At 68.5% G+C, this 56,052-nt stretch carries 51 protein-coding genes, 11 tRNA genes and 1 pseudogene (1 of these 63 only partly in view); 16 read left to right on the top strand and 47 right to left on the bottom strand.

Annotation, left to right across the window (positions count from 1 at the left end):
- Positions 1-210 precede the first annotated feature (210 nt).
- Both ACYVAK_RS00830 and ACYVAK_RS00835 read right to left on the bottom strand, forming a co-directional pair.
- On the bottom strand, positions 211-540 hold the full coding sequence (locus ACYVAK_RS00830; RefSeq protein WP_461057053.1) for a hypothetical protein: 330 nt from the start codon (positions 538-540) through the stop codon (positions 211-213).
- A 376-nt stretch (positions 541-916) separates the two neighbouring features.
- Positions 917-1,007, bottom strand: a tRNA-Ser gene (locus tag ACYVAK_RS00835).
- 197 nt (positions 1,008-1,204) lie between these two features.
- Between ACYVAK_RS00835 and ACYVAK_RS00840 the strand changes: the two genes are divergently transcribed.
- The gene (locus ACYVAK_RS00840) at positions 1,205-1,909 is read left to right on the top strand and encodes a PP2C family protein-serine/threonine phosphatase (RefSeq protein WP_461057055.1); all 705 of its coding nucleotides are present in this window, start codon (positions 1,205-1,207) and stop codon (positions 1,907-1,909) included.
- A gap of 78 nt (positions 1,910-1,987) precedes the next feature.
- Here ACYVAK_RS00840 and dnaQ read toward each other — a convergent pair whose 3' ends face one another.
- Genes dnaQ through ACYVAK_RS00855 form a run of 3 tightly spaced genes read right to left on the bottom strand, consistent with a single transcriptional unit; the run spans position 1,988 to position 3,847 of the window.
- Entirely contained in the window at positions 1,988-2,698 is a 711-nt protein-coding gene (dnaQ, locus tag ACYVAK_RS00845) for a DNA polymerase III subunit epsilon (protein WP_461057057.1), read from the bottom strand.
- Positions 2,695-3,144, bottom strand: a complete 450-nt coding sequence (rnhA, locus tag ACYVAK_RS00850) for a ribonuclease HI (protein ID WP_461057059.1) — start codon at positions 3,142-3,144, stop codon at positions 2,695-2,697. The genes dnaQ and rnhA overlap by 4 nt, the downstream gene beginning before the upstream one ends.
- 22 nt (positions 3,145-3,166) lie before the next feature.
- Positions 3,167-3,847: a methyltransferase domain-containing protein gene (locus ACYVAK_RS00855; protein ID WP_461057061.1), complete on the bottom strand. Its 681-nt coding sequence runs from the start codon at positions 3,845-3,847 to the stop codon at positions 3,167-3,169.
- A 45-nt stretch (positions 3,848-3,892) separates the two neighbouring features.
- On the opposite strand from ACYVAK_RS00855, the gene ACYVAK_RS00860 reads away from it, so the two are divergent.
- Complete coding sequence (locus ACYVAK_RS00860; protein WP_461057063.1) at positions 3,893-5,116, top strand: lytic transglycosylase domain-containing protein; 1,224 nt, start codon at positions 3,893-3,895, stop codon at positions 5,114-5,116.
- 81 nt (positions 5,117-5,197) lie between these two features.
- The gene (locus ACYVAK_RS00865; RefSeq protein ID WP_461057064.1) at positions 5,198-5,995 is read left to right on the top strand and encodes an enoyl-ACP reductase FabI; all 798 of its coding nucleotides are present in this window, start codon (positions 5,198-5,200) and stop codon (positions 5,993-5,995) included.
- Positions 5,996-6,121: 126 nt separating this feature from the next.
- Here the strand turns inward: ACYVAK_RS00865 and ACYVAK_RS00870 are convergent, their stop codons facing one another.
- From ACYVAK_RS00870 to ACYVAK_RS00970, 21 genes are all read right to left on the bottom strand, one after another.
- The gene (locus tag ACYVAK_RS00870; protein ID WP_461057065.1) at positions 6,122-8,113 is read right to left on the bottom strand and encodes a peptidylprolyl isomerase; all 1,992 of its coding nucleotides are present in this window, start codon (positions 8,111-8,113) and stop codon (positions 6,122-6,124) included.
- Between the two features lie 69 nt (positions 8,114-8,182).
- Positions 8,183-8,259: transfer RNA gene (locus tag ACYVAK_RS00875), tRNA-Asp, on the bottom strand.
- A gap of 10 nt (positions 8,260-8,269) precedes the next feature.
- A tRNA-Val gene (locus ACYVAK_RS00880) sits at positions 8,270-8,344 on the bottom strand.
- A 16-nt stretch (positions 8,345-8,360) separates the two neighbouring features.
- A complete protein-coding gene (locus ACYVAK_RS00885) occupies positions 8,361-8,633 on the bottom strand; it encodes an HU family DNA-binding protein (RefSeq protein ID WP_297864878.1) in 273 nt (90 codons plus the stop codon).
- A 194-nt stretch (positions 8,634-8,827) separates the two neighbouring features.
- Complete coding sequence (gene lon, locus ACYVAK_RS00890) at positions 8,828-11,293, bottom strand: endopeptidase La (protein ID WP_461057067.1); 2,466 nt, start codon at positions 11,291-11,293, stop codon at positions 8,828-8,830.
- Between the two features lie 123 nt (positions 11,294-11,416).
- Complete coding sequence (gene clpX / locus ACYVAK_RS00895) at positions 11,417-12,706, bottom strand: ATP-dependent Clp protease ATP-binding subunit ClpX (protein ID WP_297875791.1); 1,290 nt, start codon at positions 12,704-12,706, stop codon at positions 11,417-11,419.
- Positions 12,707-12,812: 106 nt separating this feature from the next.
- Entirely contained in the window at positions 12,813-13,436 is a 624-nt protein-coding gene (gene clpP / locus ACYVAK_RS00900; protein ID WP_461057069.1) for an ATP-dependent Clp endopeptidase proteolytic subunit ClpP, read from the bottom strand.
- A gap of 18 nt (positions 13,437-13,454) precedes the next feature.
- A complete protein-coding gene (gene tig / locus ACYVAK_RS00905) occupies positions 13,455-14,753 on the bottom strand; it encodes a trigger factor (protein ID WP_461057070.1) in 1,299 nt (432 codons plus the stop codon).
- 103 nt (positions 14,754-14,856) lie between these two features.
- A tRNA-Leu gene (locus tag ACYVAK_RS00910) sits at positions 14,857-14,941 on the bottom strand.
- Between the two features lie 34 nt (positions 14,942-14,975).
- Positions 14,976-15,051, bottom strand: a tRNA-Lys gene (locus ACYVAK_RS00915).
- A 54-nt stretch (positions 15,052-15,105) separates the two neighbouring features.
- A tRNA-His gene (locus ACYVAK_RS00920) sits at positions 15,106-15,182 on the bottom strand.
- A gap of 11 nt (positions 15,183-15,193) precedes the next feature.
- Positions 15,194-15,270: transfer RNA gene (locus tag ACYVAK_RS00925), tRNA-Arg, on the bottom strand.
- 70 nt (positions 15,271-15,340) lie between these two features.
- A tRNA-Pro gene (locus ACYVAK_RS00930) sits at positions 15,341-15,417 on the bottom strand.
- 119 nt (positions 15,418-15,536) lie between these two features.
- A tRNA-Arg gene (locus ACYVAK_RS00935) sits at positions 15,537-15,613 on the bottom strand.
- Between the two features lie 148 nt (positions 15,614-15,761).
- Positions 15,762-15,854 (bottom strand) — tRNA-Ser (locus ACYVAK_RS00940).
- A gap of 42 nt (positions 15,855-15,896) precedes the next feature.
- Positions 15,897-16,112, bottom strand: a complete 216-nt coding sequence (gene csrA, locus ACYVAK_RS00945) for a carbon storage regulator CsrA (RefSeq protein ID WP_461057072.1) — start codon at positions 16,110-16,112, stop codon at positions 15,897-15,899.
- A gap of 175 nt (positions 16,113-16,287) precedes the next feature.
- Positions 16,288-18,942, bottom strand: a complete 2,655-nt coding sequence (gene alaS, locus ACYVAK_RS00950; protein ID WP_461057074.1) for an alanine--tRNA ligase — start codon at positions 18,940-18,942, stop codon at positions 16,288-16,290.
- 95 nt (positions 18,943-19,037) lie between these two features.
- Positions 19,038-19,601 (bottom strand): regulatory protein RecX, encoded by a 564-nt coding sequence (locus ACYVAK_RS00955; RefSeq protein ID WP_461057076.1) that lies wholly within the window; start codon positions 19,599-19,601, stop codon positions 19,038-19,040.
- Positions 19,598-20,632, bottom strand: a complete 1,035-nt coding sequence (recA, locus tag ACYVAK_RS00960) for a recombinase RecA (RefSeq protein ID WP_461058594.1) — start codon at positions 20,630-20,632, stop codon at positions 19,598-19,600. Before recA ends, ACYVAK_RS00955 begins: the two co-directional genes overlap by 4 nt.
- A 179-nt stretch (positions 20,633-20,811) precedes the next feature.
- On the bottom strand, positions 20,812-21,456 hold the full coding sequence (gene lexA, locus ACYVAK_RS00965) for a transcriptional repressor LexA (RefSeq protein WP_461057078.1): 645 nt from the start codon (positions 21,454-21,456) through the stop codon (positions 20,812-20,814).
- Positions 21,457-21,523: 67 nt separating this feature from the next.
- The gene (locus ACYVAK_RS00970; RefSeq protein WP_461057080.1) at positions 21,524-22,033 is read right to left on the bottom strand and encodes a CinA family protein; all 510 of its coding nucleotides are present in this window, start codon (positions 22,031-22,033) and stop codon (positions 21,524-21,526) included.
- Positions 22,034-22,084: 51 nt separating this feature from the next.
- Here ACYVAK_RS00970 and mutS point away from each other — a divergent pair, with 51 nt between their 5' ends.
- The gene (mutS, locus tag ACYVAK_RS00975; RefSeq protein ID WP_461057082.1) at positions 22,085-24,658 is read left to right on the top strand and encodes a DNA mismatch repair protein MutS; all 2,574 of its coding nucleotides are present in this window, start codon (positions 22,085-22,087) and stop codon (positions 24,656-24,658) included.
- 2 nt (positions 24,659-24,660) lie between these two features.
- On the opposite strand, the gene ACYVAK_RS00980 is transcribed toward mutS, so the two are convergent.
- The 6 genes from ACYVAK_RS00980 to ffh form a co-directional block, all read right to left on the bottom strand.
- Complete coding sequence (locus tag ACYVAK_RS00980) at positions 24,661-25,089, bottom strand: RNA-binding S4 domain-containing protein (protein ID WP_461057084.1); 429 nt, start codon at positions 25,087-25,089, stop codon at positions 24,661-24,663.
- Between the two features lie 87 nt (positions 25,090-25,176).
- On the bottom strand, positions 25,177-25,554 hold the full coding sequence (rplS, locus tag ACYVAK_RS00985) for a 50S ribosomal protein L19 (protein ID WP_461057086.1): 378 nt from the start codon (positions 25,552-25,554) through the stop codon (positions 25,177-25,179).
- A 94-nt stretch (positions 25,555-25,648) separates the two neighbouring features.
- Positions 25,649-26,401 carry a tRNA (guanosine(37)-N1)-methyltransferase TrmD gene (gene trmD, locus ACYVAK_RS00990; RefSeq protein ID WP_461057088.1) on the bottom strand — a complete coding sequence of 251 codons (753 nt, stop codon included), beginning with the start codon at positions 26,399-26,401 and terminating at the stop codon, positions 25,649-25,651.
- Positions 26,402-26,412: 11 nt separating this feature from the next.
- Entirely contained in the window at positions 26,413-26,919 is a 507-nt protein-coding gene (gene rimM / locus ACYVAK_RS00995) for a ribosome maturation factor RimM (protein WP_461057090.1), read from the bottom strand.
- Between the two features lie 43 nt (positions 26,920-26,962).
- Positions 26,963-27,211, bottom strand: coding sequence for a 30S ribosomal protein S16 (rpsP, locus tag ACYVAK_RS01000; protein WP_297864893.1), 249 nt, complete (start codon positions 27,209-27,211; stop codon positions 26,963-26,965).
- A 149-nt stretch (positions 27,212-27,360) separates the two neighbouring features.
- Positions 27,361-28,737 (bottom strand): signal recognition particle protein, encoded by a 1,377-nt coding sequence (ffh, locus tag ACYVAK_RS01005; RefSeq protein WP_461057092.1) that lies wholly within the window; start codon positions 28,735-28,737, stop codon positions 27,361-27,363.
- A gap of 104 nt (positions 28,738-28,841) precedes the next feature.
- On the opposite strand from ffh, the gene ACYVAK_RS01010 reads away from it, so the two are divergent.
- Complete coding sequence (locus ACYVAK_RS01010; protein ID WP_461057094.1) at positions 28,842-29,648, top strand: cytochrome C assembly family protein; 807 nt, start codon at positions 28,842-28,844, stop codon at positions 29,646-29,648.
- 15 nt (positions 29,649-29,663) lie between these two features.
- On the opposite strand, the gene ACYVAK_RS01015 is transcribed toward ACYVAK_RS01010, so the two are convergent.
- The 8 genes from ACYVAK_RS01015 to murJ form a co-directional block, all read right to left on the bottom strand.
- Positions 29,664-30,176: a GNAT family N-acetyltransferase gene (locus ACYVAK_RS01015; RefSeq protein WP_461057096.1), complete on the bottom strand. Its 513-nt coding sequence runs from the start codon at positions 30,174-30,176 to the stop codon at positions 29,664-29,666.
- 54 nt (positions 30,177-30,230) lie between these two features.
- Entirely contained in the window at positions 30,231-31,625 is a 1,395-nt protein-coding gene (radA, locus tag ACYVAK_RS01020; RefSeq protein WP_461057098.1) for a DNA repair protein RadA, read from the bottom strand.
- A gap of 213 nt (positions 31,626-31,838) precedes the next feature.
- Positions 31,839-31,914, bottom strand: a tRNA-Thr gene (locus ACYVAK_RS01025).
- A gap of 37 nt (positions 31,915-31,951) precedes the next feature.
- Positions 31,952-32,908 carry a 4-hydroxy-3-methylbut-2-enyl diphosphate reductase gene (gene ispH, locus ACYVAK_RS01030; protein WP_461057100.1) on the bottom strand — a complete coding sequence of 319 codons (957 nt, stop codon included), beginning with the start codon at positions 32,906-32,908 and terminating at the stop codon, positions 31,952-31,954.
- The gene (gene lspA, locus ACYVAK_RS01035) at positions 32,905-33,426 is read right to left on the bottom strand and encodes a signal peptidase II (RefSeq protein ID WP_461057102.1); all 522 of its coding nucleotides are present in this window, start codon (positions 33,424-33,426) and stop codon (positions 32,905-32,907) included. Before lspA ends, ispH begins: the two co-directional genes overlap by 4 nt.
- A gap of 10 nt (positions 33,427-33,436) precedes the next feature.
- Positions 33,437-36,316: an isoleucine--tRNA ligase gene (gene ileS, locus ACYVAK_RS01040; RefSeq protein ID WP_461057104.1), complete on the bottom strand. Its 2,880-nt coding sequence runs from the start codon at positions 36,314-36,316 to the stop codon at positions 33,437-33,439.
- Positions 36,313-37,287 (bottom strand): bifunctional riboflavin kinase/FAD synthetase, encoded by a 975-nt coding sequence (locus tag ACYVAK_RS01045; RefSeq protein ID WP_461057106.1) that lies wholly within the window; start codon positions 37,285-37,287, stop codon positions 36,313-36,315. Before ACYVAK_RS01045 ends, ileS begins: the two co-directional genes overlap by 4 nt.
- A 49-nt stretch (positions 37,288-37,336) precedes the next feature.
- On the bottom strand, positions 37,337-38,896 hold the full coding sequence (gene murJ / locus ACYVAK_RS01050; RefSeq protein WP_461057108.1) for a murein biosynthesis integral membrane protein MurJ: 1,560 nt from the start codon (positions 38,894-38,896) through the stop codon (positions 37,337-37,339).
- 119 nt (positions 38,897-39,015) lie between these two features.
- Between murJ and rpsT the strand changes: the two genes are divergently transcribed.
- Positions 39,016-39,285 carry a 30S ribosomal protein S20 gene (gene rpsT, locus ACYVAK_RS01055; RefSeq protein ID WP_297864904.1) on the top strand — a complete coding sequence of 90 codons (270 nt, stop codon included), beginning with the start codon at positions 39,016-39,018 and terminating at the stop codon, positions 39,283-39,285.
- A gap of 103 nt (positions 39,286-39,388) precedes the next feature.
- On the opposite strand, the gene cgtA is transcribed toward rpsT, so the two are convergent.
- From cgtA to rplU, 3 genes are all read right to left on the bottom strand, one after another.
- Positions 39,389-40,480, bottom strand: coding sequence for an Obg family GTPase CgtA (cgtA, locus tag ACYVAK_RS01060; RefSeq protein ID WP_461057110.1), 1,092 nt, complete (start codon positions 40,478-40,480; stop codon positions 39,389-39,391).
- 140 nt (positions 40,481-40,620) lie between these two features.
- Positions 40,621-40,881, bottom strand: coding sequence for a 50S ribosomal protein L27 (gene rpmA / locus ACYVAK_RS01065; RefSeq protein WP_297864906.1), 261 nt, complete (start codon positions 40,879-40,881; stop codon positions 40,621-40,623).
- A 26-nt stretch (positions 40,882-40,907) separates the two neighbouring features.
- Positions 40,908-41,219, bottom strand: a complete 312-nt coding sequence (gene rplU, locus ACYVAK_RS01070; RefSeq protein ID WP_461057112.1) for a 50S ribosomal protein L21 — start codon at positions 41,217-41,219, stop codon at positions 40,908-40,910.
- Positions 41,220-41,506: 287 nt separating this feature from the next.
- On the opposite strand from rplU, the gene uvrA reads away from it, so the two are divergent.
- From uvrA to ACYVAK_RS01090, 4 genes are all read left to right on the top strand, one after another.
- Positions 41,507-44,482, top strand: a complete 2,976-nt coding sequence (gene uvrA / locus ACYVAK_RS01075) for an excinuclease ABC subunit UvrA (protein ID WP_461057114.1) — start codon at positions 41,507-41,509, stop codon at positions 44,480-44,482.
- Entirely contained in the window at positions 44,479-44,871 is a 393-nt protein-coding gene (locus ACYVAK_RS01080; protein WP_461057116.1) for an acyl-CoA thioesterase, read from the top strand. Before uvrA ends, ACYVAK_RS01080 begins: the two co-directional genes overlap by 4 nt.
- A 114-nt stretch (positions 44,872-44,985) precedes the next feature.
- Complete coding sequence (locus ACYVAK_RS01085; RefSeq protein ID WP_461057118.1) at positions 44,986-46,464, top strand: DUF4139 domain-containing protein; 1,479 nt, start codon at positions 44,986-44,988, stop codon at positions 46,462-46,464.
- A gap of 10 nt (positions 46,465-46,474) precedes the next feature.
- The gene (locus ACYVAK_RS01090; RefSeq protein ID WP_461057120.1) at positions 46,475-47,224 is read left to right on the top strand and encodes an enoyl-CoA hydratase/isomerase family protein; all 750 of its coding nucleotides are present in this window, start codon (positions 46,475-46,477) and stop codon (positions 47,222-47,224) included.
- Between the two features lie 11 nt (positions 47,225-47,235).
- On the opposite strand, the gene ACYVAK_RS01095 is transcribed toward ACYVAK_RS01090, so the two are convergent.
- The 4 genes and pseudogenes from ACYVAK_RS01095 to ACYVAK_RS01110 all read right to left on the bottom strand — a co-directional run bounded on the left by ACYVAK_RS01095 (position 47,236) and on the right by ACYVAK_RS01110 (position 51,167).
- Positions 47,236-48,594, bottom strand: a complete 1,359-nt coding sequence (locus ACYVAK_RS01095) for a substrate-binding domain-containing protein (RefSeq protein WP_461057122.1) — start codon at positions 48,592-48,594, stop codon at positions 47,236-47,238.
- 75 nt (positions 48,595-48,669) lie between these two features.
- On the bottom strand, positions 48,670-49,536 hold the full coding sequence (locus ACYVAK_RS01100) for a sulfurtransferase (RefSeq protein WP_461058596.1): 867 nt from the start codon (positions 49,534-49,536) through the stop codon (positions 48,670-48,672).
- A gap of 40 nt (positions 49,537-49,576) precedes the next feature.
- Positions 49,577-50,375: pseudogene (locus ACYVAK_RS01105) on the bottom strand (NUDIX hydrolase).
- A gap of 66 nt (positions 50,376-50,441) precedes the next feature.
- Complete coding sequence (locus tag ACYVAK_RS01110; RefSeq protein WP_461057124.1) at positions 50,442-51,167, bottom strand: FKBP-type peptidyl-prolyl cis-trans isomerase N-terminal domain-containing protein; 726 nt, start codon at positions 51,165-51,167, stop codon at positions 50,442-50,444.
- A gap of 137 nt (positions 51,168-51,304) precedes the next feature.
- On the opposite strand from ACYVAK_RS01110, the gene ACYVAK_RS01115 reads away from it, so the two are divergent.
- The 6 genes in view from ACYVAK_RS01115 to nth are tightly spaced (at most 34 nt apart) and all read left to right on the top strand, a layout consistent with a single transcriptional unit that may run on beyond the window.
- Positions 51,305-52,087 (top strand): enoyl-CoA hydratase/isomerase family protein, encoded by a 783-nt coding sequence (locus tag ACYVAK_RS01115; protein ID WP_461057126.1) that lies wholly within the window; start codon positions 51,305-51,307, stop codon positions 52,085-52,087.
- A gap of 34 nt (positions 52,088-52,121) precedes the next feature.
- Positions 52,122-53,657 (top strand): electron transport complex subunit RsxC, encoded by a 1,536-nt coding sequence (gene rsxC, locus ACYVAK_RS01120; protein WP_461057128.1) that lies wholly within the window; start codon positions 52,122-52,124, stop codon positions 53,655-53,657.
- The gene (locus ACYVAK_RS01125; RefSeq protein ID WP_461057130.1) at positions 53,654-54,631 is read left to right on the top strand and encodes an RnfABCDGE type electron transport complex subunit D; all 978 of its coding nucleotides are present in this window, start codon (positions 53,654-53,656) and stop codon (positions 54,629-54,631) included. Before rsxC ends, ACYVAK_RS01125 begins: the two co-directional genes overlap by 4 nt.
- Positions 54,628-55,302, top strand: a complete 675-nt coding sequence (gene rsxG / locus ACYVAK_RS01130; protein ID WP_461057132.1) for an electron transport complex subunit RsxG — start codon at positions 54,628-54,630, stop codon at positions 55,300-55,302. The genes ACYVAK_RS01125 and rsxG overlap by 4 nt, the downstream gene beginning before the upstream one ends.
- Complete coding sequence (rsxE, locus tag ACYVAK_RS01135) at positions 55,299-55,964, top strand: electron transport complex subunit RsxE (RefSeq protein ID WP_461057134.1); 666 nt, start codon at positions 55,299-55,301, stop codon at positions 55,962-55,964. Before rsxG ends, rsxE begins: the two co-directional genes overlap by 4 nt.
- A 9-nt stretch (positions 55,965-55,973) precedes the next feature.
- On the top strand, positions 55,974-56,052 hold the 5' end (the start) of the coding sequence (nth, locus tag ACYVAK_RS01140; RefSeq protein ID WP_461058598.1) for an endonuclease III. It continues 563 nt past the right edge of the window; 79 of the gene's 642 nt are visible here — the first part of the coding sequence; it begins with the start codon at positions 55,974-55,976; the stop codon falls past the right edge of the window.

A 56,052-nucleotide genomic window follows, 5' to 3' on the forward strand; every position in this document is an offset into this window, starting at 1 on the left:
GTACGCCTGATTTCGAGTCGCCCGCAATCGGGTTAACTTGTTTATAATCAGTGACTTACCGCACCGCATCATGTGACTTATCCACAGAAATCAGGGGCAATTGGCACACAGACTGGCACAGTCGCCACGGAAAGAATCACTCCACGATGATGCTTTGCCGCAGCCCGATTCAACCCGAATTTCCAAGTAACAAGAGTGCGCCTAAATCGATCAAAGCGCCTCAAGCATGAGCTTGAAGATCCGCTCGCCTTTCTCTGTCAAGAACGACATGCGCCGGGTCATGTCCATCGGATCGATCTCCAACCGAACTACCCCCGGCCCCGCCTTCTTGCGGGACGTCAGGTCAGTTAGATCGTGAACCAACTTGCTCGCGTTTGAGCGAGAAAGATCGAGCCGATGAATAAGCGTGCCGTTGTCGATACCTGGGGATGTCGCGATCTCAAGAAAGACTGACAGCTTCTGAATCGACGCTTCCTTGTCGACATGATCTCGAAAGATTCGAACGACACGTGCTACGCCAAATGCCCTTGAATGCCCCATTCACAGACTCCTGAATCAACAACCAAGTTCCAAACAACGACCGCATCGGCCACAAAAAGATTACGCCCACTTGGCCCAAGAAGAACCCATCTGGACTCAATACATGATGATGGACTGAACGAATGTCAGATTAGGAGCATCGCCCTGACCAGCAATCAAAGATCGCAAGGGTGGAAGCCTACTCACTCTAAAATAATTCCCCCAAAGGAAACGAAGGCGATATGAATTCAAACGCCAATGATGGACGAATACGCCGAAAAATGTGCCAATTAGACTTGGCCAATTGGCACACTTGGTGACACGTCAAGCTGTGGATAAGCTGTTTGTAAGCTCCCCACCTCGGCCCCGAGAAATAAGACTAAGTGCCTGACTTGATTGGCGGAGAGGGAGGGATTCGAACCCTCGGTACGCTATAAACGTACGCCTGATTTCGAGTCAGGTACAATCGACCACTCTGCCACCTCTCCGGTGGTCTCTCGGCCGCCAAACAACGGCCGATCGAGCCGCGAATCATACATTCTCCCTTTGCACCGCGCCAGCCCCGGATGGGGCAAGCGCTGCCGCCGCCCCCGCCCTGCCAGCGGGCGATGCGACGAGGAGGTGCCCGCCCCCTCCCCGGCGGCCGCGCTGGGCATCCTCGAGGAGTTCTGAGTAGGATTCCGGGATGATCGAATTCGGCCACCTCAGCCACGTCGGACTCCGGCGCGAGCTCAACGAGGACACCTACTACGGGGATGCCGAGCTCGGCTTATGGCTGGTGGCGGACGGCATGGGCGGGCATGACTCCGGCGAGGTGGCCAGCGCCCTGGCACGTGACGCCATCGTTCGGGAGGTCCGCGCGGGCAAACCACTGGCCGACGCCATCGTCCGCGCCAACGAAGAGATCATCCGACAGTCCAAGCGCCGCAACGAAAGCATGCCCATGGGAACGACGGTCGTCGCCGTGCGGGTGGCGCCAAGCCACCGTTTCGAGCTCGCCTGGGTGGGCGATTCACGCGCTTACTTGTGGAACGGGAAGCTCCAACAGGTCTCGTCGGACCACAGCTACGTGCAGGAACTGATCGACCAGGGCCAACTCACCCCCGAGCAGGCGCGCAGCCATCCGTACCGGAATGTCGTCACCAAGGCACTTGGCGTCACCGAGCCGGACAAGCTCAACATCGAAACCGTGGCCGGGGAACTCCGCCCGGGGATGGCCATCCTGCTCTGCAGCGACGGCCTGACCGAGGAGGTCGACGATGCGCTCATCGCACGCGCGGTGTCACAGAAGGACATCAGCGTGCAGGAATGTGTCGACCACCTTATCGCCGCAGCCCTTGACGGTGGCGGCAGCGACAACGTCACCGCCGTGTTGCTGCGGCGCAGCTGAACCCTCGGGCGACGCCAAATCGCGTCGCTCTGACGGCGTCAACGCCCCGACCTCCAGAGGGCGGCACGCGGGTTGATGTCAGACCGCCCCCTCCCAGAGCACCGTTCCGCCGGCCTTCTTCGCGATCGCCGCCATCCGTGCGGAATGAGCATCGAGCTCCTCCGGACGAAGGCCCCGGCGCACCACGGCGGCCAGGGGGCGCAAGGTGGCTTCCACCGAGTGCGCCGCGCCGGCCTCTGCGGCGTCGGCACCGAGCGAGAACTCGCCTTGACCCGAGGTCATCGTCAGGTAGACGTCGGCGAGTAGCTCGGCGTCCAGCAGCGCGCCGTGCACGGTTCGATGCCCGTTGTCGACGCCGAGGCGCTTGCACAGCGCGTCGAGCGAGTGACGCTGGCCAGGGAAACGCTGTTTCGACAGCAACAGCGTGTCCAACACACCGCTCACGTGGTCGTCGATGCATCCGTACTGCGGGCCGAGGCGTGCCAACTCTGCGTTGAGGAAACCGACGTCGAAGGCGGCGTTGTGGATCACCAGCTCCGACCCACGGATGAATTCCAGGAACTCCTGCGCCACTTCCTGGAACAGCGGCTTGTCGCGCAGGAAATCCCACGTGAGGCCGGTGACCTCGGCGGCGCCCGGCTCCATCTCGCGCTCGGGGTTCAGATAGCGCTGGAAATGCCGCCGGGTCGGGCGGCGCTCGACGAGTTCGACACATCCGATCTCGACGATGCGATTGCCCTTCTCCCAGGAAAGCCCGGTCGTCTCGGTATCGAGGATCACTTGCCTCATGCCGCAGCCCCCCCACGGAAACGCTCCGCCTGGGCGCGTGCGAGCGCATCGACGCGCTCGTTCTCGACATGGCCGGCATGGCCCTTCACCCACTGCCACGTCATTCGATGCTTCGCCGCCGCCGCGTCGAGGCGCTGCCAGAGATCCTGGTTCTTCACCGCGCCGCCACCGGCGGTCTTCCAACCCTTGCGCTTCCAGCCCGGCATCCATTCGCTGATGCCCTGGAGCACGTACTTGGAGTCGCTGTGCAGCACGACCGCGCAGGGCTCCTTCAGCGCTTCGAGTGCGGCGATCGCGCCCATCAATTCCATACGGTTGTTGGTCGTCTGCGCCTCGCCACCGGCGAGCTCGCGCTCGGTGCCATTGAAGCGCAGGAGCGCCGCCCAGCCACCCGGACCGGGGTTGCCGAGGCAGGCACCATCGGTATGGATCTCGATCGATTTCATGGCCCGATGATACGTGGCGGGCTCAGGCGGCAGGTACCCCGGGGCCCGCACGCCACGGAAGGGCTGCACGGCGCAAGGGGGGCAGGCCCGCCTCCCGGCGCGTGGCGAGGACGGCCCAAGCGACACGCCCCCACGAGGACAGACCGCTCGCCGCGACGACGTCGAGGCCCGCAGGCCGCCAACGGGGGCCAAGGGTGCGGCGCTCCAAAACCTCGAGGCCCTCGGCGCGCAGGCCGTCGACGACGCGCGAGCATCGCAATGCCGGCACCCCGTGCCTCGCCCAGCGCAGGCGCGCGAGCCCCCACGGGTTCAGGCCGAACACCAGCAAACGCCCCTCCGGACGCAAGACACGCGCGCATTCCGCGAGCAGGCGCTCCGGCGAAGGCATCGATTCGAGGACGAAGCGCAGGTCGATCCGGCTCACCGAGGCGCTGGCGAGGGGAAGCTCGTGGAGGTCCGAGCACCAAGCACCTCGCCAACGCCCGCCCTCCGGCGCCAACGTCCAACGCTCGGCGAAGCAAGCCGTTGGCTGCGGCACCGGCCAAGCCTGCTCGGGAAGCAGGCGCAACCAGACCTGGCCGCCGCCATCGGCGCCGCGCTCGATCCAGGCCGACTGCGCGCCCATCAGGAGCGCACGGGATCGCGGATCGGCCAAGCAACGCTTCAGGGCTTCGGCTTGACGGGGGAGCTGGAGGGCCGGCATGGTCTGGATTGTGCGGCAAAGGGCCGCGTGCCCGATGTTGAGCCCGTGTCCCTGCCCCTTTGTCTCGACCGCCTGTTCCGTTGCGCCCTGGTCGCTCTGGGGTCGGCCGCGATTGCCGTGGGCTGCGCCACGACGCCTCCGCCGGAAAGCGGACCCATCGCCGAAGAGCCGACCGAGCCGCTGCAACTGGCGTTGCCATCCCCCATCGTGGCCACGCCCAGAGGGCGTGAGGGCACGACAGAAGCCGCGCCTGCCCCTCCACCGCGCATCAGCGACGGCAAGGTGCTCTTCGAGCGCTTGGCGGCCTCTTTCACCCCTCCCGTCTGCGTCCGCGGCGAACACAACCGCCAATGGCGTCGCCGATATGCGGGAAACCCCGCGGGCTTCGAGCGCCAGCTGCGCGACGCCCTCCCCCTGCTGGCCTATGTGGTGGAAGCGGTCGAGGCCCGGGACTTGCCCGGGGAGTTCGCGCTGGTTCCGATCGTCGAAAGCGGCTACCGCCCTGAGGCGAGGGGCCCGGGGGGACCCGCGGGGCTATGGCAGATGATCGGCAGCACGGCGCGCAACCACGGCGTGCAGGTGGGACGAGCCTACGACGGCCGGCTTTCGCCGGCCGACGCCACCGATGCGGCACTGGATTACCTCGCTGTGCTCCACGCCGAGTTCGACGACTGGCGCGCGACCGCCATGGCCTACAACGCCGGGGAAGGCCGCTTGCGCCGCGCCATCGCCCGTCAAGGCGACGCCCGAGTGTCGGGGGAGCGTCGCCTTCCCGCGGGGCTGTCCAGCGTCACGTACGCCTACGTTGCGAAGCTCCATGCGCTCGCCTGCTTGATCGCCGAGCCCGCGCGTCACGGCATCACCCTGCCCACCGACCCGTTCATCCCGCTGGAGGTCCGTCGCGCGCCGGACGGAACGGTGGGGCTGGACGCCTTGGCACGTGCTTGGGGCACCACGCCCGGCACGCTGGCCCGATGGAACCCCGCCTACCGCTCCGGCATTCCGCCGTCGGGTACGCCGCGCCGCCTGCTTGCCCCGGTCGTCAGCCCAGTCGACAGCGACGTCCCCGGCGAGGCGCGGTCCGCGACGACCGACGCCGGGGTGGCCCGCGGCGGATCGCCTCCGCGCGAGCACATCGTCCGCTCCGGCGACACGCTCTGGCGCATCGCCCGACGCTATGGGACGACGGTCCGTGCCCTCGCGGACCACAACGACCTCGATGCGTCACGGCCGCTGCGAATCGGTCGCATCCTGCGCGTTCCAGACTGAGGCGTACAGTTGGCGCAGCGCGCGCGCCTCGTCACACTGTCAGGCCGCGGCGTCATCAACGCCTGACCATCCGGAGGTTCCATGGGTTTCCTTGCGGGCAAGCGCGCCCTCATCACCGGCATCGCCAGCCAGCGCTCGATCGCCAACGGCATCGCCGAAGCCATGCGCCGCGAAGGCGCCGAGCTCGCCTTCACGTACCAGAACGAGAAACTGAAATCGCGCGTCGAAGAAGCGGCCGCCGAATACGGTTCGAACATCGTCATTCCGCTCGACGTCGCCGACGACGCGCAGATCGCCGCCTGCATGGCCGAGCTCGGCAAACACTGGGACGGCTTCGACATCCTCGTGCACTCGATTGGCTTCGCCCCGCGCGAGGCCCTTGACGGCGGCTATCTCGACCATCTGACGCGCGAGAACTTCCGGATCGCGCACGACATTTCGGCCTACTCGCTCTCCGCTCTCGCTCAGGCCGCGCGTCCGATGATGCAGGGTCGACAGTCCGCGATCCTCACGCTGAGCTACCTCGGCGCCGAGCGCGCGCTCGCGAGCTACAACGTCATGGGCGTCGCCAAGGCGGCCCTCGAGGCCAGCGTGCGCTACTTGGCGCTCAACCTTGGTCCGGAAGGCATCCGCGTGAACTGCATCTCGGCGGGTCCGATCAAGACGCTGGCCGCATCGGGTGTGGGCAACCTGCGCAAGATGTTGAAGCACGTCGAAGAGGTCGCCCCGATCCGTCGGAACGTGACCATCGAAGACGTCGGCAATGCCGCCGCCTTCCTGTGCTCCGACCTCGCGGCCGGCATCACTGGGGAAGTCACCTACGTGGATGGCGGCTACAGCATCCTCGGCATGGCGGGGCTGGATAGCGAAACCCACTGACGCCGGGGCCAGCCGGTGCGGCGGCCCGGATGGCGCAACGAAAAAGCCCGGCCGATGCCGGGCTTTTTGCTGCAACGCGTGGCGAGCCCGGCTGCCCGTGTCTCTTTATGGTCGAGACCCTCTCCGTCAGAGTCGCTCTTCAGCCACCGTCACTTGGAACTGGCCACGAAGTGCCTTGACGAAAGCCTGCCGCTCCATGCTGCCGCGCATCTGTGCGAGCTGAGAACGGATCTGCGAGCGAACGTCGGGCGTCAACGCGCTGGTGTCTCCCGGCACCACCTTGGTCGCCATGACGAGGGCGAAGCGCCCCCCGCTGAGCGCGGCGAGGCCGATATCCGCCGGCTTGCCTTCCTCGATCGGCAGCAGGCGGAACGCTTCGGTGGCGATCGCGGGGTCAGGGAAGCCCGCCTGGCGCGCCACGCCATTGCTGTCTTGCGGCACGACCCCGAGTTCCGCCGCGAGCGTTTCCAGGCTTTCGCCGCCGCGTGCCCGCTCGAGCAGCGCTTCCGCACGCTCGCGTGCGGCCGTCGCGAGGCGATCGGCCTGGAGATCGGCCAGCACCACGTCGCGCACCTCGTCGAGCGGACGGAGTGCAGCGGGCGCATGGTCCGTCACCTGCAGGACGATGATCCGGTTCGTGGCGATCTCGATCGGATCACTGACGAGGCGATCGTCCTTTTGCGACCGCGAGAACGCCGCGGCGCGCACGGCCTCGATCGCGGACACGCCGTCACCGGCAGCACGCGTGAACGGCGCCAGCGTCTTCACCTCGAGCTCCAGCTCACGCGCGACGGCCGCCAGCGAGTTCGGTTCGCGGAGGATCGCGTCGATCAGCGCACCACTCTTCTCGTTGAATTGGCGCTCGCGCTCCGACTCGCCAAACTCTGCCGACAGTTGCTCGCGAACAGCTTCGAAGGGCTGCAGGGAGCCCGGCACGAGCTGAGTCAGCTTGATGACATGCCACCCTTGGTCCGTGCGGACCGGATCGCTCACACCCCCTTCCTGCAGCGCGAACACGGCCTCCTCGAAGGGCTTCGGGAACACGTCCTTCCCGATGGTGCCAAGGTCGCCGCCAAAGTCCTTCGTGCCGAGGTCTTCGCTGTTCGCAGCGGCGAGAGCACCGAAATCGGCGCCTTCCGCACGTGCCTGGTCGGCGATTCCCGCTGCCTTCACGCGCGCCGCCTCGGTGGTCGCATCATCCGCATCCGCCGGAACGGCCACGAGGATGTGCGCTGCAGTGCGCTCCTCCTCGGTGCCGAACCTTGCCTTTTCGGCCTCGTAGCGATCAAGGAGCTGCTGTTCCGTCGGCTCGGTAGCGACTGCGAGGCCGGTCGCGTCCAGCTCGACATAGGAAATCGTTACCGTCTCCTCGGTGCTGTAACGCGCGGCGTTGGAGGAGTGCCAAGCGGCAAGGGCGGCATCGTCCGTGGCACTCGCCGGCAGCTCGGGCGGCGGGATCTCCACGAAGCGCAGATCGCGCGTTTCCTGCTGGAGCGCGAGCAACCTCTCCAGTTCGGCATCGCCGACCAGCCCGCTTTCCGCGACGGTGGTCGGCATCGTCGAGGTCATCAGCTGACGGGCAACCAGCGACTCGAACCCGGCGGCCGTCAGGCCTCGCGACTGCAGCCAGATGCGGTAGGCGTCCTCGCCGATGAACTCGCCATCTTGGGTGATGCCATCGATCTCGAGGATGGCCTTGCGGATCTGCGAGGCATCCACCGCCACGCCGTCACGCTGTCCGGCGATCTCGAGGATCTTCTCATCGATCAATCCGTCCAGCACGAGGCGCTTGGTTTCGATGCTCTCCACCTGCTCGGCGTCGTAGGAATCGCCAGCCTGCACACGCACCTGCTCGCGGTAGCGGTCGAAACGTTCGCGGAACTCGGTCTGGGAGATTTCGGCGCTGTCCCAGACGAAAGCGCGGGCGAGACGCCCCATCGCCCCCTCGGAGGGCGCATCCCGCCACCAGCTCGGTGGCGATTCGACCTTCGCGGAATAGGTGTCGATACGTGCCTGGAAGTACTGCTCGATGCCGAAGAACGCCATGGCGAAAATGATCAGGCCGATGACGACCCAAGCGAACCAACCCGACGTGTTTTCACGAATTCTCTGAAGCATGGTGAGCGCAAGCTCCAACGCGAGGCCTAGAAAAAACAAAGGCGCCTTGCGGCGCCTTTGAATAGAAAGTGGCGGAGTGGACGGGACTCGAACCCGCGACCCCCGGCGTGACAGGCCGGTATTCTAACCGACTGAACTACCACTCCGCCGAAAACTTGGTGGGTGCTGAGGGTTTCGAACCCCCGACCCTCGCCTTGTAAGGGCGACGCTCTACCGCTGAGCTAAGCACCCTTGGTGAGCGAGGACGTCAGTTTACTGCATCCTTCAGCGCTTTGCCAGCCTTAAATGCGGGCGACTTCGAGGCCTTGATCTTGATGGTCGCACCGGTCTGCGGGTTGCGGCCCTGGCGAGCGGCGCGCTTGCGGACGGCGAAGGTTCCAAAGCCCACCAGCGTCACGGTGTCGCCCTTCTTCAGCGCCTTCTTGATGGTCTCGACCACGGCGTCGACGGCGCGGCCGGCATCGGCCTTCGACAGCTCGGCGGCATCGGCGACGGCGTTGACAAAATCAGACTTGTTCATTCTTGACTCCCTGGGCGGGCTTCCCCGCGGATGTGTTCTGCCGGCGCACCGTCCCGCGGGCGCCAGCGGCATTCAGCCCACCGATTCGAGGACCGGGGCTGCGTGCCGTTATACCAGCGGCATTTCGGCGTCGCAACAAGCGAAACTCAGCAAAAACGCGGCTCGCAGCGACTCCGGCCGTGTCGTTTCCACCATCAGTGCGCGCGCCCCGCATCTGCTCCGCCGTCGTCCGTCTTGGCGTTTTCCTTTACGGCATCGCCCGTATCGGGCACCGCTTCCCGCACCCCTGCGGCAAGGGGCAACAGCGGCCTCTCCAGTACCACGTCAAGCACTTCGTCGATCCACTTGGCGGGGACGATCTCGAGGCCTTGCAGCACCGATTTCGGCAGATCGACCAAATCCTTCCGGTTTTCCTCCGGGATCACGACGGTGCGGATGCCACCGCGGAGCGCCGCCAGCAGTTTCTCCTTGAGTCCACCGATGGGCAGGACGCGCCCGCGAAGCGTGATCTCGCCGGTCATGGCCACATCCGCCCGTACGGGCACCTTGGTCAAGGCCGAGACCAGCGCGGTGACCATGCCGATGCCCGCGCTCGGGCCGTCCTTCGGCGTCGCGCCTTCGGGCACGTGCACGTGGGTGTCGAACTTCTGATGGAAATCCGGATCGATGCCGAAGGCCGCGCTGCGTGAGCGAACGACAGTGTACGCGGCCTTCGCCGATTCCTGCATGACGTCACCGAGTTGCCCGGTGAGCAGCAAGGCACCCTTGCCCGGGGACAGGCTGGCTTCGATCTGCAGGAGGTCGCCGCCCACCTCCGTCCACGCGAGCCCGGTGACCAGGCCCACCTCGTTCTGCGCCTCGGCCCGACCGAAGTCGTACTTGCGCACGCCGAGGTATTTGTCGAGGTTCTTGGCATCCACCTTGATGGCCTTGCGTGACGCGGGCTTGCCCGTTTTCTTCGACACCGGCAGCGGGCCCGCGAGCGCGATCTCCTTGACCACCTTGCGGCAGATCTTGGCGATCTCGCGCTCCAGGCTGCGCACGCCCGATTCACGCGTGTAGTAGCGCACGACGTCCTGCAGTGCCGACTCCGCCACCACCAGCTCGCCATCCCTCAGGCCGTTCGCCTTCAGCTGCTTCGGCAGCAGGTAGCGCGTCGCGATGTTGAGCTTCTCCTCCTCGGTGTAGCCGGGGATGCGGATGATCTCCATGCGGTCCAGCAGCGGGCCGGGGATGTTCAGCGAGTTCGACGTCGCGACGAACATCACCTCGGACAAGTCGAGGTCGACCTCGAGGTAGTGGTCGTTGAAGCTGTGGTTCTGTTCGGGGTCGAGCACTTCCAGCAACGCCGAGGACGGGTCGCCGCGGAAGTCCATCGACATCTTGTCGATCTCATCGAGCACGAACAGCGGATTCTTCGAGCCCACCTTGTTGAGGTTCTGCACGATGCGGCCCGGCATCGAGCCGATGTAGGTGCGGCGGTGCCCCCGGATCTCGGCCTCGTCGCGCACGCCGCCCAGCGACATGCGCACGAACTTGCGGTTCGTGGCCTTGGCGATGCTCTGGCCCAGCGACGTCTTGCCAACGCCCGGCGGGCCGACGAGGCAGAGGATCGGCCCCTTCATCTTGGAGACGCGCGACTGCACCGCGAGGTACTCGAGGATGCGGTCCTTCACCTTCTCCAGGCCGAAGTGGTCGGCATCCAGCACCTGCTGCGCGGCCTTCAGGTCCTTGCGCACCTTGCTGCGCTTCTTCCACGGCACGCCGACCAGCCAGTCGATGTAGTTGCGCACGACGGTGGCTTCCGCCGACATCGGCGACATCTGCTTGAGCTTGTTGAGCTCGGCCTTGGCCTTCGCCTCGACGGGCTTGGGCATTCCGGCATTGGCGACTTTCTTCGCCAGCTCGTCCACCTCGTTCGTGCCTTCCTCGCCATCCCCCAGCTCCTTCTGGATGGCCTTCATCTGCTCGTTGAGGTAGTACTCGCGCTGGCTCTTCTCCATCTGCGACTTCACGCGACCGCGGATGCGCTTCTCGATGTGCTGCACATCGATCTCGCCCTCGACGAGGCCGATCAGCATCTCGATCCGCTCCATGACCTTGGTGGTCTCGAGCACCTTTTGCTTGTCCACCAGCCGCGCGCTGACATGCGCCGCCACGGTATCGGCGAAGCGCTCGGGATCGTCGATGCCCGACAGCGTCGTCATGAGCTCCGGCGGCAGCTTGCGGTTGGTCTTCAGGTATTGCTCGAACAGCGCGAGAAGCGAGCGGCGCGCTACGTCCGACTCACGCTCGTCGCCATCCACAGTCGACTCGACCACCGTCCCGCGCCCCATGAGCGCACCATCGACGTCGCGCACGTCGCTTACCTTGAAGCGCGACACGCCCTCCACCAGCACCTTGATGGTGCCGTCGGGGAGCTTCAGCAACTGCAGCACGGTGGCGAGCGTGCCGATGCGGTAGAGGTCGCTGCCGGCCGGGTCGTCCGTCTCGGGGGTGGTCTGCGCGAGCAGCAGGATCTGCTTGTCGGCGGCCATGGCCACGTCAAGGGCCTTGATCGACTTGTCGCGCCCGACGAACAGCGGGATGACCATGTGCGGATACACCACCACATCTCGCAGCGGCAGGATCGGCAGGTCGTGGGAAGTTTCGCGGCTCATGTCAGGTTCCTTGCGGCCGGTGTCGGCCCATGGACGCAGGATGGGGACGCCCTGCCCCGGAAACAACAAGCCCCGCGTCGGAGGCCGGGCGGGGCTTGCTGGTGTTCATGTTGACGCCTCGCCTCAGTCGCCGGAGGCAGCACGCTGCGGTGCTGGTGCCGGCGTGGTGTAGATCAGGTAGGGCTCGGTCTTGTGCTCGATCACCGACTCGTCGACGACGACCTTACTGACGTTTTCCTTCGACGGCAGCTCGTACATGGTGTCGAGGAGCACCGACTCGAGGATCGTCCGCAGGCCACGGGCACCGGTCTTGCGCTTCAGCGCCTTGCGGGCCACGGCGGCCAGGGCGTCAGGGCGGATTTCCAGCTCCACGCCCTCCATGTCGAACAGCTTCTTGAACTGCTTGGCGATCGCGTTCTTCGGCTCGGTGAGGATCTTCACCAGCGCCGCCTCGTCGAGTTCCTCGAGCGTCGCGACCACCGGCAGGCGGCCGACGAACTCGGGGATCAGGCCGAACTTGATCAGGTCTTCCGGCTCGACGTCGGCCATCAGCTTGCCGGCATCGGCCTTGTTGCTCTGGCTCTTCACCTTGGCCGAGAAGCCGATGCCGCCCGCCTCGGTGCTGCGCTGCTGGATCACCTTCTCGATCCCGGCGAAAGCACCACCGCAGATGAACAGGATGTTGCGTGTGTCGACCTGCAGGAACTCCTGCTGCGGGTGCTTGCGTCCACCCTGCGGCGGAACGCTGGCGACCGTGCCTTCGATCAACTTCAGCAGGGCCTGCTGCACGCCTTCGCCCGACACGTCGCGGGTGATCGACGGGTTCTCGCTCTTGCGCGAGATCTTGTCGATCTCGTCGATGTAGACGATGCCCTGCTGCGCCTTCTCGACGTCGTAGTCGCACTTCTGCAGCAGCTTCTGGATGATGTTCTCGACGTCCTCGCCGACGTAGCCGGCTTCGGTCAGCGTCGTCGCATCGGCCATCGTGAACGGCACGTTGAGTAGGCGCGCCAGCGTCTCGGCCAGCAGCGTCTTGCCCGAGCCGGTCGGGCCGATCAGCAGGATGTTCGACTTCGCCAGTTCGACGTCGTCGCCCTTCTGGCGCGACTCGATGCGCTTGTAGTGGTTGTAGACCGCAACGGCGAGGGTCTTCTTAGCGCGCGGCTGCCCAACCACGTACTGGTCGAGGACCTCGAGGATCTCCTTCGGCTTCGGCAGGTGGCTGCGCGCCGCCTGCGACTTGTCCTCGAGCTCCTCGCGGATGATGTCGTTGCAAAGCTCCACGCATTCATCGCAGATGAACACGCTGGGGCCTGCGATCAGCTTCCGCACCTCGTGCTGGCTCTTTCCGCAGAAGGAGCAGTAGAGGATCTTGGAACTGTCGGCGGGGCGGCTGGGTCGGTCGTCGGTCATTTCTTGGGAAACCCGGGGGCAGCGGTCTCGGCCCGAGAATAGCACCGGCACCCCGGAGCGGGAGCCCCGAGGTGCCGGCGTGGCGTGAAGGGGAAAGCGGCGGCGTTCAGCCGGCCTGCACCGTGTCGTCCGGACGGCGCTCGAGCACGGCGTCAATCAGGCCGTAGGCCTTCGACTCTTCCGCGTTCATGAACAGATCGCGCTCCAGATCCTTCTCGATCTGCTCCACCGACTTGCCGGTGTTGGCGGCGTACTCGCGGGCCAGCTTCTCGCGGAGATACAGGATCTCCTTGGCCTGGATGGCGATGTCCGTGGCCTGGCCCTGGGCGCCGCCCGAGGGCTGGTGGATCATCACGCGGGAGTTCGGCAGGGCGTAGCGCTTGCCCTTGGCGCCAGCCGCCAGCAGGAACGAGCCCATCGAACAGGCTTGGCCGACGCAGATGGTGCTGACGTCCGGCTTGATGAAGCGCATCGTGTCGTAGATCGCCAGGCCGGCAGTGACGACGCCACCCGGCGAGTTGATGTACAGGCTGATGTCCTTCTCGGGGTTTTCAGCCTCGAGGAACAGCAGCTGGGCGACCACGACGTTCGCCATGTAGTCGTCGATCGGACCGACCAGGAAGATCACCCGCTCTTTCAGGAGGCGCGAGTAGATGTCGTACGCGCGCTCGCCGCGGGCGGTCTGTTCGACCACCATCGGGACGAGGTTGAGGCTCTTGGTCGGTTCCATGGGACGCTCCGGTTCGGTTTAGGCGTTCGGGCGCAGCGCGTCGGTGAAGGACATCGCCACGTCGGTCGCCTGCGCACGCTCGGCGATCCAGTCGATCACCTGCTCTTCCATCACGCGCGCCTGCAGGCCCTGCATCAGATTGGGGTCGTTGCGGTAAAGATCAACCACCTGCTGCGGGTCCTCGTAAGTCGAGGCGATCAGACTGATGGCTTCGTTCACGCGCTTCGGATCCAGGCGCAGGCTGTTGCGCTTGGCCACTTCGCCGACGATCAAGCCGGCGGCAACGCGATTGCGGGCGGCGTCCATGAACGGGGCGTGGTCGACCTGGCCGACGTTCTGGCCCTGACGACGGGCATTCTCGGCCGCCTGTGCGGCCATCGAGCGGGCTTCGGCCTCGATCAGGCGCGGCGGAAGTTCGATGTGGGCGTAGGCCGCGACCAGCTTCTGCGCGACTTCCGAGCGCAGGCGGGCCGACAGCGCGCCCTTCAGTTCGCGCTGCAGGTTGCTGCGGACCTCCTCCCGGAACTTGTCGAGCTTGCCTGACTTGACGCCGAAACTCTTGATGAAGGCTTCGTCGATCGCCGGCAGGTGCTGCTCGGACACCTTCGCCGCCTTGACGTTGACCTGGGCGGTCCTACCAGCGAGCTCAGCGACGCGCCAGTCGGCCGGGAAGGTGACGTCGACGCTCTTCTCCTCGCCAGCCGACAGGCCTACGAGAGCCTGCTCGATCGCCGGGAACAGCATGTTGCTGCCGACGACGGTCACGCCACGCTCGACACCTTCCTCAGGAAAGCGCTTGCCTTCGACCATGGCGAAGTTCTCGACGTTGACGAGATCGCCGGTCCGGGCGGCGCGCTCGACGACGTTCCAAGACCGGCGCTGCTGGCGCAGCGTTTCGATCATGTTGTCGATGTCGGAATCTTCGACGGCCGCCGTGGCGCGCTGGATCGCGAGCTTGGCGATGTCGATGTCACCGAAGTCCGGCGCCACCTCGAAGGTGGCCGTGTAGCGGATCTCTTCGGAGACGCCGCCCTCGGCGTTGATCTCCGGCTGGCCCACCGGCTGCAGGTTCTGCTGGCGCAGCGCCTCCCCGAAGCTGTCGCGAACGACGTCGGAATACGCTTCCGACCGCACCTGCGCGCCGAAGCGCTGCTCGATGACTTTCGCCGGCACCTTGCCCGGTCGGAAGCCGTTCATGCGTACCGTACGCGACAGCTCGCGCAGGCGGTTGCCCACGGCACTCTCGAGGCGCTCGGCCGGGACGCTGACCGAAAGCTTGCGCCCCAGGCTGCCGATGGATTCAACGGAAACGTGCATGGTGACTCCTGAAATGTCGCGTGTTGTGCCGCGCTCTTCGTGCGCGCCGAAAACGAAAAAACCCGCGGAGCCAGGCCTCAAATCCTCCGCACCGGATGCTGCTTGGTGCGAAAGGAGAGACTCGAACTCTCACGGGTTGCCCCACTGGAACCTAAATCCAGCGCGTCTACCAATTTCGCCACTCTCGCAGGCTTTGGAGCAGGCGAAGCGGCGTTCGAGGTTTGGTGGGCCGTCTAGGATTCGAACCTAGGACCTACGGATTAAGAGTCCGCTGCTCTACCAACTGAGCTAACGGCCCGGAAACCTCGTCGCCGACGCGACTGCGAAGGCGAATTATGCCCTACCGGAGGGCTGGGGTGGAAGACGGGATTTGAACCCGCGACCCCTGGAATCACAATCCAGTGCTCTAACCAACTGAGCTACATCCACCACATTGAAACTGGCGCGCCCGGCAGGAATCGAACCTGCAACCGCCGGCTTAGAAGGCCGGTGCTCTATCCGGTTGAGCTACGGGCGCTCAGAAACGGATGGACCCACCGGACCCGATGCCGGGGCATCAGCTTATCGACACCACCAGACCACGCAACTGGTCGGGGCAGAGGGATTCGAACCCCCGACATCCAGCTCCCAAAGCTGGCGCTCTACCAGACTGAGCTATACCCCGGCTTTGAACCGGTCGGGCGAAGAACGACTGCCACGCGAATTGTGTTGGACCACTGGATCGACGCGATGCCGCGCCTCTCCTCCGAACAAAAAAGGTGCCGAAGCACCTTGTTTGATCGATGGCGCGCCCGGAAGGATTCGAACCTCCGACCCCCAAGTTCGTAGCCTGGTGCTCTATCCAACTGAGCTACGGGCGCGTAGAAATGAAATTATGCGGAGTGGACGCCGGGACGTCAAGCCCCCGATTCCACTTTCTTTATGCCATGTCCCGAAGCATCCGCGCGGTGCGCGGGACATCGTTTCAAACCCGTCAGACGAAGACGCCGCCCAGAGGCGGCATCGACGTGGCGGAGTGAGAGGGATTCGAACCCTCGATAGAGCTTTTGACCCTATACTCCCTTAGCAGGGGAGCCCCTTCGGCCTCTCGGGCATCACTCCGTCGACCCACCCCTCAGCGGAGCGGGCGCAAAGAGTAACGGCTCACGGCTCTCGCGGCAAATCTTCTTTACCGTTCGGCGGAAGCTTCCCCGCTTCATCACGCTGGATGCGCTGGAAAATCTCTTCGCGATGCACCGCGACTTCCTTCGGGGCGGTGATGCCGATGCGCACCTGGTTGCCTTTGACCCCGAGGACCGTCACGGTCACCGAGTCGCCGATCATCAGGGTTTCACCGACCCGCCTGGTCAAAATCAACATGAGCGTGTTCCTCGTCCGGGGTTCTTCCTACACCGGACCACGGCGGCATCCGAGCCCACCGCAGCCTGATCGGCTCTGCGCGGTAAGCCGCGCAGGACCATGATACTAGGCGTGGCGAACGGCAGGCGCAACGCGGAGCCACAGGGGAAAACAGCGACTGCCCCCGGCGATGTCATCAGGCGCCGAGCTTGGCGGACACCCACTCGGGGACGGCGGAAAGCGCCGCAATCAGGGCATCCCCGTCATTCCCCCCGCCCTGCGCCATATCGGGCCGACCACCGCCCTTGCCACCGATCTGCTTCGCCACGTGCGCCAGCAGATCCCCTGCCTTGACCTTGGCCAGCGCGGCACCATGGCTGCCAGCGATCAAGCTGGCCTTGCCCTCGCTTGCGGCGGCGAGGACGACGACGACGTCGCCGAGCTTTTGCTTCAGGTTGTCGACCGCATCGCGCAATCCTTTCGCGTCGAAACCTTCGAGGCGTGCAGCGACCACCTTGAGGCCGCCGACTTCGACGGCCTGCGAGGCAAGGTCGGCACTCGCACCGGCCGCGGCCTTGGCCTTGAACGACTCGATCTCGCGCTCGAGCTTCTTCTGGCGATCCAGCAGGCCGCGCAGCTTGTCGAGGAGGTCCGAAGCACGACCACCGACGAGGTCGGCGGCCTGTTCCAGCACCGCCTCCTGCGCGGCGACCTCGGCCAGCGCGCCGCGGCCGGTGACGGCCTCGATGCGGCGCACGCCGGCGGCGACGCCGCCTTCCGAAACGATCTTGAACAGGCCGATGTCGCCCGTGCGATGCACGTGCGTACCCCCGCAAAGCTCGGTGGAGAACTCGCCCATGCGCAGCACGCGCACGCGCTCGCCGTACTTTTCGCCGAACAGCGCCATGGCGCCGAAATCGAGGGCCTCCTGCATGCCCATGTGGTGCACTTCCGCTTCGGCGTTGCGGCGGATCTCCGCGTTCACCATCGATTCGATGGTGGCGAGCTGCTCCGGCGTGATCGCGGAGAAGTGCGAGAAATCGAAGCGCAGGCGATCCGGGGCCACGAGCGAGCCCTTCTGCGTGACGTGCTCGCCGAGCACGGTGCGCAGCGCAGCGTGCAGCAAGTGCGTGGCCGAGTGGTTCAGCACGACGTCCTGTCGGCGCTCTTCGTCGACGCGGGCCGACACGCGATCGCCGATGGCGAGGCCGCCGGCGCTGACGCGCCCAAGGTGCGCGTGGAACTGGCCGGCCAGCTTCAACGTGTCCTGCACCTCGAAGGCATCGCCCCGGGCGTCGATCAGCCGGCCGGTGTCACCGACCTGGCCGCCCGATTCGGCGTAGAAGCTCGTCTTGTCGAGCAGGACCACGCCCTCCTCGCCCGCGGCGAGTCGCTCCACCGGCTTGCCGTCGCGCAACAGCGCGACAATGCGGCAGTTCTCGGCTTCGACGGACTCGTAGCCAAGGAACTGCGTCGGGCTCAACTTCGCGATCAGCTCCGCCGGCATGACGATGCCGCCACCGAACTTGCCGGCGGCGCGGGCGCGTTCGCGCTGCTCGTTCATCCGCTGCTCGTACACTGCCATGGCGTCGGCTGCAGGCGAGAGGCTGCGCTCGCGCAGGATGTCGAGGATCAGGTCCGGCGGGCAGCCGTAGGTGTCATGCAACTGGAACAGCGACTCGCCATCGAGTACCGCGCCGGCCTTCGACAGCGTGGCGTCGAGGCGCTGCATGCCGGCGTCGAGCGTGGTTGCGAACGCGGCCTCCTCGGCCTTCAGCGCTGCCTCCACCGTGCCCTGCTGCGCCTTGAGCTCCGGGTAGGCCTCGCCCATGGCGTCGACCAGCGGCTGGACCATGCGCCAGAACACGCCCTCGGGCTTCAGCGCGCCGAGCTTCCATACGTGGCGGGTTGCGCGTCGGATGATGCGGCGGAGCACGTAGCCGCGACCCTCGTTCGACGGCAGCACGCCATCGACGATCAGGAAGCTGGCGGCGCGGATGTGGTCGGCGATGACGCGCAGTGACTTGTGCTCGAGATCCTTCGTGTCCGTCAGCACCGCGGCGGCCTTGATCAGATGCTGGAACAGATCGATCTCGTAGTTGCTGTGCACGTGCTGCAGCACGGCCGCGAGGCGCTCGAGGCCCATGCCGGTGTCGACGCAGGGCGCCGGCAGCGGCAGCAGGGTGCCGTCGGGCTGGCGGTCGAACTGCATGAAGACGTTGTTCCAGATCTCGATGAAACGGTCGCCGTCCTCGTCCGGCGAGCCCGGCGGGCCGCCGGCGATGTGGGCGCCGTGGTCGTAGAAGATCTCGGTGCAGGGGCCGCAGGGTCCGGTGTCGGCCATCTGCCAGAAGTTATCGGAGGCAAAGGGCGCGCCCTTGTTGTCGCCAATGCGGATGATGCGCTCCGGCGGCAGGCCGACCGTCTGGTTCCAGATGGCGAAGGCTTCGTCATCGGTGTGGTAGATCGTGACGAGCAGGCGCTCCTTCGGCAGCTTCCAGACCTCGGTCAGCAGCTCCCAGGCCCAGCAGATCGCGTCCTTCTTGAAGTAGTCACCGAAGCTGAAGTTGCCCAGCATCTCGAAGAAGGTGTGGTGGCGCGCGGTATAGCCGACCTGGTCGAGGTCGTTGTGCTTGCCGCCGGCGCGAACGCAGCGCTGCGACGAGACGGCACGCGTGTAGCTGCGCTTCTCGGCGCCGAGGAACACGTCCTTGAATTGCACCATGCCGGCGTTGGTGAACAGCAGGGTGGCGTCGTTGCCCGGAACGAGCGGGCTGGACGGGACGATCGTATGGCCCTTCGACTGGAAGAACTCGAGGAAGTCGCGGCGGATCTCGGCGCTGGTTTTCATGCGGAACCTGAAGGCGGGTCGGAGGGGCGCGGCCAGGGCCGCTTCATGCCGACATGGGAGACGGAAAGTCAGCCTTCAAGGGTAGCAGGGCGCGCCTAATCGTCGCTGGGAAGGAAATCGCCGGCGTCGAATCCGTCCTCGTCCGGACGGACGGCCAGCGCCGTCCGGGCCTGCTCCTGCGAGAACCCCCGCCGCAGCAGGAAGGCAATGGCCCGGTGGCGCTGCTTGAGGCCCTCCGGCCCCCGGGCCCGGCGCAGGGCGGGGCCAAAGCGCGCGGCCACGCGGCCGGCGACCTCAGCCCAATCGAGCCCGTCGCCCTCGGCCGCCTCGAAGGCGCCATCGATGTCGGCGCCGGGAACGCCATTCATCCGCAGCTCGGCGCGGATCCGGACCGGCCCCTGCCCCGCCAAGGCGCGGCTGCGCACCAACGCCTCGGCATAGCGGCGATCGTCCTGGAACCCCTGGCGCTGCAGGGTCTCCAGGGCGGAATCCAGCTCATCGGCCTCCACGCCCTTGCCCCTGAGCTTGCGCCTCAGCTCGGTGGCCGAATGTTCCCGACGGACCAGCAGGCCGAGGGCCCGCTGGTAGGCCGGCAGGGCGGGCCGCTCGCGCCGGCCGCGCTCCGGGGGCCCGCGACCGTCGTCGCCCGGGATGCTCACGCGTCGGCGAGGTCCTCGGCCTCTTCACCGCGGCTTTCCGCCGGGACATAGAGCTCGCGCAGCTTGGCTTCGAGCTCGGCGCACTGCTTCGGGTTGTCCTTCAGCCATGCGCGAGCGTTTTCCTTGCCTTGGCCGATGCGCTCGGTGCCATAGCTGTACCAAGCACCGGACTTCTCGACGAGCTTGGCGTCCACGCCCATGTCGATCAGCTCGCCCTCGCGACTGATGCCCTCGCCGTAGAGGATCTCCGTGACGATCTGCTTGAAGGGCGGCGCCAGCTTGTTCTTGACGACCTTGATCTTGGTCTGGTTGCCGATGATGTCGTCGCCTTTCTTGACCGCACCGATGCGGCGGATATCGAGGCGCACCGACGCGTAGAACTTCAGCGCATTGCCGCCCGTGGTGGTCTCGGGATTCTGGCCAGGCATCATCACGCCGATCTTCATGCGCAGCTGGTTGATGAAGATCACCATGGTGTTGCTGCGCTTGATGTTGCCCGTCAGCTTGCGCAGGGCTTGGCTCATCAGGCGGGCCTGCAGGCCAACCTGCATCTCGCCCATCTCGCCTTCGATTTCGGCCTTCGGCGTCAGCGCGGCGACCGAGTCGACCACGACCACGTCGACGGCATTGGAGCGCACCAGCATGTCCGCGATTTCCAGCGCCTGTTCGCCCGTGTCCGGCTGGCTGACCAGCAGGTCGTCGAGCTTCACGCCCAGCTTCTGGGCATAGATCGGGTCAAGGGCGTGCTCGGCATCGATGAAGGCCGCCGTGCCGCCGTTCTTCTGGCACTCGGCGATGACCTGCAACGTGAGCGTGGTCTTGCCCGAGGATTCCGGCCCGAAGATCTCGATGACGCGACCCTTCGGCAAACCGCCGATGCCCAGCGCGATGTCGAGCATCAGGGAGCCGGTACCGATCACCTCGGCGGCCTCGGCGTTCTTGTCGCCCATGCGCATCACCGTGCCCTTGCCGAACTGGCGTTCGATCTGGGTCAGGGCGGCCGTCAGGGCACGCTTCTTGTTCTCGTCCATCGCGGTCATCGTCGGGGTCTCGGGTCAGAGGGTGTGGAAAGGAGTCTGGAGGAAGCGTTTCGCACCGGCTGAGACAGCGGCGGAACGAAGGGTGACTCTGGAGCGCGCGGTGCTGCTGGAACAGCAGCAGTGACCGCGGGACCGGGTCGGAAAACGAGCGGGTTGGACGTCGTCCAACCTCACCGGGACGGCCTCAGCAGCCCGCAGAACAGGCCTTCGATGGCGAAGTCTTGGTCCTCGGCGACGGTGATCGGCGCATGCGCCGGATTGCGCGGCATCAGGCGCAGGCCCTCCCCACCGAAGTGCAGCACCTTGACCGTGATCTCGCCGTCCACCCGTGCGATCACGACCTGGCCGTGGCGGGCATCCGCCGTGCGGCGCACGCCGATCAGGTCACCGTCGAGGATGGCCTCGTCGCGCATCGAGTCGCCCTGCACGCGCAGCAGGTAGTCCGGCGTCGGGTGGAAGACGTGGCGGTCGAGCACAACGGTCGCATCGCTGCCGATGTCGGCCCCGATGGGCTGGCCCGCGGCGACGCGCCCGAGCACCGGCAGGCGGACGGCGTCGTCCTCGACCGCCGGAGCCAGGGACAAGGCGGCCTGGGCCTTGGCCGGTGCCTGCAGCACGCGCAGCCCGCGGGCCTTGCCGGGCAGGCGCTCGATGGCGCCAGCCGCTTCGAGGGCCTCGAGGTGGTACTGGGCGGCTCGGACGCTCTTGAAGCCGAAGGCGCGGGCGATCTCGGTCTGGGAGGGCGGCATGCCCTCCGACTCGATGCGCTCGGCGAGGAACTCGAGGATGGCGGTCTGGACGTCGGTCAGCGGCATGTGGGTAGTAATACTACTAACCCGATCCCGCCACAAGCCCCCCCCCCCGCCAGAGTCGCCGATCCGGTCAGCCGGTGGTGAGGGCGAGCAAGCCCTTCAAGGCCGCCGCGATGGTCTGCCGCCGCACCGCCTCGCGGTCCCCGACGAAATGGAAGACCTCGGCCTTGGGGTAGCCGCCGCGGCGCTTCCAGCCGATCCAGACCGTCCCTACCGGTTTGTCGGCCGTGCCGCCACCCGGGCCGGCGATGCCCGTCACCGCGACGGCCACGGACGCCGCCGAATGCACCAACGCACCCGACACCATCTCGATCACCGTCTCGCGGCTGACCGCGCCCTCGCGCTCCAGGGTCTGCGGACGGACGCCGAGCATGGCCTGCTTGGCCTCGTAGCTGTACGCAACCATGCCGCAGTCGAACCACGCCGAGCTGCCGGCGAGGTCGGTGAGGGTCTTGGCGATCCAGCCGCCGGTGCAGCTCTCGGCGGTGCTGACGAACAGGCGCCGGGCGATGAGCGCGTCGGCCAACTGGCGGGCCAGCGCGCCGAGCTCGGCGTCGGTGGGGAGGTGGGGCGTGTCCATCCCGCTAGACTAGCCGGCCCTTGCCCGAGCGGTCAGCCCGCGCATTCGAGAATGGCCAGCGACGCCCCGCAGCACACCCCGCTGATGAAGCAGTTCTTCGCCGCCAAGGCGGAGCATCCGGACCTGCTGCTGTTCTTCCGCATGGGCGACTTCTACGAGCTGTTCTACGACGACGCCCGCAAGGCGGCGCGGCTGCTGGACATCACGCTGACGCAGCGCGGCCAGTCCGGCGGCCAGCCGATTCCCATGGCCGGCGTTCCGGTGCACGCCTACGAAGGTTACCTCGCCCGCCTCGTGGCCTTGGGCGAATCCGTGGCGGTGTGCGAGCAGATCGGCGACCCGGCGCTGGCCAAGGGCCTCGTCGAGCGCAAGGTCGTCCGCATCGTCACCCCGGGCACGGTGACCGACGAAGCCCTGCTGCAGGAACGCCGCGACACGCTGCTGATGGCGGTAGTGCGCGGCAAGGTCGGGTACGGCCTCGCCTGGGCCGACCTCGCCGGCGGCCGCTTCCTCGCCAACGAGGTCGCCGACGAGGACGCGCTGGCCGCCGAACTGGCCCGCCTCGAGCCGGCCGAGGTCCTCGTGCCCGACGAGGACGGCTGGCCGGCCGCCGTCACCCAGCGGCAAGGCGCCCGTCGCCGCGCGCCCTGGCTGTTCGACGCCGACAGCGCCCGCCGCGCCCTGCTGCGTTTCTTCCACCTCCACGACCTTTCGCCCTTCGGGCTCGAAGGCAAAGCGCTGGCGACGGCTGCCGCAGGCGCCCTGCTCGGCTACGTCGAGGAGACGCAAAAGCAACAGCTGCCGCACCTCACCGCCATCGCGGTCGAGGCGGCGGACGAGGCGATCGCGCTGAACGCGGCGACGCGCCGGCATCTGGAGATCGATACCCGCGTCGACGGCAACACCGCGCACACCCTGTTGGGCGTGGTGGACAGCACGATCACGCCGATGGGCGGCCGCCTGCTGCGCCGCTGGCTGCACCGGCCACTGCGCACGCAGGCCGTGGTCGCCGAACGCCACCATGCGGTGCGCCACCTCCTGGAGTCCCGCGCCTTCGAGGGCCTGCGCGAAGCGCTGCGCCGCGTCGGCGACCTCGAACGCATCCTGTCGCGCGTGGCCTTGCGCTCGGCGCGCCCGCGTGATTTGTCCACCCTGCGCGATGGCGTCGCACTCTTCCCTGCCCTGCGCGACGCGCTGGCGCCGCTCGATTCGCCGCGCCTCGCCGCCCTGCTCGCCCGGCTCGGCGAGCACGCCGAGACTTCGGACTGGCTGCAGAAGGCCATCGCGCCGCAGCCGCCACTGAAGCTGGTGGACGGCGGCGTCATCGCCGAGGGCTTCGACGCCGAGCTCGATGAATTGCGCGTGCTCTCGACCAATGCGGACCAATTCCTGCTGGATCTGGAGGCCCGCGAGCGCGCCGCCACCGGCATCGCGACGCTGAAGGTCGGCTACAACCGCGTCCACGGCTTCTACATCGAGATCAGCAAGGGCCAGGCCGACAAGGCGCCGCTGCACTACAGCCGGCGACAGACGCTCACCGGCGCGGAGCGGTACATCACCGACGAGCTGAAGCAGTTCGAGGACAAGGTGCTCTCGGCGCGCGACCGCGCGCTCTCGCGCGAGAAGCAGCTCTGGGAAGACCTGCTCGACGGCCTCAACGCCGTGCTGAACCCGCTGAAGGCCGCCGCCGAGGCGGTGGCCGAGATCGACGTGCTGGCGGCCTTCGCCGAGCGCGCGCTGGCGCTGGACTGGGTCGAACCGCAGCTCGTCGCCGAACCCGGCCTCCACATCGAACGCGGCCGCCACCCGGTGGTGGAAGCGGTGCGCGAGGCGCCGTTCGAACCGAACGACCTCGTGCTGTCGCCCGAGCGACGGATGCTCGTGATCACCGGCCCGAACATGGGCGGCAAGAGCACCTACATGCGCCAGGCCGCGCTGATCGCGCTGCTGGCCTATGCCGGCAGCTTCGTGCCGGCCTCGCGCTGCGTGCTCGGGCCCATCGACCGCATCCTGACGCGCATCGGCGCCGGCGACGACCTCGCCAAGGGCCAGTCGACCTTCATGGTCGAGATGAGCGAGACGGCCTACATCCTCCACCACGCCACGGCGCACTCGCTGGTGCTGATGGACGAGATCGGCCGCGGCACCTCGACCTACGACGGCCTCGCGCTGGCGCAGGCCTGCGCGCTGCATCTTGCGAACGTGAATCGCGGCTTCGTGCTGTTCGCCACGCACTACTTCGAGTTGACGGCGCTGGCCGGCGACGGCAGCAACGGCATCGCCAACGTGCACCTCGACGCCGTCGAGCACGGCGAGACGCTGGTCTTCATGCACGCGGTGAAAGACGGCCCGGCGAACCGCAGCTTCGGCCTGCAGGTGGCGGCCCTCGCCGGCTTGCCTCGCGCGGTGCTGGGGGAAGCGCGGCGCACGCTTGCGGAACTGGAGCAGCGCAGCCGCGACATGCCGGCCACCGCGACATCGCCGGCCGCCATCGAACAGCCGGCACAGATGGCCTTGTTCCGCAGCCCGCCGCCGGCGCTCGATGCGCTGGCCGCCGTCGATCCGGACGAACTCACGCCGAAGCAGGCGCTGGAAGCACTCTACCGTCTGAAGGCGATGCTGTAGCGCTAGAGCGCGTCGAGATCGCCCAAGGCTTGAATGAGCCTGCGCTGGCGCTTGTTGGGTCGCGTCTCGGGCGGCTGGTAACCCTGTGCCTCGAAGCGCCGCTTCTCGCGTTCGGCCAAGCGCGCGGCCACGGACGCTTCCGATTCGACGTAAAGCTGTTGCGCGACGCTGGCCGGGCCGCGCTGGTCGGCAACGCCGCGGACTTCGACTTCGTAACGCTCACCGGCCCGCTCGATCGCGAGCACGAGCCCCGCGCGCACCGTGCGACTCGGCTTCAGGGTCTGGCCGTCGATTCGCACCTGCCCGAGCTCGATGGCCTTTTTCGCCAGGGCACGGGTCTTGAAGAAGCGGGCGGCCCAGAGCCACAGATCGAGGCGGACGCCCCCCTCGCCTTCCGAAGGAATCGAGGCATTCGACGGCGAGGAACTCATGCAGCAGTACCAGTAACGGGTTTGGCGACCTGAAACACGAACGGCCGCTCGAGGCGGCCGTCCATGGGTGCCGCTGGCGCAGCAGGATTACTGGGCCGACTTGCGGGCTGCCAGATCTTCCTTGATGCGGGCCTTCTTGCCCTCGAGATCGCGCAGGTAGTACAGCTTGCCGGCGCGGACCTTGCCGTGGCGCTTGACTTCGACCGAGTCGATGACCGGGCTGTGGGCCTGGAACACGCGCTCGACGCCGAAGCCGTGCGAGATCTTGCGGACGGTGAACGATGAGTTCAGGCCGCCGTTCTTCTTGGCGATGACGACGCCTTCGAAGGCTTGCACGCGCTCGCGGTTGCCTTCCTTCACCTTGACGTTGACGATCACCGTGTCACCGGGGCTGAACTCCGGCAGCTGGCGCTGGATCTGCTCGGCCTCGAACTGGGCGACGATCGACTTGTTGAGCTGGCTCATGGCTTTAAACCTGTGTAGTTCTTCTAGATGCCGCGCCACGCAGGCTCGAGGCCCGGGCGAGTCGGCAAGTATACCCCCGTCTTGACAGCCGGCGCTAGGGGCTGTCGGGGCTCGAAACTTGACGGGCGATGAATTCGGCCAGCAGGGCCCGGTCCTGGCGGCTCAGGTCCATCCGGGCCAGCAGGTCCGGCCGGCGCAACCAGGTGCGGCCGAGCGACTGCTGCCGGCGCCAGCGGGCGATCTTCGCGTGGTCGCCGGAAAGGAGCACTTCGGGCACCCCGTCGGTTCCCATCGATTCCGAACGGGTGTAGTGCGGACAATCGAGCAGGCCGTCCTCGAAACTGTCCTGCACCGACGAGGCCGCATCGTTCAGGGCGCCGTCGAGCAGGCGGCCCACGGCATCGATGACCACTGCTGCGCCGAGCTCACCGCCGGACAGCACGTAGTCGCCGATCGACAGCTCCTCGTCGACATGGGCATCCAGGAACCGTTCGTCCACGCCCTCGTACCGGCCACAGAGCAGCACGAAACCGGGCGTGGCGGCGAGCGCGCGCGCCTTGGCCTGCGTGAATCGAGGGCCCTGGGGCGAAAGGTAGATCATGGGGCCGGCGGCGCCGTCGGCACGCGCCGCGGCCAGGCAGGCCTCCAGCGGCTCGGGCAGCATCAGCATGCCCGGCCCGCCACCGAAAGGACGCTCGTCGACACGCCGGTAATTGCCGGTGGCGTAGTCGCGCGGGTTCCATCCCTTCACCGCGAGGAGGCCGCGTTCAGTGGCCCGCCCCACCACGCCGAGCCCCGCCGACTGGGCGATGAACTCGGGGAACAAGGTGAGGACGTCGATGCGCATGGGTGCGCGGGTCAGAACTCGGGGTCCCAGTCGACGACCATGCGGCCGCCGTCGAGGTCGACCTCGCGCACCACGTCCGGAGTGTACGGCAGGTAGCGCTCGCGCTCGCCCCTGATGGCGATGACGTCGTTCGCACCATTGTTGAACAGATGGGAGATCATGCCGAGTTCGACACCGTCGACCGTCGCGACCTTCAGGCCCTCGAGATCAACCCAGTAGTACTCGCCCGGCTTCGAGGGCGGCAACTGCGATCGCAGTACCCAGATCTCGGCGCCCACGAGGGCCTCGGCATCGTCACGGGATTCCACGTCCGGAAACCGGGCGGTGACCGAGCCGTTGGGATTCAGCTTCCCCTTCGCACCGGACACAGGGGTTTCCTCGCCGCGATGGACGAGAAGCCAGGGCTTGTAGCGGAACAGCGCGTCGCGGGGGCTCGTCCAGGACTCGAGCTTCAGCTCACCCCGAACGCCGAACGCGCCGATCACCCTGCCCAACAGGATGCGGCGCTCGGTGCTCATGGCATGTCTCGTGCGCCAGCGGGCGGGCCGTGGCGCAACGGGATCAGGCGGCCTTGGCCGCTTCCTTGACCAGCAGCGCGACCTTGTCGGTCATCTGCGCGCCGTGCGACACCCAATGCTTGACGCGATCGGCGTCGATCTCGACGCGCTTCTCGGCGCCACGGGCGACCGGGTTGTAGTAGCCGACGCGCTCGATGTTGCGGCCATCGCGGGCGTTGCGGCCGTCGGTGACGACGACGTGGTAGAAGGGGGCCTTCTTGGCGCCACCGCGAGCCAGGCGGATCTTGACCATTGCTGTTTGCTCTGTAGTTCTTGGGGTCATACCTGCCCGTTCAGGGGCAGGGAATTGGAAAGTCTAGCGGGGCCGGCCCCAAAAGGCAAAGCCAAGAGGACAGCGCCGGGGCAGGACCGGGGTGCCGTTCAGGCTCACCGGGCTCCGGCTCAGCGGGGGAAGCCGCCGCCCGGGAAACCGCGGCCGCCCATCATCCCCTGCATGCCGCGCAGCATGCCCTTCATGCCGCCCTTGGACAGCTTGGACATCATCTTCTCCATTTGCTGCCACTGCTTGTAGACCTGGTTCACCTGGGCCGGGCTGGTGCCGGAGCCCTTGGCGATGCGGGCCTTGCGGGAGCCGTTCAGCAGGTCGGGATTGCGGCGCTCCTTCGGGGTCATGGAATTGATGATCGCGATCATCCGCGGCACTTCCTTGCCGGTGACCTGCGCCTTCACGCTGTCGGGGATCTGGCCCATGCCGGGCAGCTTGTCCATCAGCCCGGTGAGCCCCCCCATGCTCTGCATCTGCAGCATCTGGTCGCGCAGGTCATTCAGGTCGAAGCGCTTGCCCTTGGCGACCTTCTCAGCGAGTTTCTGGGCCTTATCCCGATCAACACTCCGCTCGACCTCCTCGACCAGCGACAGCACGTCGCCCATGTCGAGGATGCGGCTGGCGGCGCGATCCGGATGGAAGACGTCGAGGCCGTCGGGCTTCTCGCCCACGCCCACGAACTTGATCGGCTTGCCGGTGATGTAGCGCACGGACAAAGCCGCACCACCGCGGGCGTCGCCGTCGGTCTTGGTGAGGACGACGCCGGTGAGCGGGAGTGCCTCGGCGAAGGCCTTGGCGGTGTTGGCGGCGTCCTGGCCGGTCATCGCATCGACGACGAACAGCGTCTCGACCGGATCGACCGCGCCATGCAGCGCCTTGATCTCCGCCATCATCTCCGCATCGATGGCAAGGCGACCGGCGGTGTCGACGATCAGCACGTCGACCACGTTGCGCCTGGCGGCGTCGATGGCGGCGCGGGCGATATCCACCGGCTTCTGGCCGGTTTCGGACGGGTGGAACAGCGCGCCGACCTGGCCGGCCAGCGTCTGCAACTGCGCGATGGCCGCCGGACGGTAGACGTCGCAGCTGACCACCATCACCTTCTTCTTGCGGCGCTCCTTCAGGTGCTTGGCGAGCTTGCCGACCGTGGTGGTCTTTCCCGCACCCTGCAGGCCCGCCATCAGGATCACCGCCGGCGGCTGCTGGGCCAGCGAGAGCTCGGCGCCCTGCCCGCCCATCACCAGCGTCATCTCGTCGCGGACGACCTTGATCAGCGCCTGGCCCGGCGTCAGTGACTGGAGCACCTCCTGACCCACCGCGCGCACCTTGATGCGCTCGATCAGTGCCTGAACCACCGGCAGGGCGACGTCGGCCTCGAGCAGGGCGATGCGGACCTCGCGCAGGCTCTCACGGATGTTCTCCTCGCTCAGGCGACCGCGCCCGCGGAGGCGCTGGAGGGTGCCGGACAGTCGCTGGGTCAGGGATTCGAACATGGCGGAAAGCGCTGCAGGGACGCGGGAAAGCGGGGCGCGAAGTATAGCCCCGGGACCGATGCGAGGCGTTCTCGTTTCCCGTGACGCTGTGCGACACTGCCGCCATGCCCACGGTCTTGATCCTCGCGGCCCTCGCCGCTCTCGCCTATGCGCTCGCCGCCCTCGGGCTGGGACGCCGCCTGCAGGCGGGCGGATCGGCGCACGGCGCTGTCTGGCCCCTGCTTTTCGCCGGCAACGGCGTCCTCTTGCAGCTTGGTCTGCATGTCTGGGCAGGGCACCTGCGCGGCGCGCCGGACTTGCATTTCTACGCCGCGCTGTCGCTGGTGAGCTTGGGCATGGCGGCGCTCTCTGTCGCCGCAGCTCGCCTTGAGCGACTGGAAGCCTTGGGCGTCGTGGTGTTCCCGGTCGCCGCGGCCTGCGTACTGATCTACGCCTTCGGCGCGCAACCCGGGAGCGGCAGCAACGACCTGCCCTGGCCGATCCTGATGCATGCCTGGCTGGCGCTGCTCGCCTACGCCGCCCTTGCGCTCGCGGCGCTGTTCGCCGCCGGCCTCTGGCTGCAGGAGCGCGCCCTGCGACAGCGGCGCATCACCGGCGTCGTAAGGATCCTGCCACCGCTCACGCAGTCGGAAAGCCTGCTATTCCGGACGCTGGTCGCGGCGTTCGCCCTGCTGACGCTGGCGCTGGCAATGGGGCTGGTGTTCGTCGACAACCTCTTCGCCCAGCACCTCATGCACAAGACCGTGCTCTCGCTGCTCAGCTGGGCCGTCTTGGCCACCCTGCTGTTCGGCCATTGGCGCTGGGGCTGGCGGGGTGCCAGGGCCGCGCGTTGGACCTTGGCCGCGATGCTGCTGCTCGGGCTGGCGTTCTTCGGCAGCCGCTTCGTCTACGAGTTCCTGCTGGCGCGCTGAGGCGTTCGCACGGCGTCAACCGCCGAGTTCGGCCAATCGCCCCTCGTCGACCCAGCCGAACACGACGTGATCCTGCACGACACCGTCGCGGATGGCGCGGGCGCGCATCAGGCCCTCACGGACGAAGCCGGCCTTTTCGAGCACGCGAACGGAACCGTGGTTGGCCGAGGCGGCGTAGGCGGTGATTCGCGACAGCTGCCAGCGATGGACGGCCACGGGCAGGACCGCACGGACCACGCGGGCCATCACGCCAAGCCCCCAGTGCACCTCGCCAAGCCAGTAGCCGAGCTCGGCGCTGTGCGCGAACTCGGCCTCGCCGAGGCGGAAGCCAATGCCGCCCACCGCCTCGCCCCCGATCTCGATGGCCCAACCCTCGGGATCGTCCTGCGCCTGCAGGAAAGCGAACCAACGCGCGGCATCGTCGCGGGTGTAGGGGTGTGGAAAGCGCTTCGAGAGGAAGCGGGCCACGCGCGGGTTGTTGGCGTGGCGCACCATGGCCTCGACGTCGCTGGCCGCCCACGGCCGCACCCTCCCCCCCTCGAACGGGACGACGAACGGCTCAGGGGGCCGGGACGCGGCCACTCAATCCACCGCCTGCTCGAGCGCCTCCGCGAGCCGCTCGACGCCGATCACCTCGAGGTCGCCGATGCGGCCGGATTTCGGCGCATTGGCCTTCGGAACGACCGCGCGCTTGAAGCCATGCGTCGAGGCTTCCTTCAGCCGCTCCTCGCCGTTCGGGACCGGACGCAGCTCGCCGGAAAGGCCCACCTCGCCGAAGGCGATCGTCTTTTCCGGCAACGGACGGTCGCGCAGCGAGCTCAGCACGGCGAGCAGCACCGGCAGGTCGGCGGCGGTCTCCTGCACGCGGATGCCGCCGACGACATTGACGAACACGTCCTGGTCGAAGACGCCGACGCCGCCATGGCGATGCAGCACTGCCAGCAGCATCGCGAGCCGGTTCTGCTCGAGGCCCAAGGCCACGCGGCGCGGATTCGCGAGCGGTGACTGGTCGACCAGCGCCTGCACTTCGACCAACAACGGCCGCGTGCCCTCGCGCGTCACCATCACCGCGCTGCCAGGCTGCGGCGAACGCGCGCCGGACAGGAAGATCGCCGAGGGGTTCGACACCTCGCGCAGGCCTTTGTCGCCCATGGCGAAGACGCCGAGTTCATTGACGGCGCCAAAGCGGTTCTTGAAGGCACGCAGCACGCGGAAGCGGCTGCCGGCCTCGCCTTCGAAATAGAGGACGGCATCGACCATGTGCTCGAGCACGCGCGGGCCGGCAATGCCGCCTTCCTTGGTGACATGGCCGACCAGGAACACGGCGGTGCCGGTTTCCTTGGCGAAGCGCACCAGCTTGGCGGCGCTCTCGCGCACTTGGCTCACCGAGCCGGGCGCCGCGGTGAGCAACTCCGACCACAGGGTCTGGATGGAGTCGGCGATCATCAGCCGCGGCTTGGCCTGCGCCGCCTGCGACAGGATGCGCTCGACGCAGGTCTCCGCCAGCGCCTGCACGCCATCGATGCCGAGGCCCAGACGCTGCGCCCGCCCGGCGACCTGCGAGAGGCTTTCCTCGCCGGTGACGTACAGGCCCGGCACGCGCGCGGCCATGGCCGAGATCGCCTGCAGCAGCAGCGTCGATTTGCCGATGCCGGGATCGCCGCCTACCAGCACCACCGAGCCTTCCACGAGGCCGCCGCCGAGGACGCGGTCGAGCTCGCCGATGCCGGTGGACACACGCGATTCGGCTTCATGCTTCACCGCCGCCAGCGGCGTGATGCGGGCCTGCTCCGGCGCACCCGCCCAATTCCCGTGGCGGGAATTCGCCTTGCCCGACGCCGGCTCGACAACGATTTCCGACAGCGTGTTCCAGGCGCCACAGGCCTCGCACTGCCCTTGCCACTTCGAGTAGCTCGCCCCGCAATCGGTGCAGACGTAAGCCGTCTTCGCCTTGGATTTGCTGCCAGTGACCGCCACGCCGTCGCTCCCAAAGACCAAGCGTCGAGCTTGCCATGCGCGGGTCGCACGTCACGAGACGCATTACCCGCGCACGACCCATGGCGTTGGCGGCTCGAGGGGGCAGGAGGGGCACGTCAGCCGGCGCGCCGGGACATCGCGCCATCGGCAGCGGTCACGCCCACCCCATCACGAGGGAGGCTCGGAAAGACGCTTCGGGGACGGAGGGACTGATGGTGCCGGAGAAGGGACTCGAACCCCCGACCTACGCATTACGAATGCGCCGCTCTACCAACTGAGCTACACCGGCATCAGACGGAAGATTTTAGTAGGGCACTGCCCCGCGGTCAATCGACCAGACTGATCCTGAGTTCCTTGGGCAGGGCGAAGACGACGTCTTCCGGCTTGCCGGCAAGCTCTTTCGCCGCGCCGCCACCCAACTCGGCCAGCCTCGCGATGACGCCCTGCACCAGAAGTTCGGGCGCCGAGGCGCCGGCGGTCACCCCGACGCAGCGCTTGCCCTCGACCCAGCGCGGGTCGACGTGCTCCGCCCCGTCGATGAGGTAGGCCTCGACGCCGTTCTTCTCGGCCAGCTCCCGCAGGCGGTTCGAATTCGAACTGCTCGGGCTGCCGACCACAAGGATCAGGTCGCAGCGGGCGGCGAGGTCGCGCACGGCGTCCTGCCGGTTCTGGGTGGCGTAGCAGATGTCGTCGTGGCGCGGCCCCTGCATGGCCGGGAAACGGCGCTGCAGCGTGGCGATGATGTCCTTCGTGTCGTCGACCGAGAGCGTCGTCTGGGTGGTGAAGGCGACGTTCTCGGGCTGGTCGATAGCGATGCGCTCGGCCTGCTCGACGTCCTCCACGAGGTAGATCGAGCCCGTGCCCGCCTCCTTGCGCCACTGCCCCATCGTGCCTTCGACTTCGACGTGGCCGGCATGACCGATCAGAACGACGTCGCGGCCGGCCCGGCAATGCCGCGTCACCTCGATATGCACCTTGGTGACCAGCGGGCACGTGGCATCGAAGACCTTGAACCCACGCTCGGCAGCCTCATGGCGCACGGCCTGCGACACCCCGTGCGCACTGAAGATCAGCGTGGCACCCGGCGGCACGTCGGCAAGGTCCTCGATGAACACAGCGCCTTTGGCCCGCAGGTCCTCCACCACGAACTTGTTGTGCACCACTTCATGGCGCACGTAGATGGGCGCACCCAACTGCTCCAGCGCACGCTGGACGATCTCGATGGCGCGGTCGACACCGGCGCAAAAGCCGCGGGGATTGGCCAGCAACACCTCGAAGCTCATCGACGGGCTCCCGGAAGGAACGTCGCGACCACCAGCAGGACGGCACCGGCCACGATCGCGGAATCCGCGAGGTTGAACACGGGCCAGCTGTGCTCGCGCCAATACCAGTGGATGAAGTCGACCACGTAGCCGAAACGCAGGCGATCGATCAGGTTGCCCAGCGCACCGCCGATGATCAGCGCGAACGGCAGGGCCTCGTGCCAGTGGCCGCGCGGCAGCTTGCGCAGCCAATGCACCAGCAGGCCGCTGATACCGATGGCCAGCGCGCTGAAGAACCAGCGCTGCCAACCCGAGGCCCCGGCGAGGAAGCTGAAGGCCGCGCCGTGGTTCTTGGCGAGCAGCCATTCCCAGAAGCCGTCGATGACAGTGATGGCCGGCCCGCCGTACTCGAGGATCGACAGGAAATAGAGCTTGCTGGCCTGGTCGAGGACGATGACGACGGCGGAGAGCCACAGCCACGCCAGCGCATTGCGGCTGGCAGTGGCCGCGGTCGAAGCGCTTGAGGTCGAAACGGTCACGGGGCGGCGATCAGAAGTAGCGGCGGACTTCGCCCGGGCCGTCGACGTTGTCGACGCAGCGGCCGCAGAGCTCGGGATGGTCGGCGTGCGAGCCGACGTCGTGGCGGTAGTGCCAGCAGCGCACGCACTTCGCCGCCGAGCTTGGCACCGCCCGGATGAACGCACCGGCGACGCCCTCGGCGCCGACCGCATCGTCCGGCTTCGCGGACGCCGGATGCAGGCGCAGCTCGCTGGTGATGAACAGGAAGCGGAGTTCGTCGGCGACCGGCGCCAGCATCCCGAGCGTGGCGTCATCGACGTACAGGTCGATCTCGGCCTCGAGCGAAGCGCCGATCGCGCCGCCGGCGCGCATCGGCTCCAGCACCTTGGCCACGGCCTCGCGCAGGGCCAGCAATCGCGCGAAACCCTCGCCCGACAGCGCGCCACCGGCCGGCAGCGGATCGAGGTCAGCGCTCCATGTGGTGAACAGCACGTGCGCCTCGCGCGATCCCGGCAGGTGCTGCCAGAGCTCGTCGGCGGTGAAGCTCAGGATCGGCGCGATCCAGCGCACCAGCGCGTGGGCGATGCGGAACATCGCCGACTGCGCCGAACGGCGGCCGCGGCTGTCCACCGGCATGGTGTACAGGCGGTCCTTGGTGACGTCGAGGTACAGCGCGCCAAGGTCGTTGGTGCAGTAGTTCTGCAGCGCGGCGACCACGGCGGCGAAGTCGTAGCGGGCGTAGGCCGCCGTGATCTCGGCCTGCACCTCGCCGGCGCGGGCCACCGCCTGCGCGTCGAGCCACAGGAGTTCGCCGTTCGGCAGCCGATGCGTGGCCGGATCGAAACCGGCGAGGTTGCCGAGCAGGAAGCGCGCGGTGTTGCGGATGCGGCGGTAGGCGTCGGCCGTGCGCTTCAGGATGTCGTCGGAGACGGACATCTCGTTGCGGTAGTCGGTGCTGGCCACCCACAAGCGCAGCACGTCGGCGCCCATCTGGTCGATGACCTTCTGCGGCTCGACGACGTTGCCGATCGACTTCGACATCTTCCGGCCCTGCGCATCGACGGTGAAGCCGTGCGTCAGCACCTGCCGGTAGGGCGCGACGCCGTCCATCGCCACGCCGGTGAGCAGCGAGCTCTGGAACCAGCCGCGGTGCTGGTCGGAGCCTTCGAGGTAGAGATCGGCCGGCTTGCCCAGGCCCTCGTCGGCCCGCGCGGCGAGCACGGCCTCGTGGGTGACGCCGGAATCGAACCAGACGTCGAGGATGTCGGTGACCTTCTCGTAGTCGCTGGCCTCGGCGCCGAGCAGTTCGGCGGCATCGAGCGCGAACCACGCGTCCACCCCACCCTGCTCGATCTTCGCGGCCACCGCGGCCATCAGTTCCGCCGTGCGCGGGTGGATCTCGCCGGTGATCCGGTGCGTGAACAGCGCGATCGGCACGCCCCAGGTGCGCTGGCGGGAGATGCACCAGTCCGGACGGCCGTCGACCATGGCGCTGATGCGCGCCTCGCCCCAGTCGGGAAACCAAGCAACGCCCTTGATCGCGGCCAGCGCGTCGGCACGCAGGTTCGCCTGCGTCATCGAGATGAACCACTGCGGCGTGGCGCGGAACGCCACCGGCGTCTTGTGTCGCCAGCAGTGCGGATAGCTGTGGTGCAGCTTGCCCGAGGCCAGCAGCACGCCGCGGGCGGCCAGCGCCGCGACGATGAGGTCGTTCGCCTTCCACAGGTGCGTGCCGGCGATCGCGACCTCGCCGTCCGGCGTCGGGATCGGCGGCGTGCCCGGCAGGTAGAGGCCCTTGCCGTCGACGGGATTGATCTGCGCGGCGGTGTAGCGGTCGGTGAGCCCATAGAGCTTGCCGACGGCGAAGTCCTCCTGGCCGTGGCCCGGCGCGGTGTGCACCGCCCCCGTACCGTCGTCGGCGGTGACGTGGTCGCCGAGGATCAGCGGAATGTCACGCGCGTAGAACGGATGCGCGAGCACGAGGCCCTCGAGCGCGCGGCCCTCGATGCGGCCGAGCACCTGGGCCTCGGCGACGCCGTAGCGCGCCAGCGCCTTCTCGACCAACGCTTCGGCCAGCACGAGCAGCACGCGCTGGCCATCGCGCGCCGGGCCTTCGACCAGCGCATAGGGAAGATCCGCGCCCAGCGTCACCGCCAGCGAGGCCGGCAAGGTCCACGGCGTGGTGGTCCAGATCGGCACGGCGACGATGGCGTCACCGGCGTCGACGCCGAAGGTCGCGGCCAATGCCTTCGGATCGCGCGCGTCGTAGGCGACGTCGACCATCGGCGAGGTCTTGTCGGCGTATTCGATCTCGGCCTCGGCCAGCGCCGAGCCGCAGTCGAAGCACCAGTGCACCGGCTTGGCGCCGCGCACGAGGTGGCCGCGGGCGACGATCTTCGCCAGCGCGCGGACCATGTCGGCCTCGAAGCGGAAATCCATCGTGCGGTAGGGGTGGTCCCAATCGCCCAGCACGCCAAGACGCTGGAAGTCGCGCGACTGGCCGGCGATCTGCTCGGCGGCGTACTCGCGGCACTTCTGCCGGAACGCGGCGGCGTCGAGCTTGTCGCCGACCTTGCCGAACTTCTTCTCGACGGCGAGCTCGATCGGCAGACCGTGGCAGTCCCAGCCCGGCACGTAGGGCGCATCGAAACCGGCCAGCAGCTTCGACTTCACTACGAGATCCTTGAGGATCTTGTTGACCGCATGGCCGATGTGGATGTTGCCGTTGGCGTAGGGCGGGCCGTCGTGCAGCACGAAGCGCGGGCGGCCCGCGGCATTCGCGCGCACCTGGTCGTACAGGCGGCCGTCCTGCCAGCGCTGCAGCGTGACGGGCTCGCGCTTCGGCAGGTCGCCGCGCATCGGGAACGCCGTGTCCGGCAGCGAGATGGTGCTCTTGTAATCGATGCTCACGGCGTCGTCAGGCTCAAGGGTTGGGGATGGCCGGCGCTGGCGCGGCCGGCGAGGATCGCGCGGGCTTCGGCCGAATCGCGATCCATCTGTTCGATCAGGGCGGGCAGGCCGTCGAACTTCAGCTCGTCGCGCAGCTTGGCGACGAACTCGACGCTCAGGCGCTTGCCGTAGAGATCGCCATTGAAGTCGAACAGGTGGGCTTCGAGCAGGGGCTCCTTGCCGTTCACCGTGGGCCGCGTGCCGAGGCTGGAGACGCTGGCCATCGGCCGGTCGCCGACACCGTGCACCCAGGTGGCGAAGATGCCGTGCATCGGCGGGCGCTTGCCGCCGAAGCGCAGGTTCGCCGTCGGGTAGCCCAGCGTGCGGCCGAGCTGCTTGCCGCGCACGACGCGGCCGGGGATGGCGTAGGGCCGGCCCAGAAGCACCGCGGCGCGGTCGAGTTCGGCATTCGCGAGCGCAGCGCGCACGGCGGTGCTCGACACGCGCTCACCGGCATCCTCGACCAGCGGCAACGCGTGCGTCGCGAAGCCGAGCTCGGCGCCCATCCGCTGCAGCAGCGCGACGTCACCGCCGCGGCGGTGGCCGAAGCGGAAATCGGGACCGACCCACACTTCGCAGGCGTGCAGCTTCGCCACCAGCACCGCGCGGACGAAATCCTCAGCGGCCATGGCGACCATCGCCGGGTTGAAGCGCAGCAGGCCGATCACATCGACCTCGAGCGATTGCAGGCCCGCGATCTTCGCAGCAGGCAGGATCAATCGCGCCGGCGGCTCGGGCGCCATGAAGAATTCGCGCGGCAGCGGCTCGAAGCTCAGCACCACGAGCGGCAGGCCGAGCTCGCGCGCACGGGCGCGGGCGCGGCCGATCAGCGCCTGATGACCCCGATGCAGGCCGTCGAACGCACCGATGCAGACCACGCTGCCGGCGGGGGTGGGCGACGCGCCCCCGATGTCACGGAACAGCAGGCTCATAAGCCCTGGAGTATAGCGGCCAAGGCCCGACGAAGCGGCGCCCCGCGGTTCAGTGCGCCCACACCTGCCGGGGTCGAACGCCGAGCGCCAGCAGGGCCGCGGCATAGACCGCGGCACCGGCCGCGACGCAACCGAGGACCCAGCCCACCCTGGGCCACAGCGGCATGGCCGTGAAGTCGCCCAGCCAGGCGCGCAGGCCCCACAGCGCCACCGCCATCGCGGCCGCCGCCAGCAGCACCTGCACGAGGTAACGGATCCACCCCGGCTGTCGGCGATAGATGCCCTCTCGATGCAGCCATACCCAAAGCAGGACCGCGTTCGCCACCCCGGCGAGCGCCGTGGCCAGCGCGATGCCCGCGTGGGCGCCATGCACGCCGTAGTGCCAGAGCGGCGTGGTGATGGCGGCAGTCAGCGCGACGTTGATGAACACCGTGACCACCGCGGCACGCATCGGCGTCTTGGTGTCCTGGCGGGCGAAGAAGGCCGGCAGCAACACCTTGGTCAGCATGAAGGCGGGCACGGCGATGGCCGTGGCCGACAGCGCGAGGCCGGTCATCCGCGCGTCGTCGGCGGTGAACGCCCCGTGCTGGAACATGGCCGAGGCCAAGGGTTCGGCCAGCATGAGCAGGCCAACGCCCGCCGGGATGCCGGCCAGCATCACCATGCGCAGCCCCCAGTCGATGGCCTTGGCATAGCCCTCGCCGTCCCCCGCCGCGTGGCGCGAACTGAGGTGCGGCAGGATCACCGTGCCGATGGCCACGCCGAACAGGCCCAGCGGGAACTCGCTGAGGCGGTCGGCGTTGTAGAGCCAGGTCTGGCTGCCGGTGACGAGCAGCGAGGCGAAGATGGTGCCGACGATCAGGTTCAGCTGGGCGACCGAGGACGAGAACAGCGTCGGCAGCATCAGCGCGCCGACCTGGCGCACGGCGGGATGGCGGAAATCCAGCCGGAACCGCGGCCGCGCGCCGATCCGCCCGAGGGCCGGCCACAGCAGGGCGAACTGCAGCGCCCCGGCCAGCAGCACGCCCCAGGCCAAGGCCATCGGTGGCACATCGAACAGCGGCGCCAGCGCCAACATCGCCGCGATCATTGCGACGTTGTGCAGCACGGGGGTCACGGCCGCCAGGCCGAAGCGGCCATGGCTGTTCAGCACGGCACCGGCCAAGGCCGTCATCGAGATGAAGACAAGGTAAGGAAAGGTCACGCGCAGCATCGCCGCGATGACGTCGATCTGGCCCGGCTGGTCGAGCGCCCCGGGGGCGAAGACCGCGGCGATCCATGGCGCCGCGAGCATGCCGAGCCCGGCCACGACGATCACGACGGCACACAAAGCGCCAGCGACGTGGTCGAGGAATTCCCGCACCGCCTCGCGATCGCCCTGCTCTTTCAATGCCGAGTACGCGGGCACGAAGGCCGACGAGAAAGAGCCCTCGGCGAAGATGCGCCGCAGGTAGTTCGGGATCCGGTAGGCGATGACGAAGGCGTCCATCGCTGCCGAGGCGCCGAACAGGCTGGCCTGCAGCACGTCGCGGGCGAAGCCGGCGAGGCGGGACAGCAGGGTCATGGCGCTGAAAACGGCCGTGGACCGCAGCAGGGCAGGCTTCTTCACGCGGGGTTCCTGAACGCCAGGGCCGGAAAGCCGCTTACTTCTTGACGCACCAAGGTTTTTCCCCAATACTCCGCGGTCTTTCGTGCACCATCTTACCCAGTTTCACGCAGGAGCCGTCCGTGGCCAACATCAAGTCCGCCAAGAAGCGCGCCAAGCAGGCCGCTGTTCGCAATGCCCGCAACTCGGCCCAGCGCTCGATGCTGCGTACCGCCGTCAAGAAGGTCGTCAAGGCCATCGATGCCAAGGACGCCGCCGCCGCGGAAGCCGCCTTCGCCATCGCCCAGCCGATCCTCGACCGCTACGCCTCGCGTGGCCTGATCCACAAGAACAAGGCCGCCCGCCACAAGGCCCGCCTGAACGGTCACATCAAGGCCCTCAAGGCCGCCTGATCCAAGGGCGCCGCCTTCCATGGTCCCACGTGGACCATGGAACACGAAAAAGCCGGCATTTGCCGGCTTTTTTGTTGCCTGCCGCTGACGGATCCGGGCGCCGTCAGGCGCCCTCGCCCGTCCGCGGCGCCGGGCCGTTTCGCTGGACCCATGCAGCGTCCTCGGCCGCTTCGGCCGCCTGGTGCTTCAGGTCGTCGAAGAACTGCTGCACCTTCAACATAATCGGGCGCGTGCCCTCGCGGCTAATGGCCGAGACCACGAAGTGCGGCGCAGTCCAGCCCAACCGCTTCACGACATCGGCGACGCGCTCGGCGGTCTCTTCCTCGTCGAGCAGATCGGCCTTGTTGAGCACCAGCCAGCGCGGCTTCTCCAGCATCGCCGGGTCGTACTTGCGCAGCTCGTTCTCGATCGCCCGCACCTGCTCCACCGGATCGACGCCCTCGTCCATCGGCGCCATGTCCACGAGATGCAGCAACAGGCGGGTGCGCTGCACGTGGCGCAGGAACAGCGCGCCGAGGCCGGCGCCGTCGGCCGCGCCCTCGATGAGGCCAGGGATGTCGGCGATCACGAAGCTCTTGAAGGCCTCGACGCTGACCACGCCGAGGTTCGGATACAGCGTGGTGAACGGGTAGTCCGCCACCTTCGGCGTCGCCGCCGAGACGGCGCGGATGAAGGTGCTCTTGCCGGCGTTCGGGAAGCCCAACAGGCCGACGTCGGCGAGCAGCTTCAGCTCGAGGCGGAGCTCGCGCTCCTCGCCCGGCCAACCCGGCGTCGCCTTGCGCGGAGCACGGTTCACCGAGGTCTTGAAGTGGATGTTGCCCTTGCCGCCGTCGCCGCCCTTGGCGACCAGCAGGCGCTGCCCGTGCTCGGTGAGGTCGCCGATGATCTCGTCGGTGGCGACGTTGCACACGGCGGTGCCGACCGGCACGCGGATGACCACGTCCTCGCCGGACTTGCCGTACATGTCGCGCCCCATGCCGTTCTGTCCGCGCTGCGCGCGGTAGACGCGCTGGTGGCGGAAGTCGATCAGGGTGTTGAGGTTCTCGTCGGCAACCAGCCAGACGCTGCCGCCGTTGCCGCCGTCACCGCCGTCGGGGCCACCGAGCGGGATGAACTTCTCGCGGCGGAAACTGATGCAGCCGTTGCCGCCGTTGCCGGCGTGGACGGAGATCTCGGCTTCGTCGACGAATTTCATGGGGAACTCCAAGTGGGCGGCGGCCGGCCTCGCGAGGCGGCGCCGCCAGAAACGACGACGCCCCGCCGTGGCGGAGCGTCGTGTGTTGCGGTGCGTGGCGAGCGGCGACTCCGGCAGGCCGGGACCGCGTCGCGGGCCGATTACTCGGCGCCGACCACGCTCACGGTGCGGCGCTTGTTGGCGCCCTTCACCGAGAAATCGACCTTGCCGTCGACCAGCGCGTACAGCGTGTGGTCGCGACCGATGCCGACGCCGGCACCCGGATGGAACTCGGTGCCGCGCTGGCGGACGATGATGTTGCCGGCTTCGACGGCCTGGCCGCCGAAGATCTTCACACCGAGGTACTTCGGGTTGGAATCGCGGCCGTTACGGGTCGAGCCAACGCCCTTTTTACTTGCCATGACGTGTTCTCCTTAGGACGGACGGATCAGGCCGAAATGCCGGTGATCTCGAGTTCGGTGAAGTGCTGCCGGTGGCCCATCTGCTTGCGATGGTGCTTGCGGCGGCGGAACTTGACGATGCGGACCTTGTCCAGGCGGCCGTGACCCTTGACGGTCGCGGTGACCTTGGCGCCCGCCACCTTCGGCGCGCCGACGGTGATCTTCTCACCATCGCCGACCAGGAGGACGTCATTGATTTCGATGTTGGCGCCCGGCTCGGCGTCGATCAGCTCGACGCGGAGGGTTTCGCCCTTCATCACGCGGTACTGCTTACCGCCGGTGACGACGACTGCGTACATGTTGCGATTCCTATGTAGTTCTTCTTAGGGATTCGGCTGCCGGCTGGGCCGTCGGCCACCCCCACGCGGCGCCGGTCGGGCCGGGCTGGACGCAGGGAGTCGCGAAGTATGGGGGAGCGCCCCGGTCGGGTGCAAGCCGAGGATCGGGTTCGTTCAGGCAGGGCCGGCCGCGGACGGCGGGCCGGAAACGGCCCCGGGGGCGGCTGCCGGCGCCGTGCGTCGAGGGGTCACGGCCCGGCGACGTGGGAGGGCTAGACTAGCCGATTGCCCCTGCGCCCAGACCCTCCATGGACCAGATCCGCATCCGCGGCGCCCGCACCCACAACCTGAAGAACATCGATCTCGACCTGCCGCGAGACCAGCTCATCGTCATCACCGGGCTGTCCGGCTCCGGCAAGAGCTCGCTGGCCTTCGACACGATCTACGCGGAAGGCCAGCGCCGCTACGTCGAGTCGCTCTCGGCCTACGCGCGGCAGTTCCTGTCGGTGATGGAGAAGCCGGACCTCGACCACATCGAGGGCCTCTCGCCGGCCATCTCGATCGAGCAGAAATCGACCTCGCACAACCCGCGGTCGACGGTCGGCACGATCACCGAGATCCACGACTACCTGCGCCTGCTCTACGCCCGCGTGGGCACCCCGCGCTGCCCCGACCACGACGCACCGCTGGAAGCGCAGACGATCGGCCAGATGGTCGACACCGTGCTGGCCATGCCGGAGGACAAGCGCCTGATGCTGCTGGCCCCCGTGGTCCGCGACCGCAAGGGCGAGCACGCGCAGGTGTTCGACGCCCTGCGCGCGCAGGGCTACGTCCGCGTGCGCGTGGATGGCGTGGTGCACGAGATCGACGCCGTGCCGAAGCTCGAGCTGCGGGTGAAACACACGATCGAGGCGGTGGTCGACCGATTCAAGCCGCGCCCCGACCTGAAGCAGCGCCTCGCCGAGAGCTTCGAGACGACGCTGAAGCTGGCCGATGGCGTGGCCCTGGTGGTGGACATGGACGATCCGGCCGCGGCCCCGCAGATGTTCAGCAGCAAGTACGGCTGCCCGCACTGCGACTACTCGTTGCCCGAACTCGAGCCGCGCCTGTTCTCCTTCAACTCGCCGGTCGGCGCCTGCCCGACCTGCGACGGCCTCGGCCTGACGCAGGTCTTTGATGCGGCGAAGGTCGTCGGCCACCCGGAACTGAGCCTGGCCAACGGCGCGGTGCGCGGCTGGGACCGCCGCAACATCTACTACTTCCAGCTCGTCGCTGCGCTCGCCAAACACTACGGCTTCAGCGTGGACACGCCCTGGCAGGACCTGCCGGCCAAGGCCCGCGACGCCGTGCTGAACGGCTCGGGCGGCGAAGCCATCGCCTTCACCTACATCACCGAGAACGGCGGCCGCAGCCAGCGCAAGCACCCGTTCGAGGGCATCCTGCCGAACCTGCAGCGCCGCTACCGCGAGACCGAATCGCAGACGGTGCGCGAGGAGCTGGCAAAGTACATCAGCGACCAGCCCTGCCCCGACTGCGGCGGCGCGCGCCTGAACCGGATGGCGCGCCATGTGTTCGTCGATGGCCGCAACCTGCCGGCGGTGGCGCACCTGCCGGTCGACGCCTGCATGGCCTTCTTCAGCGAGCTCACGCTGCCGGGGTGGCGCGGCGAGATCGCGGTGAAGATCGTCAAGGAGATCCGCGAGCGCCTGCGCTTCCTCGTCGACGTCGGCCTTGATTACCTCACGCTCGACCGCCAGGCCGACTCGCTGTCCGGCGGCGAAGCGCAACGCATCCGCCTCGCCTCGCAGATCGGCGCCGGCCTCGTCGGCGTGATGTACGTGCTCGACGAGCCTTCGATCGGCCTGCACCAGCGCGACAACGAGCGCCTGCTCGGCACCCTCACCCGCCTGCGCGACCTCGGCAACACGGTGATCGTCGTCGAGCACGACGAGGACGCCATCCGCCTCGCCGACCACGTGGTGGACATCGGCCCCGGTGCCGGCGTGCACGGCGGCGAAGTCGTCGGCCAAGGCACGGTCGAGCAGATCATGGCATCAAAGCGCTCGATCACCGGCCAGTACCTGAGCGGAGAGCGCCGCATCGAGGTGCCGTCGAGGCGCCACCCGCCGCGCAAGGGCGAGTGGCTGAAGCTGCTCGGCGCCAGCGGCAACAACCTCAAGAACGTCGACCTCGAGATCCCCGCCGGCCTGTTCGTCGCGGTGACGGGCGTGTCGGGTTCCGGCAAGTCCACCCTCATCAACGACACGCTGTTCGCGCTCGCGTCCCGCGAGCTCAATGGTTCGGGCGCGACGCCCGCGCCGCACCGCGACGTCGTGGGCATGGACCTGTTCGACAAGGTCGTCGACATCGACCAGACGCCGATCGGCCGCACGCCGCGCTCGAACCCGGCGACCTACACCGGCCTGTTCACGCCGCTGCGCGAGCTCTACGCGCAGGTGCCGGAGGCCCGCGCCCGCGGCTACGCGCCGGGCCGCTTCAGCTTCAACGTGCGCGGCGGCCGCTGCGAGGCCTGCCAGGGCGACGGCCTGATCAAGGTGGAAATGCACTTCCTGCCGGACGTGTACGTGCCCTGCGACGTCTGCCACGGCAAGCGCTACAACCGCGAGACGCTGGAGATCCTCTACAAGGGCTACAGCATCCACGACGTGCTGGAGATGACGGTCGAGGACGCGCTCAAGCTGTTCGAGCCGGTGCCGTCGATCGCCCGCAAGCTCGAGACGCTGATGGACGTCGGCCTGAGCTACATCAAGCTCGGCCAGAGCGCGACGACGCTCTCCGGCGGCGAGGCGCAGCGCGTGAAGCTGTCGAAGGAGCTGTCGCGGCGCGACACCGGCCGCACGCTCTACATCCTCGACGAGCCGACCACCGGCCTGCACTTCGCCGACATCGAGCACCTGCTCGCCGTGCTGCACAAGCTGCGCGACGACGGCAACACGGTGGTGGTCATCGAGCACAACCTCGACGTGGTGAAGACCGCGGACTGGGTGATCGACCTCGGCCCCGAGGGCGGCCACCGCGGCGGCACCATCGTCGCGACCGGCACGCCGGAGCAGATCGCCGCGCATCCGTCGTCGCACACCGGGCACTTCCTCGCCAAGCTGCTGGACGCCGCTCCGGCGACCGCGCCGGTGGCCCCGGCCCCTCGGCGCATGAAGGCGGCACCGCCGCCGCCCGTGCGCCTGACGGAGGAAGAGAAGGTCGCGGCCAAGAAAGCCGCGAAAAAGGCCGCGAAGGCCGCCACCAAGACGAAGGAAAGGGCATGAAGACCGTCTTCGAGATCGCGATGGACGTGCGCTGGGGCGACATGGACGCCTTCAACCACGTGAACAACGCCAGCTACCTCCGCTTCATCGAGGAAGCGCGCGTGGCCTGGTTCAAGAGCCTCACCGCGGACTGGGCCGCCGTCGACTGCGCGCCGATCCTCGCCGCGGCGACGATGAACTACCGCCGCCCCATCGGTTGGCCGGAACGCCTGCGCGTGACGCTGCACGCGGAAAAGCTGGGCACGAAGAGCCTGACGCTTGGCCACCGCATCGAGAGTGCGACGCAGGGCGGCGTGCTGTACGCCGACGGCACCACCGTGATGGTGTGGGTCGACCACGGCGGCGCGTCGATTCCGCTGCCGGCAAGCATCCGCGCGGCCTGCGAGTAGCCCCCCTCAGGCGAGCGGACAACCCGGGCTGAACACGAGGCCAAGTCCTGACCCCGGGGCTTGGCCTCGTCCGTTGATGGGCTCACGATCCCACCACCCACGACGGAGTCCCCCATGCCCTTTCCGCGCGTCCGCACTGCCCCCACCACCCTTGCCGTCGCCCTTTCGCTGGGAGTTGCCTCGATGACCGCCGCCGCGCCGCAACGCCTGACCGTGTACAGCGGTGGATTCGATGCCGTCAGCCAGACCCGCGGCGGCAGCGCGCAGGCCGGCTACGCCCTGGTGCAGCGACCGGTGCGCGTGACGCCCGGCGAGTGGTCGATCGACGACCTGCCGCTCGCGCTCGACCCGTCCACCGTGCAGCTCATCGGCGACGGCGTGGCGGTGCGCAGCCAGCGCTACGACTTCGCCACCGCCGACCACGCCCAGCTGCTGCAGCGCGCCGTGGGCCGAACGATCACCGTCGAGCAGAACCTCGCCACCGGCGTGCGCGAATACACCGGCACCCTCGTCGCCGTGGGCAACGGCCTCACCTTGCGGGAGGCGAACGGGCAGCTGCGCGTGCTGTCGGGCTACAGCGGCTTCACGATGGCCCAGCCGCCCGGCGGCCTGGTGGCACGCCCCACCCTGCGTTTCCTGGTCGACGCGCCGGCCGAACGCGACGCCCGCCTCGATTACGCCACGGCCGGGCTCGCCTGGCGCGCCGAGTACCGGGCGGTGCTGCGCGGCAACGGCGCCGGCTGCCGGATGGCCCTCGAGGGCCACGCGATGGTCGCGAACCGATCGGGCGTCGACTTCGACGACGTCGCGTTGGATCTGGTGGCGGGCGAACCGAACCGCCGCGTCGACGTGATCCAGGTGAGTGGAACGATGCTGCGCGCGGCCGCGGCGCCGCCGGAGGCCAAGATGATGGCCGACGAAGGCGCACCCTCGGTGTCGGCCTCGGGCGAGAACCACCGCTACACCCTGCCCGGCACCGGCGACCTGCCCGATGGCTCGCTGCAGCGCCTGCCGCTGATCAAGGCCGCGGCCGACGTGCCCTGCGAGCGCCGTCTCGTGGCGGTGCGCAACGACGGCGACTGGATGCCGGATCGGCCGATGATCCATCGCGAGCTTGGCGGCGACGGGGAGGTGCCGGTGCGCTCGCGCCTCGTGTTCAAGAACGATCGCGCCGCCGGGCTTGGCGTGCCCCTGCCCGCCGGCCGTCTGCGCGCCTTCGACGGCACCGAACTGCTCGGCGAGGCGGACCTCGGCCACACCGCGGCGGGCCGCGAACTCGACCTCGATCTCGGCGGCGCCTTCGACGTGACGGCCGAGCGCCGCGCGGTCGATTTCCAGCTGGACCGCAGCGGACGGACGATGACCGAAACCGTCGAATGGACCCTGCGCAACGCCAAGCCGGCGGAGGCCACCGTGCGCCTCGGCGACCGCCTGCCGCGCTGGACCGACTGGCAGCTCGTCGAAGGCGGCGAACGCTTCCGCAAGAAGGACGCGCAGCGCATCGAAGCCGACGTCCGCCTGCCGGCGGGCGGCGAGACGGTGCTGCGCTACACCGTGCGCTATCGTTGGGCCGCCGACATCACCCTCGACTGAGACACCCCCCATGCTCGAACGCATCGCCCACGGCAACGTGCTCGAAATCCGCCTCGCGCGGCCGCCCGTCAATGCCCTGAACCCGGAACTGCTCGCCGCGCTGGCCGCGGCCTTCTCACCGGCGCAGCTGCACGGCGTCGAAGGCGTCGTTCTCTCGGGTGGGCCGAAGGTCTTCTCCGGCGGACTCGACGTGCCGCACCTGCTGGGCCTCGACCGCGCCGGCCTCACCGCCGCGTGGTCGGGCTTCTTCGCCGCCGCGCGCGCCATCGCCCACTGCCCCGTGCCCGTGGTCGCCGCGATCGGCGGCCACAGCCCGGCCGGCGGCTGCGTGCTGGCGCTGTGCTGCGACTACCGCGTGATGGCGCGCGGCGCCTACCGCATCGGCCTCAACGAAACGCAGGTCGGGCTGGTGGTGCCGGACGCGATCCAGGTGCTGATGCGCCGCGTGATCGGCACGCACCGCGCCGAGCGCCTGATGGTGGCGGGCGCGATGATCGAATCGGAACAGGCGCTGGCCATCGGCCTCGTCGACGAACTGACCGACGCCGACCACGTCACCGCGCGCGGCCTGCACTGGCTCGGCGAGCTGGCCGCCCTGCCCCGCGAGCCGATGCTGACGACGCGCAAGATCGCTCGCGCCGATCTCCACGCGGCGCTCGACGGCTTCAGCGACGACGAGCTCGATGGCTTCGTCGACCGCTGGTTCGCGAAGGCGACCCAGGACGCGCTGCACGCCCTGGTGGCGAAGCTCAAGAAGTAATCGACGCGACCTCAGCGCTGCCCGCCGACCGCGGCGGCGGCGCCGATCGGACGGATCCACACCTCCACACGACGGTTGCGCAGTCGGCCTTGCCGCGTGTCGTTGCTGGCCACCGGCGCGATCTGCCCCAGCCCGCGCTGGCGGGCCACGCGCAGCCCCTTCGTCCTCAGCTCGGCGGCCACGAGGTCGACGCGATCGTTGCTCAGCGAGAGCGCGAGGTAGGGCGTCGTTTCGGAACGATCAGCGAACCCGATCAGCAGCAGCTCGTGGCCCCGCTGCCGCGCTCCGGCCATGAAGCGGGACAAACGCTCGATGTCCTCCACGGCCTTGTTGTCGAGCACGGCCACACCCTCGCCGAAGCGGAAGTTGAGGCTCAGGCGACGCGCCCCGGCGACGAGCGCGCGGTACTCCCCATGCACCGGGGGCGGTTGGTCGAGCGCGCGGATGTCCTGCGGCACGAAGCCCACGTCGGCGACGACCTGCTGGCCCGATGGCCCCAGCGCGAAATCGATGAGCGCTTGCACTTCCGCACGCGGGTGCGCCGTGCTGTACAGGAACAGGCGGCGCGATAGCACGTAGTCCTCGGTGGCGACGCTGAGCGTCGTCGGCGCCATCGGCACGGTGCCGCGCTCCGAGAGGGCCAACGGCTTGGCACGCCCCACGCCGGCGAGGCCGACGAAGCCGATGGCCTGCGGGTCCGCCGCGACCGCCGCCGCCAGCTGCTCGGTCGATTCATAGCGCGTGGCGGCCGGACTGAGGGCCGCCTCGCCCATCACGAGCGACTGGAAGGTGTCGAAAGTGCCGGAGCGGTCGTCGCGGGCATGCAGCACCACCGGCCCGGGCACGCCACCGAACTGCGACCAGTCGCGCACCCGCCCGGAAAACAGCGCGCGGACCTGCTCGACGGTCAGGGCCGAGACGGGATTGCCCGGATGCACGATCACGGACAAGCCGTCGAGCGCGATGACGTGCTCCAAACCTTTCTCGTAGAGCGGGCCGATCAGCCGTGCGCCCTGCACCTCCTGCTCGCGCACCGCGCGGGAGGCCATCCACAGGTCGCAATCGCCGTCACGCAGGGCGGCGAAACCGGTGCTGGTGCCATGGGCGAGCACGTCGACGACGAGCGGGCCTTCCGGCGTGGTGAAGTGCAGCCGCGATTCGTCGAGGGCGGGCGCGTGCTGGCCGTTGAAACGCCAGCCCTGCTGGGCAGCCCACGCCTTGGCCAGCTCGGGCGCCAAGCGCTGACCGACGGTGTTCGAGCCGGAGAGGCAAACCCGCGCGGCACCTGCTGGAGCCTGCGCCTGCACCATCAACGCCCCAGCGAGCAGCAGGCCCGCGAACACGCCACGCCAACGAGAAAAGCCACGCATCGCGCCATCCGACTGCCGAAAGCCCAACAGCGTGGCGACGCGCGGTGACGCACCCGTTGCGCGGGGATGACCGTTTCAGTCGCCGGTGGCCACCGGCCGCGAAGGCTCGCTCACCCAGCCCGACCACGATGGAGCGAACAGCACCGGCATCGGCCAACCGGCATGCACGAGCGCCAGCGCGTTGTGGCAGGCGGTAACGCCCGATCCACACGTCAACAGCGGCGTGGCGCCTTCGGGCAACAGCGCGCGCCACTCGTCCCGCAGCTGCGGCGCCGGCTTGAAGCGGCCAGCCTCGAGGTTTTCGCCGAAAGGGCGGTTGAGGGCGCCGGGAATGTGCCCGGCTTTCGGATCGAGGGGTTCGACGTCGCCGCGGAAGCGTTCCCTGGCCCGGGCGTCGACGAGGACGACGGAGGCACCGCGCGTTGCCACGGCATTGGCGTCCAAGGTCGGTGCGCTGCCCGGATGCCAGCCCCCGGCGGGTGCGTCGCGCGCCGTGTCGTCGGCTCCAACGGGCGTCGCGTCTTCCGTCATGACGGGAGCATGCGCGGCCGTCCACGCGGCGAAGCCGCCATCGAGCACGCGCACGTCGGCATGGCCCATCCAGCGCAGCAGCCACCACGCACGCGCCGCCGCCATGGCACCACTGCCGCCGTCGTAGATGACCACCGGCGTCGCCGGCGTGATGCGCCAGCGGGCCAGGGTGGTCGCGAACCGCTTCGCATCGGGCAAGGGATGGCGGCCGTGCGAAGCGGGCTTAGCGTGGTCGGACAGGTCGTCGTCCAAATGCGCGTACACCGCACCGGGGATCCGCGATGCCGCGAAGGCGCGACGCCCGGCTTCGGGATCGGCGAGATCGAAGCGCGCATCGAGCACGCGCAGAGCCGGCGTACCGAGGCGAGCACGCAGGCTCTCGACGTCGATCAGCGGCGACGGTTCGTTCATGGTGGCCATCGCGGCGCTCCGTGGGCAGGAGCCGGAGTATTCAACCCGCCGATGCGGCCTGCAAACGCTCTCGCAGGTTCACCAGCATGGCGGCGGTGGCGCCCCAGATGCGGTGTTCGCGCCACTGGAACTCCACCAGCAGTCGCGCCCGGCCGCGCCACTCCATGGCCACGTCACGCGCGCTGCTCGGATCGAGCAGGAAATCCAGCGGCACCTCGAAGGCCTCGGCCACTTCGTCGGCGTTCGGATGCAGGGGATGCTCGTGGTCGATGCGCGCCACCAGCGGATACACGTGGAAGCCGGTGATCGTCGCGTACGGATCCAGCCAGCCGACGGGCTCGATGCTGGTGGCGGGCAGCCCCACTTCTTCCTCGGTTTCGCGGATTGCCGCCGCCAGCGGCCCCGCGTCGGCGAGATCGACGCGCCCCCCGGGAAAACTGATCTGGCCGGCATGGTGCCGCAGCGCGTCCTGGCGGCGCGTCAACAGTACCGTGGTACCGCTGCCGTGCTCGCGCAGGCCCACCAGCACCGCGGCCGGGCGCAGCGGCTCGGGCGGCAGCAGATCGACGAGCTGCTCGAGGTTCCAAGGCGAGGCCGCCGGCGCCGGATGGAGCGGAAGGAGCGCGCGTTCGAACGGATGGCGGGTCGGCATGGAGGCGTCAGCCGGCGAGTCGCGACTCGCGTTCCGGCAGCACTTCATCCATCAGGCGCTGGCGTTCGGCGTCGGCCATCAGCGACCAGCGGGCGATCTCGTCGCCGGTGCGGAAACAGCCTTCGCAGAAACCCGAGGCGTCCAGGCTGCAAATGCCGATGCAAGGGGTGAGGGTTGGCGTGGACATTCAAGGTTCCGGAAACAAACAGGGCGCCGCCGGAGCGACGCCCTGCCGATGCCGCGAGCGTCGGGATTACTTGACGCTGACGAGCTTCAGGTCGAACACGAGGGCCTGGCCCGGGCCGACCGGCGAACGCGGGTCATTGCCGAAGGCCTTGTCCGCCGGGAGGAAGATTTCCCAGCGCGAGCCGACCGGCATCAGCGGCAGGACTTCCCGGATGCCGACGAGCGGGAACTGGTCGATCTTGAAGGTGGCCGGCTGCGCGTTCGGCGACGCGTAGGTGTTGGCCAGCTCCTGGCCGGTGTGCAGCGAATAGCGGAAGTGCATCTGCACTTCGCTGGTCGCCGTCGGGCGGGCGCCCGTGCCGGTGTCGATGATGCGGTACTGGATGCCCGAGGGCAGCGTGGTCACGCCCTGCTTGGCCCGGTTGGCGGCCAGGAAGGCGTCCGACTTCGCCTTGTTTTCGCGCGCCGCGGTCTCGAACTGGGTGCGGGCTTCGGTCTGCAGCTTCTGCTGCAGCCACGCCACGGCGCGGCCCATCTGCTCTTCGGTGTAGGCGGCGTTGCGCTTGTTGTAGGCGTCCTGCAGGCCGCGGATGACCTGGTTCATGTCGACGTCCGCCTTGGCGTTGACGATCGAAAGGCCGGCGTCATAGCCGAGCGCGTAGCTCAGGGTGTTCTTGTCGGGCTGGGGCAGCGGCGCCTGCTGGGCCGCCGCGGCCTGCGGAGCGGGGGCTTGGGCGGTCGCGACGGTGGCGACGGCGGCAGCAAGGGCAACAGCGAGGACGCGCACGATCATTCAAGTCTCCAGCTTCAAAAAGAATCGAGGCCGTGGGACGGCCTCGAGGGCGACGTAGAATAGCGACCGGGGGCCTGAATCGCCACTGACATTCCGGGCCCGCAGACCCACTTATCCACAGCCGGCGCGGAGTGCGCATGACCTTTAACACCCTTCTAACCGAAGACCGCGGCGCGGTGCGTGTCATCACGGTCAACCGCCCCGACAAACTCAATGCCCTGAACCATGCCACCCTGACCGACCTGCACGCCGCCTTCGCCGCGGCGGCGGCCGATGACGGCGTGCGTGCGGTGGTGCTCACCGGCGCCGGCCCCAAGGCCTTCGTGGCCGGCGCCGACATCGCCGAGATGAACGGCCTGAGCCCGGTGCAGTCGCGCGATTTCTCGCGCCACGGCCAGGCGCTGATGACCCGCATCGAGCGCCTCGGCAAGCCGGTGATCGGCATGCTCAATGGCTTCGCGCTCGGCGGTGGCCTGGAGCTGGCCATGGCCTGCCACCTGCGCATCGCCGCCGACACCGCGAAGATCGGCCAGCCCGAGATCAACCTCGGCCTCATCCCCGGCTTCGGCGGTACGCAGCGCCTGCTGCGCCTCGCTGGCCGCGCAGCCACGCTCGAACTCTGCCTGCTCGGCGCGCCAATCGGCGCGGAGCGCGCGGTGCAGCTCGGCATCGTCAACCGCGTGGTGCCGGCGGCGGAACTCGACGCCGCCACCTTCGCCATCGCGGAGCAGCTCGCGAACGCGGCCCCGCAGGCCCTGCGCGGCATCCTCGACGCCGTGCTGATCGGCGGCGAATCGCCGATCGACGTCGGCCTCGACTACGAAACGCAGGGCTTCGCCATCGCGTTCTCGACCGAGGACATGAAGGAAGGCACGGGCGCCTTCCTCGCCAAGCGCAAGCCCAGCTTCACCGGCCGCTGAGCGCACGGCGGCCTGCACGCATGGGCGGGCATCGATGAGCCTGCATCGTTTCTTCGGTGGCCTCGCCTTGCCGGCGATGAAGCCCGCGCCGGGGCCGGTGAGGCGCCTGCCCCTTCCCACCCGGTTGCGCGTGCCGCTGCTGCAGCACGCCGAAGCGGAGGCCGAAGCCTGCGTGGGTGCCGGCGACCGCGTGCAGCGCTTCCAGCGCATCGGCCGCCGCCCGGCGAACGGCCTCGGCGCGGACGTGCATGCGCCGGCCGCGGGCCTCGTCGTCGCGCTCGAACGCGGGCCCGTGGCCCTGCCGGGCACGCCGGAGGCGATGCACGTGGTGATCGACGTCGACGCGGACGCCGCCGAAGCATGGGCCTCGGGCGAAGACGATGCGGCGTCGTCCGTCCGGATGCCGCGGCTCGATCCGTCGACCACCGCCCTCGACGCGCTGCGCCAGCGCTTGGCCGACGCCGGCCTTGTCGGCCTCGGCGGCGCGGGGTTTCCCACGGCGGACAAGCTGGCAACGGGGCATCGGCTGCTCATCCTCAACGGCGCCGAATGCGAACCCGTGGTGGCCTGCGACGAAGCACTGCTGCGCGAGCGCGCCGACACGGTGCTTGCGGGCGGTAGCCTGATCGCCCGCCTTTGCGGGGCAGCGCGCGTCGTGCTGGCGATGGAACAGCGCATGGCCTCGGCCGTGCCGGCGGTGCGCACGGCCATCACGGCGATGGCCGAACGCGGCGCGGCATCGTCGACGGTCGAACTCGTCCTTTTGCCCGATCGCTATCCGGCCGGCGGCGAACGCCAGCTCATCCAGGCCCTCACGGGCGAATCGATCCCGGACGGCGGCCTGCCGCGGGACCTCGGCGTGCTGGTGCAGAACGTTGCGACCGCAGCCGCTGCATGGCGGGCCGCGGCGCTCGGCGAACCGCTGGTCTCCCGGTTCGTCACTGTCGGCGGTGACGGCGCAGCCGGCGCCGCCACCTTCGAGGTCGCCCTCGGCACCCCGGCCTCGCACCTGGGCGCCGCCGTGGGCGGCTGGCGCGACGACGCCGAGGTCCTGCGCGCTGGCGGTCCAATGATGGGCGTGGCCTTGCCGCACGACGAGGTGGCGGTGATCAAGACGACCATCGCCCTTACCGCATGGCGTGGTGTTCCCTCCGGCCAGGGTCCCGCCCGCCCCTGCATCCGCTGCGGCGATTGCGGAAACGCCTGCCCCGCGAGGCTGCAGCCGCAGTTGCTCCACGCCCGCCTGCAGGCCTCCGACGGCGGCGACCTGCCCGGCGCGCTCGCCCTGGGCCTTGGAGCCTGCATTGAATGCGGGGCTTGCGATGCGGTATGCCCGAGCGCCATCCCGCTGACCGGCGGCTTTGTCGCAGCCCGGCAAGCGGCACGCCTCGGCCAGCACCAGCGCCTGCAGGCCGAGGCCGCCAAGCTGCGCTTCGAGCGACGCGTGGAACGCCTCCAGCGTGAAGCCGACGAGGCCGCCCTGCACCAAGCACAGCGGGTGAAGCGCGTCTCCAGCGCCGCGGCGGCCGCTCTGGCGAAAGCCCGCGCCAAGCGCGGTGGCCCGCCATGAGTCCGCGCGCGTTCCGCGACCCCGGCACGCCCTCGCTGCGCCTTGCCCGCAGCGTGCCCATGACGATGGGCATCGTACTGCTGGCGCTGCTCCCCGGCATTGCCGCAATGACGGTGTTCTTCGGCCCGGGCGTGTTGGGGCAGATCGCGCTGGCGGTGCTCTTCGCCATGGCCTTGGAAGCGGCGATGCTGGCCGTGCGCGGCGCCGCGCTGAAGCCGGCCCTCACGGACCTGACGGCACCGCTGACGGCGGCCCTGTTCGCGCTGTGCCTGCCGCCGACCGCGCCCTGGTGGATGAATCTCGTTGGCGTCACGGCGGCGATCGTGGTGGCGAAGCATCTGTATGGCGGCATCGGCCACAACCCCTTCAACCCGGCGATGGTCGGGGTGGCGGTGGTCGTGATGGCCTTCCCGCTCGAGTATTCGCGCTGGATCGCCCCCGGGCAGTGGGACACGCTGGCGCAGGCGACACCACTGGACCTCCTGCGCCAGCAGGCCATGCAGGGCTATGCGCTGTCCGAGATCCGCGAAAGCCCGGTCTTCGGCACCGTGGGAGGCCGCGGCTGGGAGTGGGTGGTCGGATGCTGGTCGCTGGGCGGGCTGTTCCTGCTCTGGAAAAGGGTGATTCCTTGGCAGACGCCCGTCGCCGTGCTCGGCACCGCGGTGCTGGTGACGCTCCCGTTCTGGCTGTGGGACGCCGACACGCACCCGAGCCCGCTGAGCCACCTTTTCTCCGGCGCGCTGGTGTTCGCCGCGTTCTTCATCGCCACCGACCCGGTGTCGGGTTGCACGACGCCCCGCGGCCGCCTGCTCTTCGGCGCCGGCGTGGCACTGCTGACGCTGGCGATCCGCCGCTGGGGCGGCTTCCCCGACGGCGTGGCCTTCGCGGTCCTGCTGATGAATGCCGCCGCGCCGCTGATCGATCGGCTCGCGAGGCCGCGCTGGCTCGGCGAACGGCCGGGAGGCGCGCCATGAATCCGTGGCTCGGCGATCTTGGCCGCGGCGCGCTGATCCTTGCCGTCGTTGGTGCACTCGGCCTTGGCGGACTGCTGGCCCTGCGGGCGCTCACCGCCGTGCGGATTGCCGAACAGCAGCGCGCCGCCGAGTTGCGCGCACTCGCCGCCCTGCTGCCCGCGGATTTCGACAACGACCCGCAGGCCGAACGCATCCACGTGGTGGCCCCTGCATGGCTCGGTAGCGACGACGCGCTCGCCGTCCGTCGCGCGCGCCGCGACGGCGTGCTCCAGGCCCTGTTGCTCGAAGCCGTCGCGCCCGACGGCTACAACGGCGACATCCGCCTGCTCATCGGGGTGGATACGCAGGGCCGGGTGATTGGCGTGCGTGTCGTCGACCACCGCGAGACGCCGGGCCTCGGCGATCCCATCGATATCGATCGCGGACCGTGGATCACCCGCTTCGAAGGCCGTTCGCTACGCGACCCCGCCGTGGACGCTTGGCGGGTCCACCGCGACGGGGGAGCCTTCGACCAGCTCGCCGGCGCGACGATCACACCGCGCGCCGTGGTCGCGGCGGTGAAACGCGCACTCCAGTTCGTCGAGTCCCATGGCGACGCGCTGGAAGGGGCACCTACAGGCGAGACGCTCGCCTTCCGCGATACACCGCCCCGGCAGGATCCGGCGCGATGAGCACCAGCCCGCGCACCATCCTCGAGTACGGCCTGTCGAGCGGCAACGTCGCGTTGGTCCAGCTCCTGGGCCTTTGCCCTTTGCTCGCCGTGAGCAACTCGATGGTCTCGGCGCTGGGCCTCGGGCTGGCGACGATGCTCGCACTCACGGCCACCAACGCCGCCATCGCCGCCCTGCGGGGCGTCACCGGTCGGGACGTGCGCATCCCGGTGTTCGTCACCGTGATCGCCTGCGTGGTCACCGCGATCGAGCTGGCGATACGCGCCTGGCTGCCCGCGCTGCACGGCGTGCTGGGCCTTTTCATCCCGCTGATCGTCACCAACTGCGCTCTGCTCGGCCGCGCGGAAGCCTTCGCCTCGCGCCACGATCCGCGGCGTGCCGCGCTGGACGGCTTCGCGGTCGGCGCCGGCTTCCTCGTCGTCCTGTTGGTGCTGGGCGGCCTGCGCGAGGCCCTCGGCCGCGGCACCCTGTTCGCGGGAGCCGGCGCGCTGCTGGGCTTGCCCCAGCTCGAGTGGACGCTGCTGCCCGGCTACCGGGGCTTCCTGCTCGCCACGCTGCCGGTGGGCGCCTTCTTCCTGCTCGCCCTGCTGGTCGCCGGTCGGCAGCGCTGGCTGGCGACGCGCGCGGCGACCGGCCAAGCCCTGCCCGCGAAGGAGACCTGAATGCCCGCGATGAAACCCGCCGACCGCGTCGATTTCTTCCGTCGCCTCCGCGAGCTCAACCCGCAGCCGACGACCGAACTCGAATACA

It is taken from the genome of Silanimonas algicola, assembly GCF_054777375.1.

Coding starts and splice junctions, on each gene's coding strand:
- ACYVAK_RS00830 (WP_461057053.1), bottom strand. CDS start 540: ATGGGGCATTCAAGGGCATTTGGCGTAGCACGTGTCGTTCGAATCTTT.
- ACYVAK_RS00840 (WP_461057055.1), top strand. CDS start 1,205: ATGATCGAATTCGGCCACCTCAGCCACGTCGGACTCCGGCGCGAGCTC.
- dnaQ (WP_461057057.1), bottom strand. CDS start 2,698: ATGAGGCAAGTGATCCTCGATACCGAGACGACCGGGCTTTCCTGGGAG.
- rnhA (WP_461057059.1), bottom strand. CDS start 3,144: ATGAAATCGATCGAGATCCATACCGATGGTGCCTGCCTCGGCAACCCC.
- ACYVAK_RS00855 (WP_461057061.1), bottom strand. CDS start 3,847: ATGCCGGCCCTCCAGCTCCCCCGTCAAGCCGAAGCCCTGAAGCGTTGC.
- ACYVAK_RS00865 (WP_461057064.1), top strand. CDS start 5,198: ATGGGTTTCCTTGCGGGCAAGCGCGCCCTCATCACCGGCATCGCCAGC.
- ACYVAK_RS00870 (WP_461057065.1), bottom strand. CDS start 8,113: ATGCTTCAGAGAATTCGTGAAAACACGTCGGGTTGGTTCGCTTGGGTC.
- ACYVAK_RS00885 (WP_297864878.1), bottom strand. CDS start 8,633: ATGAACAAGTCTGATTTTGTCAACGCCGTCGCCGATGCCGCCGAGCTG.
- lon (WP_461057067.1), bottom strand. CDS start 11,293: ATGAGCCGCGAAACTTCCCACGACCTGCCGATCCTGCCGCTGCGAGAT.
- clpX (WP_297875791.1), bottom strand. CDS start 12,706: ATGACCGACGACCGACCCAGCCGCCCCGCCGACAGTTCCAAGATCCTC.
- clpP (WP_461057069.1), bottom strand. CDS start 13,436: ATGGAACCGACCAAGAGCCTCAACCTCGTCCCGATGGTGGTCGAACAG.
- tig (WP_461057070.1), bottom strand. CDS start 14,753: ATGCACGTTTCCGTTGAATCCATCGGCAGCCTGGGGCGCAAGCTTTCG.
- csrA (WP_461057072.1), bottom strand. CDS start 16,112: ATGTTGATTTTGACCAGGCGGGTCGGTGAAACCCTGATGATCGGCGAC.
- alaS (WP_461057074.1), bottom strand. CDS start 18,942: ATGAAAACCAGCGCCGAGATCCGCCGCGACTTCCTCGAGTTCTTCCAG.
- recA (WP_461058594.1), bottom strand. CDS start 20,632: ATGGACGAGAACAAGAAGCGTGCCCTGACGGCCGCCCTGACCCAGATC.
- lexA (WP_461057078.1), bottom strand. CDS start 21,456: ATGCCGCTGACCGACGTCCAGACCGCCATCCTCGAGTTCCTCGCCGAG.
- ACYVAK_RS00970 (WP_461057080.1), bottom strand. CDS start 22,033: ATGGACACGCCCCACCTCCCCACCGACGCCGAGCTCGGCGCGCTGGCC.
- mutS (WP_461057082.1), top strand. CDS start 22,085: ATGGCCAGCGACGCCCCGCAGCACACCCCGCTGATGAAGCAGTTCTTC.
- ACYVAK_RS00980 (WP_461057084.1), bottom strand. CDS start 25,089: ATGAGTTCCTCGCCGTCGAATGCCTCGATTCCTTCGGAAGGCGAGGGG.
- rplS (WP_461057086.1), bottom strand. CDS start 25,554: ATGAGCCAGCTCAACAAGTCGATCGTCGCCCAGTTCGAGGCCGAGCAG.
- trmD (WP_461057088.1), bottom strand. CDS start 26,401: ATGCGCATCGACGTCCTCACCTTGTTCCCCGAGTTCATCGCCCAGTCG.
- rimM (WP_461057090.1), bottom strand. CDS start 26,919: ATGAGCACCGAGCGCCGCATCCTGTTGGGCAGGGTGATCGGCGCGTTC.
- rpsP (WP_297864893.1), bottom strand. CDS start 27,211: ATGGTCAAGATCCGCCTGGCTCGCGGTGGCGCCAAGAAGGCCCCCTTC.
- ffh (WP_461057092.1), bottom strand. CDS start 28,737: ATGTTCGAATCCCTGACCCAGCGACTGTCCGGCACCCTCCAGCGCCTC.
- ACYVAK_RS01010 (WP_461057094.1), top strand. CDS start 28,842: ATGCCCACGGTCTTGATCCTCGCGGCCCTCGCCGCTCTCGCCTATGCG.
- ispH (WP_461057100.1), bottom strand. CDS start 32,908: ATGAGCTTCGAGGTGTTGCTGGCCAATCCCCGCGGCTTTTGCGCCGGT.
- ACYVAK_RS01045 (WP_461057106.1), bottom strand. CDS start 37,287: ATGAGCCTGCTGTTCCGTGACATCGGGGGCGCGTCGCCCACCCCCGCC.
- cgtA (WP_461057110.1), bottom strand. CDS start 40,480: ATGAAATTCGTCGACGAAGCCGAGATCTCCGTCCACGCCGGCAACGGC.
- rpmA (WP_297864906.1), bottom strand. CDS start 40,881: ATGGCAAGTAAAAAGGGCGTTGGCTCGACCCGTAACGGCCGCGATTCC.
- rplU (WP_461057112.1), bottom strand. CDS start 41,219: ATGTACGCAGTCGTCGTCACCGGCGGTAAGCAGTACCGCGTGATGAAG.
- uvrA (WP_461057114.1), top strand. CDS start 41,507: ATGGACCAGATCCGCATCCGCGGCGCCCGCACCCACAACCTGAAGAAC.
- ACYVAK_RS01080 (WP_461057116.1), top strand. CDS start 44,479: ATGAAGACCGTCTTCGAGATCGCGATGGACGTGCGCTGGGGCGACATG.
- ACYVAK_RS01085 (WP_461057118.1), top strand. CDS start 44,986: ATGCCCTTTCCGCGCGTCCGCACTGCCCCCACCACCCTTGCCGTCGCC.
- ACYVAK_RS01090 (WP_461057120.1), top strand. CDS start 46,475: ATGCTCGAACGCATCGCCCACGGCAACGTGCTCGAAATCCGCCTCGCG.
- ACYVAK_RS01095 (WP_461057122.1), bottom strand. CDS start 48,594: ATGCGTGGCTTTTCTCGTTGGCGTGGCGTGTTCGCGGGCCTGCTGCTC.
- ACYVAK_RS01100 (WP_461058596.1), bottom strand. CDS start 49,536: ATGAACGAACCGTCGCCGCTGATCGACGTCGAGAGCCTGCGTGCTCGC.
- ACYVAK_RS01110 (WP_461057124.1), bottom strand. CDS start 51,167: ATGATCGTGCGCGTCCTCGCTGTTGCCCTTGCTGCCGCCGTCGCCACC.
- ACYVAK_RS01115 (WP_461057126.1), top strand. CDS start 51,305: ATGACCTTTAACACCCTTCTAACCGAAGACCGCGGCGCGGTGCGTGTC.
- rsxC (WP_461057128.1), top strand. CDS start 52,122: ATGAGCCTGCATCGTTTCTTCGGTGGCCTCGCCTTGCCGGCGATGAAG.
- ACYVAK_RS01125 (WP_461057130.1), top strand. CDS start 53,654: ATGAGTCCGCGCGCGTTCCGCGACCCCGGCACGCCCTCGCTGCGCCTT.
- rsxG (WP_461057132.1), top strand. CDS start 54,628: ATGAATCCGTGGCTCGGCGATCTTGGCCGCGGCGCGCTGATCCTTGCC.
- rsxE (WP_461057134.1), top strand. CDS start 55,299: ATGAGCACCAGCCCGCGCACCATCCTCGAGTACGGCCTGTCGAGCGGC.